This window comes from Pseudomonas sp. GM55, assembly GCF_000282395.1.
Lineage (GTDB): Bacteria > Pseudomonadota > Gammaproteobacteria > Pseudomonadales > Pseudomonadaceae > Aquipseudomonas > Aquipseudomonas fluorescens_CC.
The window spans coordinates 1-56,952 of the sequence record NZ_AKJJ01000051.1 but is presented as its reverse complement, the minus strand read 5'-3'; the positions used below and the strand labels follow the sequence as shown (position 1 = coordinate 56,952).

Below are 56,952 nucleotides of genomic sequence, written 5' to 3'. Positions count from 1 at the left end.
GGCCAGACCTTCGAAGCTCGAAGGCAGGGCACGGTTGCCGATCACGTCGACCATCGGGCTGCTGAAGTTCATGCGGCCGGCGGTCAGGGTGGTGTTGGAGACACGGGCCTTGACGTTGGCCAGGCCCAGTTTGCTCCACTGGCCTTGAGCGTCGCCGCCTTCCTTGGTCAGGGTACGGTTGTTGCCCGCGCCAGGACGAGTGCCCGGTGCGCCACCGTTGTTGGATGCCAGGTCCTTGCGGTCGCGATCCAGGGCGATCGCGTTGTAGGCCGCCACTTCAGTGCTGAAACCGACTGTGCCTTCGGTGAAGCCAGAGTTGTACTTGAGGATGGTGCCCTGGACCCAGTTGATCCGGCGATCGGTCGGGGTCGAAACGCCGTCCTTCTTGTAGGCGAATTTGGCGCCGCGTTGCAGTTGCTCGTTGGCGTACCAGTTACGCGTGGTGCCGGTGATCGACTGGCCTTCGACAAAGCCGGTGGCTTCGCTCTGGGCGCTTTTTTCGTTCACGGTAACCGGGGTGAAAGCCTGGCTTTGGGTTTCTGCGTAAGCCGTAGCGGTTACGCTGCTGATGGCCAAGGCCAATAACGCGGTGCTGCTCAGTTTCATGGGTAAAGCTCCTTACTTTCTTTTTTTATACCGGTCGTTTTTTTTGTGATCCGGCTATTGGTTTAGAACTCATTCAGGGCAACGCAAACGTTTGCTGTCAGCCAAATTGGCGAAAGACGGCAAAGCGTCTGCGTGAGGGCGGAAAATCCGCCCCCTGGCATTTCTGGCTAATCGGTTATTTTTCTATGCTGACACCCGAGAACACATTGCGGCCGAACGGGCTCACCTTGAACCCTTCGATTTTGGCGCTCAGCGGCTGGTTGACCGTTGAGTGGGCGACTGGCGTGATCGGCACTTGCTGTTTGAGCAACTGCTGCGCCTGTTTGTAGAGCTGGGTGCGCTGGTCTCGGTCGGTGACGACCTTGGCCTGCTTGATCAGCTTGTCGTAAGCCGGATCACACCACATCGAGTAGTTGTTGCCGCCAATGGCGTCGCAGCTGTAGAGCGTGCCCAGCCAGTTGTCCGGATCACCATTGTCACCCGTCCAGCCGATCAGGCTGATGTCGTGCTCGCCATTCTTGGTGCGCTTGATGTACTCGCCCCACTCATAGCTGACGATCTTGACCTTGAGGCCGATCTTCGCCCAGTCAGCCTGGAGCATCTCGGCCATCAACTTGGCGTTGGGATTGTACGGACGCTGGACCGGCATGGCCCAGAGGGTGATTTCGGTGCCTTCCTTGACGCCAGCAGCCTTGAGCAATTCCCGGGCTTTTTCCGGGCTGTAGGCGGCGTCCCTGATCGTATCGTCGTAGGACCATTGGGTCGGCGGCATGGCGTTGACCGCCAGTTGCCCCGCGCCCTGGTAAACGGCATTGAGAATGCCTTGCTTGTTCACTGCCATGTCCAGCGCCTGACGCACTTCGAGCTGGTCGAACGGTTTGTGGCGCACGTTGTAGGCAATGTAGCCGAGGTTGAAACCAGGCTTCTCGATCAGTTGCAGGGCAGGGTCGTTCTTCAGGGCGGTCACATCGGCAGGGCGCGGGTGCAGGGTGATCTGGCACTCGTTGGCCTTGAGTTTCTGCACGCGCACCGAGGCGTCGGTGTTGATGGCGAAAATCAGGTTGTCGAGCTTGACCCGGCTCGGGTCCCAGTAATGCTGGTTGCCGGTGTAACGGATGTTCGAGTCTTTCTGGTAGCTCTTGAACACGAACGGCCCGGTGCCGATCGGCTTCTGGTTGATGTCGCTTGGCTTGCCCTGCGCCAGCAGCTTGTCGGCGTATTCGGCCGAAAGAATGGCGGCGAAGCTCATGGCGATGTTCTGGATGAACGCGGCGTCCACGCTGTTGAGCGTAAAGACTACGGTCAGCGGCCCGGTCTTTTCGACCTTGGCGATGTTCTTGTTCAGGCTCATGCCGTTGAAGTACGGAAACTCTGTCGGGTAAGCCTTACGGAAAGGTTGTTGCGGGTCGAGCATGCGATTGAACGTGAACAGCACGTCATCGGCGTTGAAATCACGGGTCGGCGTGAAATATTTGGTGGTATGAAACTTCACCCCTTCGCGCAGGTGAAAGGTGTACTTTAGGCCGTCCTCGGAAATATCCCAGCTCGTGGCAAGGCCCGGTACGACGTTGGTCGCGCCTTTCTCAAACTCTGCCAATCGGTTGTACAGCGGCTCGGCGGCATCGTTGTCGGTCGCAGTGGTGTACTGCGCCGTATCAAAACCGGCGGGGCTGCCTTCGGAGCAGAACACCAGGCTGTTGTTGGCGGCCTGGCTGATGGAAGTGGCGGCCAACAGGCCGGTGCCCAGCAATGCGGATAAAACCAAGGTATGGCGCATAACGCTCCCTTTTCTCTCAAAGTGTTGTCAATGAGCCGCCGTCCCGTCCGCAGACGTAGAGGCATCACTGATTTCAAGCCATGCACGCGGCAGTAACCGATGACCCACGCATGCACTGGTCGGATCCCGACGGTATGAACCATGGGTCCGGCAGTAAATGCGTAAAGTCCTAAAGACTCGTAGGAAATGGCAACGCGTCCCCACCCGATGCTGTAGTCAGCTGCGGATCTGGATGTAGGCGAATTCCTGCTTTCTCGGTAGATAAAGCAGCGGCGACGTCAGAAACGTCGCCGCTGCAAAACCTTATTTGCTGACGCTGACGCCGTAGAAGGAGTTCAAGCCAAATGGGCTGATCTTGAAGTCCTGCACTTCGGCACGCATGGGTTGGAACACCGTCGAGTGAGCGATAGGTGTCATTGGAACAGCATCTTTGAGGACGTGTTGCGCCTGCTTGTACAGTTCGGTGCGCTTGGCCTGATCGGTCGTGCGCTTGGCTTCTTTCACGATGCCGTCGAACTTCTTGTCGCACCACTTGGAGAAGTTGTTGCCTTGCAGGGAGTCGCAGCCGAACAGCACGTTCAGCCAGTTGTCCGGGTCACCGTTGTCGCCGCTCCAGCCAATCAGCATCGCGCCGTTCTCGCCGCCTTTGGAGCGCTTGATGTACTCGCCCCATTCGTAGCTCTGGATTTTGGCCTTGATACCGATCTTCGCCCAGTCGGACTGCAGCATTTCTGCCATCAGCTTGGCGTTCGGGTTGTACGGACGCTGTACCGGCATCGCCCACAGAACGATTTCGGTGCCTTCCTTCACACCGGCTTCCTTGAGCAGCTCTTTGGCTTTCTCAGGGTTGTACGGTGCATCCTTGATAGTGGTGTCGTAGGACCACTGGGTCGGTGGCATGGCGTTGACCGCCAGTTGGCCGGCGCCCTGGTAAACCGAGTCGATGATCTGCTGCTTGTTGACGGCCATGTCCAGTGCCTGACGCACTTTCAGTTGGGCCATCGGGTTCGGCTTGTCGTCACCCTTGATCTTGTCCATCACGTTGTAGGCGATGTAACCCAGGTTGAAACCAGCCTGGTCAGGCACTTTCAGGGTTTTGTCTTCCTTGAGCGCCTTCAGGTCGGCCGGACGCGGGAACAGAGTGATCTGGCACTCGTTCTTCTTCAGCTTCTGGATACGTACCGACGGGTCGGTGGTGATGGCGAAGATCAGGTTGTCGATCTTCACGTCGTCAGGCTTCCAGTAGTCCTTGTTCCCGGTGTAGCGGATGTTGGAGTCTTTCTGGTAGCTCTTGAACACGAACGGACCAGTGCCAACCGGCTTCTGGTTGATGTCGGCGGCCTTGCCTTCCTTGAGCAGCTGGGCAGCGTACTCGGCGGACTGGATCGAGGCGAAACTCATGGCCATGTTCTGGATGAACGCGGCGTCAACTTCCTTGAGGGTGAACTTGACGGTGTGGTCGTCGACTTTATCGATCTTGGTGATGTTGGTGTCCATCCCCATGTCGGTGAAGTACGGGAATTCGGTCGGGTACGCCTTACGGAACGGGTCATCCTTGTTAATCATGCGATTGAAGGTGAACAGCACGTCGTCGGCGTTGAACTCACGAGTCGGCTTGAAGTACGGAGTAGTGTGGAACTTCACGCCTTCACGCAGGTGGAAGGTGTAAGTCAGGCCGTCATCGGAGATGTCCCACTTGGTCGCCAGACCAGGAGTAACGGCGGTGCCGCCGCGCTCGAACTGGGTGAGGCGGTTGAACATGGTTTCTGCAGAGGCGTCGAAGTCGGTTCCGGTGGTGTATTGACCTGGATCGAAACCGGCCGGGCTCCCTTCGGAGCAGAACACCAGGTTAGTCGCTGCTTGGGCGAACGGTGCGCTGGCTAACAAGCTTGCGCCAACTAAAAACGGAATGACCGCGTGTTTAAGCATGGTGGCCTCATGATTTGTTGTCATTTTTGGAATTAGAGGACGACCTCGTGAGTCGTGCCTGCGGATACTTATGCAGGGGCCATACCCAATGCAAGATCCAGAGTGACTACAAGCCTTAAACGGTGGCACGAACGTACCTTAATGTCGCATTTGTATAACTCCTGACGCATTTGACCGTTTGCGCAGCTTTTTTACGGTGCAAACGACGCACTTTCAGGGTGCGTCATGAACGCCGGGTGCTCCCGATCAGGGCGGGGTGTTACTTATTTATACCCCGTTTTGTGCGGTGGGTATGGCGTGAATAAGAGTGGTTATTGTTGCACCGATAGTGGCCAATCAATCTCAGTTGCACCCGGTGCAACTGCCGGCTTTTCTCAGTGGACTATCCAGTTATAGCTCATGCCTGAAAACTGCCCAAAAAAAACGGCGATCATGTGAGCGATCGCCGTTTTATGTTTACGGGCTATCGATTCAAGGCATCAGCACTTCAATCGAACCATCGGCGGTCATGCTGACCTGGCTGGTGCCGGCTTCGACATCCGGCGTCACCGGTGCGGCGTCCATGGCGGCGGCTTTCATCATCATCGGCGCGCGCAGGTAAGGCTGTGGATAACCGTTGCTGTTGAGGTTCAGGTTGACGATCTTGTAGCTCTTGCCGCCGAGGGCATCGGTGGCCAGTTGAGCGCGGGCCTTGAAGGCGGTCACGGCGTCCTTGAGCAGGGCGTCTTCGCTGGCCTTGCGGGTCGGGGTGGCGATGGCGAAGTCCATGCCGCCCATTTTCAGGTCGGTGAGCAGTTCGCCGGTCAGCTTCGACAGCGCGGCGAAGTCCGAGCTTTCCAGGCGCAGTTCGGCGCGCTCGCGCCAGCCGGTGATTTTCTGGCCCTTGGTGTCGTAGATCGGGTAGCTGTTGCGACTGCCCTGGCGCAGGGTGATGTCCTTGACTTGCTTGGACTTGGCCAGCGCCTTGTTCATGGTGGTGCTGACGTCGGCGGCGAGTTTGGCCGGGTCGCTGTTCTGTTCTTCGGTGTAGAGGGTCACGATCATCAGGTCGCGGGCCACTTCCTGACTGACTTCGGCGCGCAGGGAAATCTGGTTGTAATGAAGCTCGTCGGCCGCCAGGGCCGGGAGGCTGGCGACGGTGCCAGCGCTCAGGGCGAGGAGGGCAGCGCTGCGGCGGAATGTGTGCATGAAGGCTCCTTGAAAGGTGCGCAGGGGTTCGGTCCGGGCCTGCGTGAAACCATCAGACTCTAGCTTTTATGCTCTGGTTCGCACAGTTACAACTTCTATACAGATGCGCATGCCCTTTGTAGGAGCGAGCTTGCTCGCGAAAAATCCGAAAGCGCCACGGAGAGTCAGAATTCCCGCGTAATCGTTGGCGACCATCGCGAGCATGCTCGCTCCTACATGTGGCCGTTTGCCGCAGTTTTGCCTGTCGGCCCCCGCGCTTGGTTATACTCCCAGCGATCCGCCTGGAGCGCTCATCAGGAGAGCTCATGCTCGCCCCCGTTCAAATCACTTCCGCCACTCGCCAGAACCTCTGGCGGCTGACGTTCATCCGCACGTTGGTGCTGGCCGCCCAAGCCGGTTCCGTGGGCTTGGCCTACTGGCTCGAATTGCTGCCGCTGCCCTGGTTTCAACTGGCCGCAACCCTCGGCTGTTCGATGCTGTTGTGTGTGTTCACGGCGATTCGCCTGCGCACCTCGTGGCCAGTGACCGAGCTCGAATATGCCGTGCAACTGGCCTGCGACCTGTTTATCCACAGTGCATTGCTGTATTTCTCCGGTGGCTCGACCAACCCCTTTGTCTCCTACTATCTGGTGCCGCTGACCATTGCCGCGGTGACGTTGCCATGGCGTTATTCGGTGATCCTGTCGGGTATCGCGCTGACGATGTACACGCTGTTGCTGGCACAGTTCTACCCGCTGCAAACCTTCCCGATCGCTCGGGAAAACCTGCAGGTATACGGGATGTGGTTGAGCTTCGCCCTCGCCGCCGCCGTGATCACGTTCTTCGCCGCGCGCATGGCCGAAGAGTTGCGCCGTCAGGAAGAGCTGCGCGCCATTCGTCGCGAAGAAGGCCTGCGCGATCAGCAGCTGCTGGCCGTCGCCACCCAGGCCGCCGGTGCGGCCCATGAACTGGGCACGCCGCTGGCGACCATGAGTGTGCTGCTCAAGGAAATGCGTCAGGACCACCATGACCCGATGTTGCAGGACGACCTGAGCGTTTTGCAGGATCAGGTCAAACTGTGCAAGGAAACCTTGCAGCACCTGGTGCGCGCCGCGGAGGCCAATCGCCGTTTGGCGGTGGAGATGCAGGACGTCACCGATTGGCTGGATGAAGCCCTCAATCGCTGGCACCTGATGCGCCCGGAAGCCAGTTATCGCTTCCAGCGCCTCGGCCAGGGCGCAGTGCCGCGCATGGCGCCGCCGCCGGACCTGACCCAGGCTTTGCTGAATCTGTTGAACAACGCCGCCGATGCCTGCCCCGAAGGGCTGCAAGTGACGCTGGACTGGGATTCGGAAAACCTCACCATCAGCATTCGTGACCATGGTGCCGGTGTGCCGCTGGCCATTGCCGAGCAAATCGGCAAACCGTTTTTTACCACCAAGGGCAAAGGCTTCGGCCTGGGCCTGTTTTTGAGCAAGGCCAGCGTGACACGCGCCGGCGGCTCAGTGAAACTCTACAGTCATGAGGAAGGCGGCACGCTCACCGAGCTGCGCCTGCCCCGTGTCGCCCGAGGAGACGAACATGAGTGACGAGATCCAAGTCGAAGGCGAAGAACTGCCGCATTTGTTGCTGGTCGATGACGACGCCACATTCACCCGCGTCATGGCCCGCGCCATGGCCCGCCGCGGTTTTCGCGTCAGCACTGCCAGTTCCGCCGAAGAGGGCCTGGAACTGGCCAAGGCCGATCTGCCGGATTACGCCGCCCTGGACCTGAAGATGGACGGCGATTCGGGCCTGGTGCTGCTGCCCAAGTTGCTGGAAATGGACCCGGAAATGCGCGTGGTGATCCTCACCGGCTATTCGAGCATTGCCACTGCCGTCGAGGCGATCAAGCGCGGTGCCTGCAACTACCTGTGCAAACCGGCGGACGCCGACGATGTGCTGGCGGCCCTGCTGTCCGAACACGCCGACCTCGACAGCCTGGTACCGGAAAACCCGATGTCCGTGGACCGCCTGCAGTGGGAACACATCCAGCGCGTGCTGACCGAACACGAAGGCAACATCTCCGCCACGGCCCGCGCCCTGGGCATGCACCGCCGCACCCTGCAGCGCAAACTGCAGAAGCGCCCCGTTCGCCGCTGAACCGGTGCTGAACGAATGCGGGCCGTATCTCGCAACGAACCGAACCGATCCTCTATGATCGGTTCGTGCGTGTTCTTTTCTCTATCGAGCCTTTTCCATGAATCAGAACGCTGAGTATTCCGCGGTCAACGATGCCGTGCGCGGGCGGTTTTTTCGCAAAGTGTGGGCGATGATCACGCCTTACTGGCGCAGTGAAGAGAAGATCAAGGCCTGGACACTGCTGATCGCGGTGATTGCGCTGTCGCTGATCAGCGTGGGCATCTCGGTGTGGTTCAACACCTGGTACAAGGACTTCTACAACGCCCTGCAAAAGAAGGACGAGGCAGCGTTCTGGCAACTGATCCTGTATTTCTGCGCGATTGCGGCGGTGGCGATCGTCGGCGCGGTGTATCGGCTCTACCTGACGCAGATGCTGACGATCCGCTGGCGGGCATGGCTCACCGAAAAGCATTTCACCCGCTGGCTGGGTGACAAGAACTACTACCAGCTGGAGCAGGGCGGTTACACCGATAACCCGGACCAGCGGATTTCCGAAGACCTCAACAACTTCACCTCGAACACCCTTGAGCTGGGTATCGGGTTGCTGCGCAATATCGTCAGCCTGGTGTCGTTCTCGATCATTCTGTGGGGTGTGTCGGGCAGTATCGAAGTGTTCGGCATCACCATTCCTGGCTACATGTTCTGGTGCGTACTGGTTTACGCGGTGGTCGGCAGTTGGCTGACACATTTGATCGGTCGTCGCCTGATCGGCCTGAACAACCAACAACAACGTTTCGAAGCCGACCTGCGTTTTTCCATGGTGCGGATTCGCGAGAATGCCGAAAGCATTGCGTTGTACAACGGCGAGCCGAACGAAAATCGTCGGTTGAGCGGCCGCTTCGGGATGGTCTGGCATAACTTCTGGGACATCATGAAAGTGTCCAAGCGCCTGACTTTCTTCACCGCTGGTTACAGTCAGGCCGCGATCATCTTCCCCTTCATGGTGGCGGCGCCGCGTTATCTCTCCGGCAAGATCGAACTCGGCGAACTGATGCAGATCAGCTCGGCATTCGGTAACGTGCAGGAAAGCTTCAGCTGGTTTATCAGTGCGTACCAGAGCCTCGCTTCCTGGCGCGCTACCTGCGATCGTCTGTTGAGCTTCCACCAGGCCATGAGTGACAACGAAGGGCGTGCACCGGCGATCGACGTACAGAATTCGGGCTCCGTTCTGAAGGTGCACAACCTCGGCCTCGACCTGGCCGAAGGTCGTCACCTGCTGACCAACGCCGACATGACCGTGGAGGAGGGCGACCGCGTGATGCTCAGCGGTCGTTCCGGCAGCGGCAAGTCGACCCTGCTGCGGGCGATGGGGCATCTGTGGCCGACCGGCCACGGCAGTATTCGCCTGCCATCGGCGCGCTACCTGTTCCTGCCGCAAAAACCGTATTTGCCGATTGGCGCCCTGCGTGATGTCCTCAGTTATCCACAGCCCGGCGATACCTATCCGAATGAGCGCTACGTGCAGGTGCTGGAAACCTGTCGCCTGCCGCACCTGATTGCCCGTCTCGACGAAGCCAACCACTGGCAGCGCATGTTGTCGCCGGGTGAGCAGCAGCGCCTGGCCTTTGCCCGTGCGCTGCTTTATGCACCGCAATGGCTGTATATGGACGAAGCGACCTCGGCGATGGACGAAGAAGACGAGGCCACGCTGTATCAGGCGCTGATCGATGAGTTGCCGGGGTTGAGCATTGTCAGCGTCGGTCATCGCAGCAGTCTGAAGCGCTTCCATCCGCGCCACATCCGTATCGAGAATGGCCATCTGGTGGATCAGACCGTGACCGCATAAGCGTCATGCCCCCCCGTAGGAGCTGGCTTGCCAGCGAAGAACGATAACGCAGTTCCACAGACAAACCGCGTTACGGCTATCGCTGGCAAGCCAGCTCCTACAGGGGTGAGGTGATCGTACAACCGCGTTGCGCTATGATGCGCGTTACAGCAGCCGAACTTTTCGAGACAGATGTTCACCATGGAAAACCCGAACGACGCACCACGCCTCCCACGCAAGCGCCGCAGCCTCGCTCAGGAACTGGTGACGGTGCTGTCCGAGCAGATCCGCGATGGTCATCTCAAGCGTGGCGACAAGCTGCCTACCGAGTCGGCCATCATGGATGCCCATGGTGTCAGCCGCACCGTGGTGCGCGAAGCGATATCCCGTTTGCAGGCGGCCGGCCAGGTGGAAACCCGCCACGGTATCGGCACTTTCGTGCTCGACACGCCGAGCCCGAGCGGCTTTCGTATCGACCCGGCTACGGTGGTGACCTTGCGCGATGTGCTGGCGATCCTGGAGCTGCGCATCAGTCTTGAGGTGGAGTCTGCCGGGCTGGCGGCGCAACGTCGCAGTCCGGAACAACTGGCCAACATGCGCGCTGCCCTCGATGCCTTGAATGAAAGCGCCGCCCATGCCAGTGATGCCGTGGCGTCGGATTTCGCCTTCCACCTCGAAATTGCGCTGTCCACCGGCAACCGCTACTTCACCGACATCATGACCCACCTGGGCACCAGCATCATTCCGCGCACACGGCTCAATTCCGCGCGACTGGCCCATGACGACCAGCAGCACTACATGAGTCGCCTGAGCCGTGAGCACGAGGAAATCTACGACGCCATTGCCCGTCAGGATTCCGATGCGGCCCGTGCGGCGATGCGCCTGCACCTGACCAATAGCCGCGAGCGGTTGCGTCATGCCCATGAAGAGGCTGAGGCGCAGCGGGGGTAAGCAATTTGCCCCCAGGTATTGCTTGCCTGATCTACCGCCATCGTCGGAACGCCGCCCGGAGCAAGTCGCTCCCACAGTGTCTTGTGTCGATCACAAAATTGAGATCATGCACCCGATCCCTGTGGGAGCGAGCTTGCTCGCGATAGGGCCGTAAGCCATAAAACAAAACCCGTAGATTTCGTGAATCTTCCGACAACGTATCTCTGAAGCACTGGTTTATCCAGACGCTTCCATCCTGCATGCCTGCGCTGAAAGCCGCTTAAACTCTACTTCCCAACCTTTCTTGTCGAACAATTTTTCCCCGCAGCGATGAAATGCAGTTGACGGTTGTATTTTAAGTTGTACGATGACCTACAACTTCAGCGCGGGCTGAACGGTTTTTTCACACAACGTCGCTATCCAGGGTGTTCGAATAATGAATCCACAAGAACTGAAGTCCATCCTCTCTGCCGGTCTGCTGTCTTTCCCGGTCACCGATTTCAATGCTCAGGGCGACTTCAATCGCGCGGGTTACATCAAGCGTCTCGAATGGCTGGCCCCATACGGCGCCTCGGCGCTGTTCGCCGCGGGCGGCACCGGTGAGTTCTTCTCCCTGGCCGCCAGCGAATACTCGGAAATCATCAAGACCGCCGTCGACACCTGCGCCAGCAGCGTGCCAATCCTCGCCGGTGTCGGTGGTTCGACCCGCCAGGCTATCGAATACGCTCAGGAAGCCGAGCGTCTGGGCGCCAAAGGCCTGTTGCTGCTGCCGCACTACCTGACCGAAGCCAGCCAGGACGGCGTTGCCGCTCACGTTGAAGCCGTGTGCAAATCGGTGAACATCGGTGTGGTGGTCTACAACCGTAACGTCTGCCGCCTGAACGCGCCGCTGCTGGAACGTCTGGCCGAGCGCTGCCCGAACCTGATCGGTTACAAGGATGGCCTGGGTGATATCGAGTTGATGGTGTCGATCCGTCGCCGCCTCGGTGATCGCTTCAGCTACCTGGGTGGCTTGCCGACCGCTGAAGTCTACGCCGCGGCCTACAAGGCCCTGGGCGTACCGGTCTACTCCTCGGCGGTGTTCAACTTCATCCCGAAAACCGCGATGGACTTCTACCACGCCATCGCTCGCGAAGATCACGCCACCGTTGGCAAGATCATCGATGACTTCTTCCTGCCGTACCTGGACATCCGTAACCGCAAGGCCGGTTATGCGGTGAGCATCGTCAAGGCCGGGGCAAAAATTGCCGGCTACGACGCAGGTCCCGTGCGTGCACCGCTGACAGATCTGACCGGCGAAGAGTACGAAATGCTCGCCGCGCTGATCGACAAGCAGGGTGCGCAATAACAACGATCAAACCGGAGCCGCTGAGCGATCAGCGGCTTTTTGCGTGAGGAGAACGACTCGTGACAAAGCGCTACGACAACTACATCAACGGTGAATGGGTCGCCGGTGCCGATTACTCGGTCAACATCAACCCGTCCGAACTGAGCGACGCCATCGGCGACTACGCCAAGGCTGACCTGGCGCAGGTCCACGCCGCCATCGACGCCGCCCGTGCCGCATTCCCGGCGTGGTCGGTTTCGGGCATTCAGGCCCGTCACGATTCCCTGGATAAAGTCGGTACCGAGATCCTCGCCCGTCGCGAAGAGCTCGGCACCCTGCTGGCCAGGGAAGAGGGCAAGACCCTGCCTGAAGCCATCGGCGAAGTGACCCGCGCCGGCAACATCTTCAAATTCTTCGCCGGCGAGTGCCTGCGTCTGTCCGGCGACTTTCTGCCGTCGGTGCGTCCAGGCGTCAACGTTGAAGTCACTCGCGAAGCCTTGGGCGTGGTCGGTCTGATCACCCCGTGGAACTTCCCGATTGCCATCCCGGCATGGAAAATCGCTCCAGCCCTGGCCTACGGTAACTGCGTCGTGCTCAAACCTGCCGACCTGGTACCGGGTTGCGCCTGGGCCCTGGCCGAAATCATCTCACGCGCCGGCTTCCCGGCCGGTGTGTTCAACCTGGTGATGGGCAGCGGTCGCGTGGTAGGCGATGCACTGGTCAACAGCCCGAAAGTCGATGGCATCAGCTTCACCGGTTCCGTGGGCGTGGGTCGTCAGATCGCGGTCAACTGCGTATCGCGTCAGGCCAAGGTCCAGCTGGAAATGGGCGGCAAGAACCCGCAGATCATTCTCGACGACGCCGACCTCAAGCAAGCGGTCGAGTTGTCGGTGCAGAGCGCGTTCTATTCCACTGGCCAGCGTTGCACCGCATCGAGCCGCTTCATCGTCACCGCCGGCATCCACGACAAATTCGTCGAAGCCATGGCCGAGCGCATGAAGTCGATCAAGGTCGGTCACGCCTTGAAGGCTGGCACCGACATCGGTCCGGTGGCCTCCCAAGCTCAACTTGAACAGGACATGAAGTACATCGACATCGGCCAGTCCGAAGGTGCACGCCTGGTCAGCGGCGGTGGTCTGGTGACCTGCGATACTGAAGGCTTCTTCCTCGCGCCAACCCTGTTTGCCGACAGTGAAGCCGCGATGCGCATCAGCCGTGAAGAGATCTTCGGCCCGGTAGCCAACGTGGTGCGCGTGGCCGACTACGACGCCGCGCTGGCCATGGCCAACGACACCGAGTTCGGCCTGTCGGCGGGCATCGCCACCACCTCGTTGAAATACGCCAACCACTTCAAGCGCCACTCCCAGGCCGGGATGGTGATGGTCAACCTGCCGACCGCCGGTGTGGATTACCACGTTCCGTTCGGTGGGCGTAAAGGTTCATCCTATGGATCACGTGAGCAAGGTCGCTATGCGCAAGAGTTCTACACGGTCGTGAAGACCAGCTACATCGGCTCGTAACAAGAAACACCGCGGTATTGGCAACGATACCGCGCCCCCTGTAGGAGCGAGCTCGGCTCGCGATGGTCTCGAGGTCGCGAAGTTCAGCCTGATGCCCCGCGTCATCGTTGACCACCATCGCGAGCAAGCTCGCTCCTACAGAACACCGTTATTACCCGCATAAAAATAATCAGTGGGAGTACATCTACATGCAATCGACCAAGCCGACTCACGTCCGCTATCTGATCCTGCTCATGCTGTTTCTGGTGACCACGATCAACTACGCCGACCGCGCTACCATCGCCATCGCCGGCTCCAGCCTGCAGAAAGACCTGGGCATTGATGCCGTTACCCTCGGCTACATCTTCTCCGCATTCGGTTGGGCCTACGTGGCCGGGCAAATTCCCGGTGGCTGGCTGCTGGACCGTTTCGGTTCGAAAAAAATCTATGCGTTGAGCATCTTCACCTGGTCGCTGTTCACGGTCCTGCAGGGGTATGTCGGCGAGTTCGGCATGTCCACGGCGGTGGTTGCGCTGTTCATGCTGCGTTTCCTGGTGGGCCTGGCCGAAGCGCCGTCCTTCCCCGGTAACGCGCGCATCGTGGCGGCCTGGTTCCCGACCGCTGAACGCGGCACCGCCTCGGCGATCTTCAACTCGGCGCAATACTTCGCCACCGTGCTGTTCGCACCGCTGATGGGCTGGATCGTCTACAGCTTCGGCTGGCAACACGTGTTCATCGTCATGGGCGTGATTGGCATCATCTTCTCAGGGATCTGGCTCAAGGTTATCCACAGCCCGCGCCAGCATCCGATGATCAATGACGCCGAGTTCAAACACATCGCCGACAACGGCGGCATGGTCGACATGGACCAGGACAAGGGCAAAGGCAAGAAAGTCGACGGCCCGAAGTGGGACTACATCCGCCAACTGCTGACCAACCGCATGATGCTCGGCGTGTACCTGGGCCAGTACTGCATCAACGGCATCACTTACTTCTTCCTGACCTGGTTCCCGGTGTACCTGGTACAAGAGCGCGGCATGACCATTCTCAAGGCCGGTTTCATTGCGTCCTTGCCAGCGATCTGCGGCTTCATCGGTGGTGTGCTCGGCGGGGTGATTTCCGATTACCTGCTGCGCAAGGGCCATTCGCTGACCTTCGCCCGCAAGGCGCCGATCATCGCCGGCCTGCTGGTTTCCAGCAGCATCGTGGCGTGCAACTACGTCGATGTTGAATGGATGGTCGTCGGCTTCATGGCCCTGGCATTCTTCGGCAAAGGCGTTGGTGCATTGGGCTGGGCGGTGGTGTCCGACACCTCGCCGAAGCAGATCGCAGGCCTGAGCGGTGGCCTGTTCAATACCTTCGGCAACCTGGCTTCCATCACCACGCCGATCGTCATCGGCTACATCATCAGCTCTACCGGTTCGTTCAAGTGGGCGCTGGTGTTTGTCGGTTGCAACGCGTTGGTCGCGGTGTTCAGCTATCTGGTCATCGTGGGCCCGATCAAGCGTGTGGTGCTCAAAGAGCCACCAGCGAACGGTTCTGAAGCCCCTGGCAAAATGTCTCAAGCGCATTCCTGAGGAGCGGCGTCATGCAGTTGATTGAACATTCCGACTCGCCGCGCTACATCCGCCTGCACGAGCGGGACAACGTAGTGATCGTGGTCAACGATCAGGGGGTTCCGGCCGGTACCGAGTTTGCGGACGGCCTGGTCACCGTGGACTTCGTGCCACAGAGCCACAAGGTCACCCTGGAAGACATTCCCGAAGGTGGTCAGGTGATTCGTTACGGCCAGACCATCGGCTACGCCTTGCAGCCGATCCCCCGCGGCAGTTGGGTCAAGGAAGATCAACTGCGCATGCCCACTGCGCCGCCGCTGGACAGCCTGCCGCTGTCCACCGACGTGCCGGCCGCGCAGGCACCGCTGGAAGGCTACACCTTCGAGGGTTATCGCAACGCCGATGGCACCGTCGGCACGCGCAACATTCTCGGTATCACCACCACCGTGCAATGCGTGACCGGCGTGCTCGATCATGCGGTCAAGCGTATCAAGGCCGAGTTGCTGCCCAAGTACCCGCACGTCGATGATGTGGTGGCGCTGACCCACAGCTACGGCTGCGGCGTGGCGATCACCGCCACCGATGCCTACATCCCGATCCGCACCGTGCGCAACCTGGCGCGCAACCCGAACCTGGGCGGCGAAGCCCTGGTGATCAGCCTGGGCTGCGAGAAATTGCAGGCCGGACAGGTGATGCACGACAACGACAGCTCGGTGGATCTCAGCGAGCCGTGGTTGTACCGCTTGCAGGATTCCAGTCACGGCTTCACCGAGATGATCGAGCAGATCATGACGCTGGCCGAAGTCCGTCTGAAGAAACTTGATCAACGCCGCCGGGAAACCGTGCCGGCGTCCGAGCTGATCCTCGGCATGCAGTGCGGCGGTAGTGATGCGTTCTCCGGCATCACCGCCAACCCGGCACTCGGCTATGCCTCGGACCTGCTGCTGCGGGCTGGTGCGACGGTGATGTTTTCCGAAGTCACCGAAGTGCGCGATGCCATTTATCTGCTGACCTCCCGCGCGGAAAACCAGGACGTCGCCCAGGAACTGGTGCGGGAAATGGACTGGTACGACCGTTACCTGGCCAAGGGCGAAGCGGATCGCAGTGCCAACACCACGCCGGGCAACAAGAAGGGCGGGCTGTCGAACATTGTCGAGAAATCATTGGGCTCGATCGTCAAGTCCGGCAGCAGCGCGATCAATGGTGTGCTTGGCCCTGGCGAGCGTTTCAAGCGCAAAGGCCTGATCTTCTGTGCGACCCCGGCCAGCGACTTTGTCTGCGGGACGTTGCAGTTGGCGGCGGGGATGAACCTGCATGTATTCACTACCGGTCGCGGCACGCCTTACGGTTTGGCCATGGCGCCGGTGGTGAAGGTCTCGACCCGGACCGAACTGGCGCAACGCTGGCCGGACCTGATCGACATCGACGCCGGGCGCATTGCCACCGGGCGCGCATCTATCGAGGAGCTCGGTTGGGAGCTGTTCCACTATTACCTGGATGTTGCCAGTGGGAAGAAACTGACGTGGGCGGAGCAGCATAAGCTGCATAACGACATTACCCTGTTCAACCCGGCGCCTATTACCTGAGACCGCGTTATCGTTCTTCGCTGGCAAGCCAGCTCCTACAGGGATTGCGCTGAACCTGTAGGAGCTGGCTTGCCAGCGAAGGCGATCTACCAGACGCCAACGTCCCCAGTGGCTTATCATTAGCCCCCTAACGACGCACACCCCAAGGTCCTCCCGGCATGCTGGCAATTTTCCTCGAAACCCTGAACATCACCGCGCCGGTGTTTGCCATGCTGTTTCTGGGGGGGCTGCTCAAACGCATCGACTGGATCAATGACAATTTCATCCACACGGCGTCGGCATTGGTGTTCAACGTCACCATGCCGGCGCTGCTGTTTCTGGGCATCCTGCATGCCGATCTGCACGCGGCGTTGCAACCGGCATTGCTGATCTACTTTTCCGTGGCGACTCTGGTGTGCTTCGCGATTGCCTGGGGCTGGGCGATCCTCAAGTGCCCAAGAGAGGATCGCGGGATCTACACCCAGGGCGCCTTTCGCGGTAACAATGGGGTCATCGGCCTGGCACTGGCGGCGAGCATGTACGGCAGCTACGGGATTTCCCTCGGGGCAATTCTCGCTGCGTTGGTGATCCTGTTTTACAACACCCTGTCGACCATCGTGCTGGCGGTGTACAGCCCGGTGATCAAGTCCGATCCCTGGAGTATCTGCAAAAGCGTGTTCAGCAACCCGCTGATCATCAGCGTGATTGCGGCTGCACCGTTCGCCTTTTTCAAGATCGGCTTGCCGGGATGGCTCGAGACCTCCGGCCAGTATCTGGCGCAAACCACGTTGCCACTGGCGTTGATCTGCATCGGCGGTACGCTGTCGCTGGCGGCGCTGCGCAAAAGCGGCAACATGGCGCTGAGTTCAAGCCTGGTGAAGATGATCGGCCTGCCGGTGCTGGCGACGCTGGGTGCATGGCTGTGGGGTTTTCGTGGTGCGGAGCTGGGGATTCTGTTTCTGTACTTCGGCAGCCCGACCGCCGCTGCCAGTTTCGTCATGGCCCGGGCGGCGGATGGTAACCATGAACTGGCGGCGGCGATCATCGTGATCACCACGCTGATGGCGGCGGTCACCACCAACATCGGGATCTTCTTTTTGCAGTGGGGTGGGTGGATCTGACTGGCAGTTTTGCTGTGTACTTTCAGACCTCTTCGACTTGCCCGCGATGGCGCCAGATCAGGCAACCTGAATTTCAAAGACTCACTCTGGCTTCTGGTAGCTGTCGATCACTTCCTGCGCCGCGCGAAACGCATCGATCGCCGCCGGCACGCCGGCATACACCGCGCAATGCAGCAGCGCTTCGCGAATCTCTTCCACGGTGCAGCCGTTGTTCAGTGCACCGCGTACGTGACCTTTCAACTCCTGCGGGCACTTGAGTGCGGTCAACGCGGCGAGGGTGATCAGGCTGCGGGTCTTCAGCGGCAGGCCGTCGCGATTCCATACACCGCCCCAGGCGTGTTCATTGACGAAATCCTGCAGCGGCTGGGTGAACTCGGTGGCGTTGCCCAGTGCGCGGTCGACGAAGGCGTCGCCCATCACTTGGCGGCGGACTTCAACGCCGGGTTTTTTATTCTCGGTCATGGGATTTCCCTCTTATGGTGTTGGCGACGCCAGGCGCGCAGCGACGTGAACAGCAAAAACGCCACCAGCGCCGGCAGGACGAAAAACAGCATCAAGTGTTCCAGCTTGCCGGCCAGTGGCATGCCCGTGGTGAACGACACCACGTGCAGCCCATACGCCAGGTACAAACCCAGAAACAGCAGGCCTTCGGCGCGGGTCACCCGGTAGCCGGAGTAGAACACTGGCAGGCACAGCGCCGCGACGCCGAGCATCACCGGCAGGTCGAAATCCAGGGCGTTGGGCGACACCGATAGCGGCGACGGCGCCACCAGCGCGGTAAAGCCGAGCACGCCCAACAGGTTGAACAGGTTGCTGCCAATCACGTTGCCCACGGCAATATCACGCTCGCCGCGCATTGCGGCGATCAACGAAGTGGCGAGCTCAGGCAGTGATGTGCTGACGGCGACGATGGTCAGGCCGATGATCCGCTCAGACAACCCAAGGTCGGTGGCGACCGCAACGGCAGCCCCCAACAGCAAGTGCCCGGCGTACACCAGCATCGCCAACCCGGTGACGATCATCAGCAGGCTGCTCAGCCATGGCGCTTGCGCATGGTGGTCATGGCTCGATACTGGCCGCGCCGAATGCCGTGACTGGCGCAGCAACAAGCCCAGGTAAATCGCCAGTGCTGTCAGCAACATCACGCCGTCGGCACGGGTCAGTTCTTCATTCCAGGCGAGTACGAACACCAGCAGGCTGGCGCCGATCATCAGCGGAATATCCAGGCGTACCAGTTGCCGGGAAACCCGCAACGGGATGATCAGTGCGGACAACCCGAGGGTGACGAGGATGTTGAAAATACCGCTGCCGATCACACTGCCGACGGCAATATCGGCGTTATGCGCCAGGGTCGCTTGCAGGCTGACCGCCATTTGCGGCGCGCTGCTGCCGAGGGCGACGATGGTCAGGCCGATGATCAGCGGACGTATGTGCAACCGCGCGGCAATGCGTACGGCGGCGCGTACCATCAATTCGGCGCCAACGATCAGCAGGAGCAATCCGCTGAGCAATTCGATCACGCTGATCAGGGGTAAATCGGCTAATCCGAAAATGGTCGGGGCTCCATCGGTCAGTCGTCGAGGGCCTGGACCCGCACCCGAGCTGTGCCGCTTTTGATCATGCCCAGGCGTGCGGCGGCTTCGTGGGACAGGTCGATCAGGCGGCCACGGGTGTGCGGCCCGCGATCATTGATACGCACCACGCAGGATTTGTCGTTATTCAGATTAGTCACCTTCACCCGCGTACCGAAGGGTAGCTGGCGATGGGCGGCGGTCATGGAATTCTTGTCGAAACGCTCGCCATTGGCGGTGCGTTTGCCTTGGTGTTTGGCACCGTAGTACGAAGCCACACCGGTTTTGTCGTAGCCATGCGGGTCGACGGTGTCAGTGCTGGCGCAACCGGCCAGGAGCGAGAGGAGGGCGCAGGCGCCAAGCAGACGTTTCATTCGAAGGTTTCCCGAAATAACTGTAGGAGCCAGCTTGCTCGCGATGGTGTGTCAGTCACTTTGATGCCAACTGACATTCCATCGCGAGCAAGCTCGCTCCTACAAGGTTTTGAGCCAGGACTGAAATCTGGCTCCATTTCTATCAGCCTTCGAGTTTGCTTTTGAGCAATTCGTTCACTTGTTGCGGGTTGGCCTTGCCTTTGGAGGCTTTCATGGCCTGGCCGACGAAGAAGCCGAACATCTTGCCGCGCTTGGCTTCATCTGCCGCGCGGTATTGTTCGACCTGCTCGGCGTTGGCCGCGAGCATTTCGTCCAGCACCGCCGAGATGGCGCCGCTGTCGGTCACTTGCTTGAGGCCGCGCTTGTCGATGATCTCGTCCGCGCTGCCTTCGCCGTTGGCCATCGCTTCGAACACCACCTTGGCGATTTTGCCGGAGATGGTGTTGTCCTTGATGCGCAGCAGCATGCCGCCCAGAAGCTCTGCGGAAACCGGCGACTGTTCGATGTCCAGGCCTTGCTTGTTGAGCAGGCTGCCCAACTCGACCATCACCCAGTTCGCCGCCAGTTTGGCGTCGCCGCTGATGCTCGCGACTTGCTCGAAGTAGTCGGCTTGCTCACGGCTGGTGGCCAGCACGTTGGCGTCGTATGCCGACAGACCGAACTGCGCCTGGAAGCGCTCGCGCTTCTGCGGTGGCAGTTCCGGCAGGGTGGCGCGCACGTCGCTGAGGAACGAGTCCTCGATGACCACCGGCAGCAGGTCTGGATCAGGGAAGTAACGGTAGTCGTTGGCTTCCTCTTTGCTGCGCATCGGACGGGTCTCGTCCTTGTTCGGATCGTACAGACGGGTCTGCTGGATCACTTTGCCGCCGTCTTCGATCAGTTCGATCTGACGCTGGATTTCGCTGTTGATCGCCTTCTCGATGAAACGGAACGAGTTGACGTTCTTGATCTCGCAGCGCGTGCCGAACTCGGCCTGGCCTTTCGGGCGGATCGACACGTTGCAGTCGCAACGCAGCGAGCCTTCGGCCATGTTGCCGTCACAGATGCCCAGGTAACGCACCAGCGCGTGGATCGCCTTGACGTAAGCCACGGCTTCCTTGGCGCTGCGCATGTCCGGCTCGGAAACGATCTCCAGCAACGGCGTGCCGGCACGGTTCAGGTCGATGCCGCTGGCGCCGCTGAATTCTTCGTGCAGGCTCTTGCCGGCGTCTTCTTCCAGGTGCGCGCGGGTGATGCCGACACGTTTGACCGTGCCGTCTTCCAGGGCGATGTCCAGGTGGCCCTTGCCGACGATCGGCAATTCCATCTGGCTGATCTGGTAGCCCTTGGGCAGGTCCGGGTAGAAGTAGTTTTTACGGGCGAACACGTTGTGCTGGCCGATCTCGGCGTCAATCGCCAGACCGAACATCACCGCCATGCGCACCGCTTCCTGGTTCAGCACCGGCAGCACGCCGGGCATGCCCAGGTCTACGAGGCTGGCCTGGGTGTTCGGCTCGGAACCGAAGGTGGTGGAACTACCGGAAAAGATTTTCGACCGGGTGGTGAGCTGGGTGTGAATCTCCAGCCCGATCACGACTTCCCATTGCATGTGTGTCTCCTCAGAAGCCGGTTGGGGTGCGGGTGTGCCAGTCAGTATTCAACTGGTACTGGTGCGCAACATTAAGCAAGCGGCCTTCCTGGAAATACGGAGCGAGCAGTTGCACGCCGACCGGCAGACCATCGACGAAACCGGCCGGCATCGACAGGCCTGGCAGGCCCGCGAGGTTGGCGGTGATGGTGTAGACGTCTTCCAGGTACGCAGCGACCGGGTCGCTGTTCTTGGCGCCGAGCTTCCAGGCCGGGTTTGGCGTGGTTGGGCCGAGGATGATGTCGACCTCATTGAAGGCGGCCATGAAGTCGTTCTTGATCAAGCGACGAATCTTCTGCGCCTTCAGATAGTAGGCATCGTAGTAACCGGCGGACAGGGCGTAGGCACCGACCATGATGCGGCGCTGCACTTCTGTCCCGAAACCTTCGCCACGGGAGCGCTTGTACAGGTCTTCGAGGTTTTTCGGGTCTGCGCAGCGATAGCCGAAACGCACGCCATCGAAACGCGACAGGTTGGAAGAGGCTTCGGCCGGAGCGATCACGTAGTACGCAGGAATCGCGTGCTGCATGTTCGGCAGGCTGATTTCCTTGACCACGGCGCCGAGCTTTTTCAGCTCTTCGACGCTGGCCATGACCAGATCGGCAATGCGCGGGTCGAGACCGGCGCTGAAGTACTCTTTCGGCACACCGATACGCAGGCCTTGCAGCGAGCCGTTGAGGCTGGCGCTGTAGTCCGGCACAGGCTCGTCGATGCTGGTGGAGTCGTTCGGATCGAAGCCGGCCATACCTTGCAACAAAATTGCGCAGTCTTCGGCAGTGCGAGCCAAAGGGCCGCCCTGATCGAGGCTGGAGGCGTAAGCGATCATGCCCCAGCGCGACACACGACCGTACGTCGGTTTCAGGCCGGTGAGGTTAGTCAGGGCCGCAGGCTGACGAATCGAACCACCGGTGTCGGTGCCGGTGGCCGCAGGCAGCAGACGAGCGGCAACTGCCGCCGCCGAGCCACCGGACGAACCGCCTGGCACGTGTTCCAGGTTCCACGGGTTTTTCACTGCGCCGTAGTAGCTCGACTCGTTGGCCGAACCCATGGCGAACTCGTCCATGTTGGTCTTGCCCAGGGTCACGGCGCCGGCAGCGGCCAGCTTGGCGACGACGGTGGCGTCGTACGGGGCCTTGAAGTTGTCGAGCATCTTCGAGCCGCAGCTGGTGCGAATGCCCTGGGTGCAGAACAGGTCCTTGTGGGCGATCGGCGCGCCGAGCAGGGCGCCGCTCTCACCATTGGCGCGGCGTGCATCAGCGGCTTTCGCCTGCGTGAGCGCCAGGTCCTCGGTGAGGCTGATGAAACTGTTGAGCTGTGGATCGAGCAGGGCGATGCGCGCCAGCAGGACTTTGGTCAGCTCTTCGGAGGAAAACTTTTTATCGGCGAGTCCGCGGGCGATCTCGGCCAGAGTCAATTGATGCATTGCAGGCTCTTTCCCTTTAGTCGATGACTTTCGGAACCAGGTACAGGCCGTTTTCGACCGCTGGTGCGATGGACTGGTAGGCCTCGCGGTTATTGGTCTCGGTCACGACGTCTGCGCGCAGGCGCTGGCTGGCTTCCAGCGGGTGGGCCAGCGGTTCGATACCGTCGGTATTGACCGCCTGCATTTCGTCGACCAGCCCGAGAATGCTGTTGAGGGCCGAAGTGATGTGTGGAAGATCGGCATCATTGAGGCCAAGGCAGGCCAGATGAGCGATTTTTTCCACGTCGGAGCGTTCTAGCGCCATTGGGATTCTCCAGTGGAAAACAAAACGGACGGCGTCCGTGTGTTAGATTGTCGGAACACTACCGCACTTCTACGGTCATAAGGCCGCGATTGTGGGGCTTGGTGCACAGAAAAGCGGCCAATTTAACATATTGGCGCCTTGCCCAAAATCCCTGTCGTTGTTAGAGTTTGCCGCACTTTTTTACCCACGCGTTGCCTAGGGTCCCTTTCCCATGTTCAAGAAACTGCGTGGCATGTTTTCCAGCGATCTTTCCATTGACCTGGGCACTGCCAACACCCTTATTTACGTGCGCGAGCGCGGTATCGTCCTGAATGAGCCCTCCGTTGTGGCCATTCGGACACACGGTAACCAGAAAAGTGTCGTTGCTGTCGGCACCGAAGCCAAGCGCATGCTCGGCCGTACTCCGGGCAACATTGCTGCCATTCGTCCGATGAAGGACGGCGTTATCGCCGACTTCAGCGTGTGCGAAAAAATGCTGCAGTACTTTATCAACAAGGTTCACGAAAACAGCTTCCTGCAGCCTAGCCCTCGCGTGTTGATCTGCGTTCCATGCAAATCCACCCAGGTTGAGCGTCGTGCCATCCGCGAATCGGCCCTCGGTGCCGGTGCCCGCGAAGTATTCCTGATCGAAGAGCCAATGGCCGCTGCCATCGGTGCCGGCCTGCCGGTTGAAGAAGCCCGCGGTTCGATGGTCGTGGATATCGGTGGCGGTACCACCGAAATCGCGCTGATCTCCCTGAACGGTGTGGTGTACGCCGAATCCGTCCGCGTTGGCGGCGACCGCTTCGACGAAGCGATCATCACCTACGTGCGTCGCAACTACGGCAGCCTGATCGGTGAATCCACCGCCGAGCGCATCAAACAGGAAATCGGTACGGCCTACCCGGGCGGCGAAGTTCGCGAAGTCGACGTACGTGGCCGTAACCTGGCCGAAGGCGTTCCACGCGCATTTACCCTGAACTCCAACGAAGTGCTGGAAGCTCTGCAAGAGTCCCTGGCAACCATCGTTCAGGCCGTGAAAAGCGCCCTGGAGCAATCGCCTCCGGAATTGGCTTCCGACATCGCCGAGCGCGGCCTGGTACTGACCGGTGGTGGCGCCTTGCTGCGTGACCTGGACAAGCTGCTGGCCCAGGAAACCGGTCTGCCGGTGATCGTTGCCGAAGACCCGCTGACCTGCGTTGCTCGCGGTGGTGGCCGTGCATTGGAAATGATGGATAAACACACCATGGACCTGCTTTCCAGCGAATAAGTCGCCGGATCGCCTCTATGCTGTTGAGCGCGCAGGCGGCACTTTGCAGTGCTGCCTGTTCGCGTTTATCTTCTGTCAGTCTGCATCCAGGCCGGATTGCCGCCGTATGAATAAACAGAACATTTGCCTGGGAGGAGCGGCTTATTAAACCGCTTTTCACCAAGGGCCCTTCACTGGGCGTGCGCCTGTTGGTGCTGGTCGTGCTATCGGTCGCGCTGATGGTGGTCGATGCCCGTTTCAGTCTGCTCAAGCCTGCACGCAGCCAGATGTCGCTGGTGCTGATGGACGCCTACTGGATCACCGACCTGCCCGGACGACTGTGGGAAGGCGTTGCCAGTCAGTTTGGCAGCCGGACCGAACTCGTCGCCGAAAACGAAAAACTCAAGACTGAAAACCTGCTGTTGCAGGGGCGCATGCAGAAGCTTGCCGCCCTGACCGAGCAGAACGTTCGGCTGCGCGAGTTGCTCAACTCTTCGGCGCTGGTCAACGAGAAAGTCGAAGTGGCCGAGTTGATCGGCATGGACCCCAACCCCTTTACCCATCGCATCATCATCAATAAAGGTGAGCGCGACGGCGTGGTCCTCGGTCAGCCGGTGCTCGATGCCCGTGGCCTGATGGGCCAGGTGGTGGAGTTGATGCCCTATACCTCTCGCGTCCTGCTGTTGACCGATACCACCCACAGCATTCCGGTGCAGGTGAACCGTAACGGTTTGCGGGCGATTGCCAGCGGCACCGGCAATCCGGAGCGTCTCGAGTTGCGTCATGTGGCCGATACTGCCGACATCAAGGAAGGCGATTTGCTGGTCAGCTCCGGCCTCGGGCAACGTTTCCCGGCCGGTTATCCGGTGGCGACGGTCAAGGAAGTGATTCACGATTCCGGCCAGCCGTTTGCCATTGTCCGCGCCATCCCGACCGCCGCCTTGAACCGCAGCCGTTACCTGCTGCTGGTGTTCAGCGACAACCGTACGGCCGAAGAGCGCGCCAACGACGCCGCCCAGGCCCAGGAAAACCTGGACGCACAGGGTGGTGGCCCGATCATTCCGGCGACAGTTCCGAAGCTGGTCAACCCCGCAGCACCCGCAGCACCGGCTGCCGCTCCGGTGGCTCCTGCCACGGCGGCGCCTGCGGCCACTGCGCCAGCCAAGCCAACCACCAAGCCAGCCAAGCCTGCGGCCACGCATCCTGCGGCGGCTAAACCGCCGGCGGCGCAACCCGCTGCCGCGAAGCCTGCCGCCAAACCGCCAGTCGCCGCGCCGGCCACTCCAGTGGGGAGAGAATAATGGGCGGTGTAAAAGCATCCCGAAACGGCTGGATAGTCTGGCTGACGTTCGCCGTCGGTCTGCTGCTGAGCGTTTCACCCCTGCCGCAATTCATGGAAATCCTGCGCCCGCTGTGGCTGGCCTTGTTGCTGGCATTCTGGGCGTTGAACCTGCCGCAGACAGTCGGGATGGTGACGGCGTTTTGCCTGGGCCTGGCCGAGGACGTGCTGTACGGCACGCTCCTGGGGCAGAACGCCTTGATCCTGACCCTCATCACCTATTTGGTACTGGCGCTGCAGCAACGTCTGCGCATGTTCCCGATGTGGCAGCAGAGCCTGGTGATCCTGGTGATCTTCGGCCTGGCCCAGCTTGTACAACTATGGCTCAGTGCCTTGACCGGCAATCGTCAGCCGACGCTGGCGCTGGTGCTGCCGGCACTGGTCAGTGCATTGCTCTGGCCCTGGATCAGTTTCGGTTTGCGCGGATTGCGTCGACGTTACAAAATCAATTGATTCGGTCAGGCATTAGACAGGGAGAGGTCTTGATGAAACGGTTGTACCTCGCCTCTGGCTCGCCGCGTCGACGTGAACTGCTTACGCAGATCGGCGTTCCATTCTCCGCCGTCAGTGCGGACATCGATGAAGCCCCTTTACCTCAAGAATCCCCTTCGGCCTACGTCGAGCGCCTGGCGCGCGGCAAAGCCGAAGCGGGGCGCAGCGCTGTCGTGTCCGATGGCCCGTTCTGTGTGCTCGGCGCCGATACCGCGGTGGTACTCGACGGAAAAATTCTCGGCAAACCGGTTGATCAAGCGGATGCGTGTTCCATGCTGATGATGTTGTCAGGGTGTGAGCATGAGGTCCTGACCGCGATTGCCGTGCTCGATGGCGAACGTTGCGAGTCCCGGGTTGTCACCAGTCGGGTGCGTTTTCGTGATATCAGTCGAGAAGAAGCCGCCGCCTATTGGGCTAGCAGCGAACCAAGGGACAAGGCGGGCGGTTATGGCATTCAAGGACTGGGTGCGGTGTTTGTCGCCGGGCTCAATGGAAGTTATTCAGCGGTGGTCGGACTACCGCTTTGCGAAACCGCGGAACTGCTCGGCCATTTCGGCATACCCTGTTGGCAAACCCGGAACGCACACCAAGCAACGTTCTGAACAGATGCGGCCATTATCGTGAACATGCCTGAACGAGACCCTGCCATGAGTGAAGAGATCCTGATCAACATCACGCCGATGGAGTCGCGCGTGGCGGTGGTCGAAAACGGTGTCCTGCAAGAGGTCCACGTCGAGCGTACGCAAAAGCGCGGGATCGTCGGCAACATCTATAAAGGCAAAGTCGTGCGGGTATTGCCGGGGATGCAGGCGGCATTCGTCGATATCGGCCTGGATCGTGCCGCGTTCATTCATGCATCGGAAATATCCCTGCGCGAAGGCCCGGCGGTCGAGAGCATCAGTGCCCTGGTGCACGAAGGCCAGAGCCTGGTGGTGCAAGTGACCAAGGACCCGATCGGTTCCAAAGGCGCACGCCTGACCACCCAGTTGTCGATCCCTTCGCGTTACCTGGTGTACATGCCACGCACGGCCCATGTCGGCATTTCCCTGAAGATCGAAGACGAAGCCGAGCGCGAACGTCTCAAGCAAGTGGTCACTGATTGCGTGGCCAAGGAAGGGATCAAGGAAGCTGGTGGTTTCATCCTGCGCACGGCAGCCGAAGGTGCCGGCGCCGATGAAATCCTCATGGACATCCGTTACCTGCGCCGTCTCTGGGATCAGATTAACGCCCAGATCAAAACCATCAGCGCGCCCAGCGTGATATACGAAGACCTCGGTTTGGCGCTACGCACCCTGCGTGACCTGGTGAGCCCGAAAATCGAGAAGATCCGCATCGACTCCCGGGAAACCTTCCAGAAAACCACACAATTCGTCGCCGAATTGATGCCCGAGATCGCCGACCGTCTGGAGCATTACCCGGGCGAGCGGCCGATTTTCGACCTGTATGGCGTCGAAGACGAAATCCAGAAGGCCCTCGAGCGCAAGGTCCCGCTCAAGTCTGGCGGTTATCTGGTGGTCGACCCGGCGGAAGCCATGAGCACCATCGACGTCAACACCGGGGCGTTCGTCGGCCATCGCAACCTCGAAGAAACCATCTTCAAGACCAACCTCGAAGCCGCGACGGCCATCGCCCGTCAATTGCGCCTGCGTAACCTCGGCGGAATCATCATCATCGACTTCATCGACATGGAAGATGAAGAACACCAGCGCCAGGTATTGCGCACGCTCGAAAAGCAACTGGAGCGCGATCACGCCAAGACCAACATCATCGGTATCACCGAACTGGGCCTGGTGCAGATGACCCGCAAGCGTACCCGCGAAAGCCTTGAGCAAGTGTTGTGCGAGCCATGCAACGCCTGTCAGGGGCGCGGCAAGCTCAAGACACCGGAAACCGTTTGCTACGAAATCTTCCGTGAAATCCTGCGTGAGGCTCGCGCCTATCAGGCGGAAGGCTATCGTGTATTGGCGAACCAGAAAGTGGTGGACCGCCTGCTCGACGAAGAGTCGGGCAACGTCGCCGAGCTGGAAGGGTTTATCGGGCGCACCATCCGCTTCCAGGTCGAAACCATGTATTCCCAGGAACAATACGACGTGGTGCTGCTCTGAAGCGTATCGTTTTGATTGTTCAAGAATGGCTGGCCTCAGCTTTTTGCAAATTTTTTGCCATAGGGGCCATCTGACATGGACCGTCTGACACGCATTTTGGCCGCACTGACCCGCTGGGGTCTGGGCCTGTGCGCGTTGGTTTTGGTGTTGATGGCGCTCTACGTCAGCCTCGGCCGGGAGCTGACGCCGTTAGTCGCCGAGTACCGTGCCGACATCGAAACCAAAGCCAGCGATGCCTTGGGCATGCCATTGCAGATCGGTGAACTCGAAGGCAGCTGGAGTGGATTTGCCCCCATATTGATGGCCCGCGACGTGACGGTTGGCGAGGGTGCCAATGCCTTGCACCTGGATCAGGTGCGCGCGGTGCCGGACCTTTGGGGCAGCCTGCTGGCACGCCAGGTACGCATCGCTCATCTGGAGCTCAGCGGCCTGAAGATCAGCGTCAAGGAGGGCGACGACGGTCAATGGGCTCTGGAAGGTTTGCCGGTGCAACAGGATCAACCCACCGATCCGGAACAATTGCTCAATCGTATGCAGATGATTCAGCAACTGTCGGTGCTTGACAGCCAGGTGACCTTGCAGCCGTTTGCACATTCGCCACTGAACCTGACTTATGTCGGCCTTAATCTGAAAACCGGGGCATCGCGCCAGCGGCTCGACGCCAGACTGACTCTGCCTGACGGGCAACCGGTGGCCATGAGCCTGCGTACCCGCATTAGTGCCAGCCAATGGAAGGACGGTGAAGCCGAGGTCTACCTGAGCCTGCCGCAAAGCGACTGGTCGAAGTGGTTGCCCGAGCGAGTGACCCAAGAGTGGAGTTTTCCCGAGATCAAGGCCGGTGGCGAACTGTGGGCGACCTGGGGCAAAGGCGCCCTGCAAAGCGCCGCAGTGCGCTTGAACGCGCCACAAATCAAGGGCGCCTACGCCGACCGCAAGCCGATCCAGATCAATAACCTGGCGCTCAATGGTTACTTCCAGCGCAGCGCCGAAAGCGTGTCAGTGACTCTGGATTCCCTGGCGATGAACCTCGGCGAGACCCGCTGGGAAACGCACTTGCAGCTCAAGCAAAGCGCAGCCACCGATAAAACCGAAGAGCTCTGGCACCTGCAAGCCGACCGGGTTGATCTCACTCCGCTTACCCCGTTGCTCAACGCCATGGCACCGTTGCCGGAAGGTTTTGCCAAGGTCGTCGAGCGGCTGAAAGTCACGGGTGGATTACGTAACGTGCTGGTCGACTTGCGCCCGAATGCCACCGATGACAGCAAGTTCGGGTTTGCCGCCAACCTCGACCAGGTGGGCTTCGATGCCTATCACGGTGCGCCGGCGGCCCGAAATGTCAGCGGCAGCATCAGCGGTGACCTGGGACACGGCGAACTGCGCATGGACAGCAAGGATTTCATGCTGCACCTGGACCCGATTTTCGCCAAGCCATGGCAGTACATTCAGGCCAATGCGCGGCTGACCTGGAAGCTCGATAAAGAAGGTTTCACCCTGATTGCGCCGTATCTGAAAGTGCTGGGCGAGGAAGGCAAGATCGCCGGCGACTTCTTGATTCGCCTGCATTTCGATCACACCCAGGAAGACTACATGGACCTGCGGGTCGGCCTGGTGGACGGTGACGGTCGCTACACCGCCAAGTACTTGCCGGCGGTTCTCAGCCCGGCGCTGGATGAATGGCTGCGCACCGCGATTCTCAAGGGCGCGGTGGATCAAGGCTTCTTCCAGTATCAAGGTTCGCTCAGCCACGGTGCCGCAGACGTGGATCGCAGCATCAGCCTGTACTTCAAGGTTCACGATGCCGAACTGGCCTTCCAGCCGGGCTGGCCCCATGTCAGCAAGGTCAGCGGCGATGTGTTCGTCGAAGACAGCGGCGTGCGGATTCTGGCCAGCAAGGGCCAATTGCTCGACACCCAGGTCAACGATGTTTACGTCAACATTCCCCATGTACCTGCCGGGCAGAACGTTCATTTGTTCCTCGAAGGCGGATTTGCCGGCGGTTTGGGTGATGGCCTGAAAATCCTCCAGGAAGCGCCGATCGGCACCGGGGCAACCTTTGCCGGCTGGGAAGGCGAGGGCGACCTGCAAGGCAAGTTGAACCTGGACATTCCACTGACAAAAGGCGAGGAGCCGAAGATCCTCGTCGATTTCAAGACCGCCAAGGCACGTTTGAAACTGGCCGAGCCTGTATTGGAACTCACCCAGCTCAAAGGTGACTTCCGTTTCGACAGTGCCAAAGGCCTGAGCGGGCAGAACATCAGCGCAAGGGCATTCGAAAGGCCGGTTACCGCACAGATTTTTGCTGATGGCAGTCCGGGTAAACTCAATACCCGGGTGACCGCGTCGGGCCAGGTCGAGGTCAAGAAACTGACCGATTGGCTGAAGGTGACCCAGCCTCTGCCGACGAGTGGCGTGATTCCTTATCAACTGCAACTGACCCTCAACGGCGCCGACAGCCAATTGCTGGTCAATTCCAGCCTCAAGGGCGTGGCCGTCGATTTGCCTGCTCCGTTCGGCATGACCGCCGATACCGGGCGCGACACGAAGTTCCGTATGACCTTGCAGGGCGACGAACGGCGCTATTGGGTCAACTACGGGGATCTGGCGAGCTTCACGTTCGCGGCCCCGGCCAGCAATTTCGCCGACGGTCGCGGGGAATTGTCCCTCGGTGTCGGCGAGGCGGTATTGCCTGACACCAAAGGCCTGCGGGTACGGGGCGTACTGTCGGAGCTGGACGTTGGCCCGTGGAAGGATCTGGTGGATAAATACGCCGGACAGGACCCCGGCGGCAGCGCCAGGCAATTGCTCAGCGGCGCGGATTTCAAGGTGGGCAAGCTCAGCGGTATCGGCACCACACTCGATCAGGCCTCGATCCAGCTGACGCGCAAGGCTTCCGCCTGGGCGCTGCAACTCGACAGCCAGCAGATCAAGGGTAACGCCAGCCTGCCCGATACGAACGCGGTGCCGATCACGATCAATCTGCAAACCGTGCGCCTGCCCGCACCGGACCCGGCCGTGCTGGCTGATGAAAACTCACCGGATCCGCTGGCGTCGGTAGACCCGACGAAAATCCCGGCGATGGACATCACCATCAATCAGTTGTTCCAGGGCAAGGATCTGGTGGGCGGCTGGTCACTGAAAATTCGTCCGACGGACAAGGGCATCGTGTTCAATTCGCTGGACCTGGGGCTCAAGGGCATTTTGCTGGTGGGCAGCGGTGGTTGGGAAGGCGTGCCTGGCGCCAGCTCAAGCTGGTACAAGGGACGCATCAGCGGCAAGAACCTCGCCGATGTGCTCAAGAACTGGGGGTATGCACCTAGCGTCACCAGCCAGGACTTTTATATGGATGTCGATGGCCGCTGGCCCGGATCGCCGGCCTGGGTGGCGACCAAGCGTTTCTCCGGCTCGCTCGATGCGACGCTCAATCAGGGCCAGTTCGTCGAGGTCGAAGGCAGTGCCCAGGCGCTACGGGTATTTGGTTTACTCAACTTCAACTCCATCGGCCGTCGCTTGCGCCTGGACTTCTCCGACCTGTTCGGCAAAGGCCTGAGTTATGACCGGGTCAAGGGACTGCTGGTTGGGACGAACGGAGTGTATGTCACCCGCGAGCCGATCCGGCTGACGGGGCCGTCGAGCACCATCGAACTCGACGGCACCCTGAACATGGTGGCCGATCAGATCGATGCGAAACTGTTGGTGACCTTGCCGGTGACCAATAACCTGCCGATCGCTGCACTGATCGTCGGTGCACCTGCGGTCGGTGGGGCACTGTTCCTGATCGACAAGCTGATCGGTGACCGGGTCGCCCGTTTCGCCAGTGTGAAATACACCGTCAACGGGCCGTGGAAAGAACCGAAAATCACCTTCGACAAGCCTTTTTGAAAAGCCATCCTTCGGGCCTATGGAGTAGCATGATCATTGCGGCTCGCCCCTTGTAGGAGCGAGCTCGCTCGCGATGAGTTTGGACGCGACGCGTTTTTTCAGACAGCCTGCGTCATCGTTCACGTCCATCGTCGGAGCGCCGCCCGGAGCAAGCTCGCTCCTACAAGGTCTGTGTTGATTTCAATAAGGAAAAGGTCATGTCTGTCGCGGTGATTCAAATGGTCAGCCAGAGCGATGTGCTGGCCAATCTGGCCCAGGCCCGTCGGCTGCTTGAACAAGCGGCTGCTGGCGGTGCGAAACTGGCGGTATTGCCGGAAAACTTCGCCGCCATGGGCCGTCGCGACATTGCCGACATCGGGCGCGCCGAAGCACTGGGCGAAGGCCCGATTCTGCCCTGGTTGAAACAGACCGCACGCGACCTCAAGTTATGGATAGTGGCCGGCACATTGCCGTTGCCGCCGGTGGATCAACCGACGGCCAAAGTGCATGCCTGTTCGTTGCTGGTCGACGACCAGGGCGAAACGGTGGCGCGCTACGACAAGCTGCACCTGTTCGACGTCGACGTGGCGGACAATCGTGGCCGTTATCGTGAATCCGATGACTATGCTTATGGCAACGGGGTGGTCGTGGCGGACACACCGGTCGGCCGGGTCGGCCTGACGGTCTGCTATGACCTGCGCTTTCCAGAGCTCTACAGCGAATTGCGTGCTGCCGGAGCGGAACTGATTACCGCGCCGTCGGCCTTTACCGCCGTGACCGGCGCTGCGCACTGGGACGTGCTGATTCGCGCGCGAGCCATCGAAACCCAGTGTTATGTGCTCGCGGCTGCCCAAGGTGGGACGCATCCGGGGCAGCGGGAAACCTGGGGGCATGCGGCAATAGTCGACCCATGGGGGCGTGTGCTGGCACAACAGGATCAAGGCGAGGCCGTGCTGCTGGCCGAACGCGACAGCAACGAACAGGCGTCCATCCGGGCGCGGATGCCGGTGTCCAGTCACCGGCGCTTTTTCTCGCAGGGCGCCCAGCGACCTGCATCAGAACGACGAATTTAAGGCGTAAAGCATATGAGCGAGTTGTTGTCCTCAGTCAGTGAACACCTGTTGGCGCCCGGTGGCGTCACGATCGAGAGCCTGCAAGGCGTACTCGGCGATCTGGCCGGGCCGGGCATCGATGCGGCCGACCTGTATTTCCAGGGGCAAATCTCCGAGTCCTGGGCGCTGGAAGACGGCATCGTCAAAGAAGGCAGCTTCAATCTTGACCAGGGTGTGGGCGTGCGCGCGCAATCGGGTGAAAAAACCGGTTTTGCCTACAGCAATGCCATCACCCTGGAAGCCCTTGGCGCGGCGGCGCGGGCCGCCCGTTCGATTTCCCGGGCCGGACAGCACGGCACCGTACAGGCGTTCACCAGCCAGGATGTCGCGCAGTTGTATGCGCCGGACAATCCCCTGGAAGTACTGACCCGTGCCGAGAAAGTCGATTTGCTCAAGCGAATCGACGCCGCGACCCGCGCCCTCGACCCTCGCATCCAGCAAGTCACCGTGAGCATGGCCGGTGTCTGGGAGCGGATTCTGGTGGCTTCCACCGACGGCGGTCTGGCGGCGGATGTGCGCCCGCTGGTGCGTTTCAACGTCAGCGTGATCGTCGAGCAGAATGGCCGTCGCGAACGCGGCGGTCATGGCGGTGGCGGTCGGACCGATTACCGTTATTTCCTCGGCGAAGACCGCGCCATGGGCTATGCCCGTGAAGCGTTGCGCCAGGCGCTGGTCAACCTTGAAGCCATTCCGGCACCGGCCGGTACCTTGCCGGTGGTGCTCGGTTCCGGCTGGTCGGGCGTGCTGCTGCATGAAGCCGTCGGGCATGGCCTGGAGGGCGATTTCAACCGCAAGGGCAGCTCGGCTTATAGCGGGCGCATGGGCGAGATGGTTGCGTCGAAGCTTTGCACCATTGTCGATGACGGCACCCTGGCCGGTCGTCGCGGCTCCTTGAGCGTCGATGACGAAGGCACGCCGACCGAGTGCACCACGCTGATCGAAAACGGCGTACTCAAGGGCTACATGCAGGACAAGCTCAATGCCCGTCTGATGGGTGTGGCACGCACCGGTAACGGCCGTCGCGAGTCTTACGCGCACCTGCCGATGCCGCGCATGACCAATACTTACATGCTCGCCGGCGAAAGCGACCCGGCGGAAATCATCGCCTCGGTGAAACGCGGCATCTACTGCGCCAACCTGGGTGGCGGTCAGGTGGACATCACCAGCGGCAAGTTCGTGTTTTCCACCAGCGAGGCGTACCTGATCGAGGACGGCAAGATCACTGCACCGGTCAAAGGTGCGACGTTGATCGGCAACGGGCCGGAAGCCATGAGCAAGGTGTCGATGGTCGGTAATGATCTGGCGCTGGACAGCGGCGTGGGCACGTGTGGCAAGGATGGGCAGTCGGTGCCGGTGGGTGTCGGCCAGCCAACGCTGAAGATTGATGCGATCACCGTGGGTGGCACGGGCGCGTAAGCGGTTTTTGAAACAGTGAAGCTTCGGGTGAGTTGCAGGGCAACTCACCCGATCAGGGATTCAACGCAGACCGCGTTGAGTCTCGTCCAGCTCACGGATGTACTTGAAGATTTTACGGCTGGAAGCAGGAGGCTTGTTTTGCGCAACCTCATGCTGAGCCTGACGGATCATGGAACGCAGTTGCTGGCGATCGGCGTCAGGGTAGTCGACGACGAATTTTTCCAGAACGGCATCGTCACCGGCAATCAGGCGATCTCGCCAGCGCTCCAGGTTATGGAAACGCTCGTTGTATTGGCGAGTGGAGGCATCGAGTTGATCGAGTAAGACCAGAATGGCGTCAGTGTCCTGATCGCGCATCAGCTTGCCGATGAACTGAAGGTGCCGTTTACGCGCGATGTTCGCGGTGTGCTTGGGCGCATCGGCCAGGGCCCGGCGCAAGGCGTCGGTCAAGGGCAGCTTTGCAACCAAGTCAGGCTTGAGTGTTGTAAGGCGCTCGCCAAGGTCAACCAGAGCATGCAGCTCGCGTTTGACCTGGGATTTGCTTTTTTCTCCCGTATCGAGGGAGTCGTCGTAAGAATCAACCATGGTGGCAGTCCGCTAAGAAACGCCGCCATGATAACCAGTCGGGGGCCGCTTGTCCGGCCCGGTCGCTCGATGACCGTTACCGAAAGCAGAATTTGAGTGGAGAACAGCATGAGTGCAGTTGAAAGCGTCGGCCCACAAGCGTTGCCGGCACTGCAGGAACAAGTCGAGCAGATCATCGCTGAAGCCAGGCGCCAGGGGGCCAGTGCCTGTGAAGTGGCGGTGTCGCTTGAGCAGGGTTTGTCGACTACGGTGCGCCAGCGTGAAGTCGAAACGGTCGAATTCAACCGCGATCAGGGATTTGGCATCACCTTGTATGTCGGCCAGCGCAAAGGCTCGGCCAGCACTTCGGCCAGCGGTCCGGAAGCGATTCGCGAAACGGTCGCCGCTGCACTGGCCATCGCCAAACACACTTCGGAAGACGAGGCCTCGGGCCTTGCGGATGCCGCGCTGATGGCGCGGGATATTCAGGACTTCGACCTCTTCCACCAATGGGACATTACTCCGGAACAAGCCATCGAGCAGGCCCTGGCCTGCGAAGCTGCGGCGTTTGCCGCCGACAGCCGGATCAAGAACGCCGACGGCACCACCCTCAGTACCCATCAGGGTTGCCGCGTCTACGGCAACAGCCACGGATTTATCGGCGGATACGCATCGACTCGTCACAGCTTGAGTTGCGTGATGATCGCCGAAGCGGACGGCCAGATGCAGCGTGATTACTGGTACGACGTGAACCGGCAGGGCAATCTGCTCGCCGACCCGGTCAGCATCGGCCAGCGCGCTGCGCAACGGGCGGCGAGCCGTCTGGGCGCGCGTCCGGTGCCGACTTGCGAGGTGCCGGTGCTGTTTTCCGCAGAGTTGGCCGGGGGCCTGTTCGGCAGTTTCCTGTCGGCGATTTCCGGTGGCAGTCTGTATCGCAAGTCTTCGTTCCTCGAGGGCACTCTCGGTCAGAAGCTGTTTCCGGAGTGGCTGACCATCGACGAGCGTCCGCACCTGATGCGGGCATTGGGTAGTGCTGCGTTCGATGGCGATGGCCTGGCAACCTACGCCAAGCCGTTCGTCGAAAAAGGCGAGCTGGTGTCCTACATCCTCGGCACCTACTCCGGTCGCAAGCTCGGCATGCCGAGCACAGCCAACGCGGGCGGCGTACACAACCTGTTCGTCACCCATGGCGATGAAGACCAGGCGGCCTTGCTGCGGCGCATGGGGCGCGGGCTGTTGGTCACCGAGTTGATGGGCCAGGGGCTGAACATGGTCACCGGTGATTATTCCCGGGGCGCGGCGGGTTACTGGGTCGAGAACGGCGAAATCCAGTTCGCGGTCCAGGAAGTGACCATCGCCGGCAACATGCGCGACATGTTCAAACAGATCGTCGCGGTCGGTAATGATCTCGAACTTCGCAGCAACATCCGCACCGGTTCGGTGTTGATCGAGCGGATGACCGTAGCGGGCAGCTAGCCCTTCCCATGACACAAAAAGGCGCGCCACCCAATGGGTGGTGCGCCTTTTTTATGGTTCTTCACGGAATCCCGGGAAACACAGAAACAAGAATGCCGTTTTGCTTGATGATGGTGATGGATACGGCGCTCGCCACAAAGCCGCGGCGTTTACTCGCCTTCGTCGAAGTAATTGTTGATCAGGGCCACCAGCGCATCCATCGCTTCCTGTTCCTGCTCGCCTTCCGTGCTCAGATGGATTTTGGTGCCCTTGCCGGCGGCGAGCATCATCATGGCCATGATGCTTTTACCATCGACAGTGGATTCTGGGGTGCGTCCCACGCGGATCGTGCAATCCTTGAATTGGCCGGCAACACCAACGAATTTTGCAGACGCCCGGGCATGCAAACCCAGTTTATTGATGATTTCGATTTCCAGAGCAGGCATCGCGATGTGAATCCTTTAGCTGAGGTCGCGGTGGCGAACCTGGACGTTCTTCAGGGATTTTTGCAGTGCCTGCCCCAGGCGCTCGGTCAGGTAGACGGAACGGTGATGTCCGCCAGTGCAGCCAATGGCAATGGTGACGTAGGCGCGGTTGCTGGCGGCAAAACGAGGCAGCCACTTTAGCAGGTATGTGGAAATGTCCTGGAACATCTCCTCGACATCCGGCTGTGCCGCCAGATATTCGGCAACCGGTTGATCGAGCCCGGACTGCTCGCGCAATTCCGGTTTCCAGTAAGGGTTTGGCAGGCAACGCACATCGAACACCAGGTCGGCGTCCACGGGCATGCCGCGTTTGAACCCGAAGGATTCCACCAGGAACGCAGTGCCGGGTTCCGGTTGATTCAACAGGCGCAGTTTGATGGCATCGCGCAGTTGATACAGGTTCAGGCTGGTAGTGTTGATCTTGAGATCGGCGAGGTCGGCAATCGGACCGAGCAGAACGCTCTCGACGCTGATGGCTTCGGCCAGCGAGCGGTTGGCGTTGGTCAGGGGGTGACGCCGACGGGTTTCCGAGAAGCGCTTGAGCAGTGTTTCTTCGTCGGCGTCCAGGTACAGGACATCGCACTGGATGTGGCGGCTGCGGACTTCTTCGAGCAGGTCGGGGAAGCGTGACAGGTGGCTGGGCAGGTTGCGGGCGTCAATGGAAACGGCGACCAGTGGCTGCACCAGCTCGGTATGAATCAGCGCTCGTTCGGCCAGTTCCGGCAGCAGGCCGGCCGGCAAATTGTCGATGCAGTAGTACCCGTTGTCCTCAAGGACGTCGAGGGCGGTGCTTTTACCTGAGCCGGAGCGGCCACTGACGATGATCAAGCGCATGATTACTGACCGTTTTGCTCGTCCAGGACAACCTGATACAGGGCTTCATTGCTCGGAGCGCTGCGCAGTTTGTCGCGCACGTCCTTGCGATCGAGCATGCTGGCGATCTGCCGCAGCAGTTCAAGGTGCGCATCGGTGGCGGCTTCCGGGACCAGCAATACGAACAGCAGGTCAACCGGTGCGCCGTCGATGGCGTCGAAATCGATAGGGGCGTCCAGGTGCATCAATGCACTGATGGGCGAAACACAGCCCTTGAGACGGCAATGTGGAATGGCGATGCCGTTGCCAAAACCGGTGGAGCCGAGTTTTTCACGGGCAATCAGCGCCTCGAAGACATCTTGCATCTCCAGACCCGGCACTTCGCGGGCGATCAGATTGGCAATTTGTTCAAGGGCTTTCTTTTTACTGCCACCCGGCACGTTCACCAGGGAACGGCCGGGGGTCAGGATACTTTCAAGTCGGATCATGGGTTGGGAGTGTTAACGACCCGTTGCGCCCTGAAGGAGGCTCTGGGTCTTTTCCTTATGCTTTTTGAGTTGTTTATCCAGCTTGTCGGTGAGTGCATCGATCGCGGCGTACATATCGGTATGTTCCGCGTTTGCGACCACTTCATTCCCGGGAATATGCAGCGTGGCTTCGATTTTCTGCTTCAACTTTTCGACGGTCATCGTGACCTGCACGTTAGTGATCTTGTCGAAGTGTCGCTCCAGTCGTTCGAGTTTTTCGCCGATGTAGGAGCGGAGAGGTTCGGTCACTTCCAGTTGGTGTCCACTGATGTTGACTTGCATACAGCTTCTCCTTCGTTGCCAGTGCATAAAGCGGTAGATCAAATGATCTACCACTGGAACGCTGTGGCGTGGCCCTACATCAACCGCTTGCGTTCGCTCGAAGGCGCGATCCCGAGGGATTCGCGATACTTGGCGACGGTGCGGCGGGCCACCTGAATGCCTTGTGCCTCCAGTAAACCAGCGATCTTGCTGTCACTCAACGGCTTTTTCTGATTTTCCGCAGCAACCAGTTTTTTGATGATCGCCCGGATCGCCGTGGACGAGCATTCGCCGCCTTCGGAGGTGCTTACGTGACTTGAGAAAAAGTATTTCAGTTCATAAATTCCCCGGGGGGTATGCATGAACTTCTGGGTGGTCACCCGTGAAATCGTCGACTCATGCATGCCGACCGCTTCCGCGATGTCGTGCAGGACCAGCGGCTTCATGGCTTCGTCGCCATATTCGAGGAACCCGCGCTGATGCTCGACGATCTGGGTGGCTACTTTCATCAGGGTTTCGTTGCGGCTTTGCAGGCTCTTGATGAACCAGCGGGCCTCCTGCAACTGATTGCGCATGAAGGTGTTGTCGGCGCTGGTATCGGCGCGGCGCACGAAACCGGCGTACTGGGCGTTGACCCGCAGCCGTGGCACCGACTCCTGATTGAGCTCCACCAGCCAGCGCTCGTTGTCCTTGCGCACGATCACGTCGGGAACGACGTACTCGGCTTCGGTGGACTCGATCTGCGAGCCTGGGCGCGGGTTGAGGCTCTGGACCAGTTCGATGACCTGGCGCAGCTCGTCTTCCTTGAGCTTCATACGGCGCATCAACTGGCTATAGTCGCGGCTGCCAAGCAGGTCGATGTAATCGGTGACCAGGCGCTTGGCCTCGGCCAGCCAAGGGGGCTTGGCTGGCAACTGGCGCAATTGCAGCAGCAGGCATTCGCCCAGGTTGCGGGCGCCGATGCCGGCGGGCTCGAATTGCTGGATGCGGTGCAGGACGGCTTCGATTTCGTCCAGTTCGATGTCCAGTTCCGGATCGAAGGCTTCGAGGATCTCCTCAAGGGTTTCGTCCAGGTAGCCCTGATTGTTGATGCAGTCGATCAGGGTCACGGCGATCAGGCGATCGGTATCGGACATCGGAGCCAGGTTCAGTTGCCACAGCAAATGGCTTTGCAGGCTTTCGCCGGCCGAGGTGCGGGTGGTGAAGTCCCACTCGTCGTCATCATTGCTGGGCAGGCTGCTGGCGCTGGTCTGGTAAACGTCTTCCCACGCGGTGTCGACGGGGAGTTCGTTGGGGATGCGCTCGTTCCAGTCGCCCTCATCGAGGTTGTCAACCGTCGGGGCGCTTTCCTGGTAGGAGGGTTCCTGGATGTCAGTGTTGGGCTTTTGTTCGGCGTTGTCGGCCAAGGGGTCGGAATTGTCGAAGTCGTCGCCTTCTTCCTGGCGTTCGAGCATCGGATTGGACTCCAGGGCCTCCTGGATTTCCTGTTGCAGGTCCAGGGTCGACAATTGGAGCAGGCGGATGGCCTGTTGCAGCTGCGGTGTCATCGTCAGCTGCTGGCCCATTCTCAAGACTAGCGATGGTTTCATGGCAGGGGCTTAACACCTTATTCGCCGGCGCACATGCGCCATCCACTACAGGGCGCCGGAGCGCCAAACATAAGCAAATTATATGCCCGAAACCGTAGCGTTTGCCTAGAGCGCTGTAACAATAAAAAAGTGTTGATTTTTTATCGGGACAAGCGCTCGGACGAACTGCCAGATACCTCTGCCTTTACAGGCGGAACTCATGCCCCAGATACACTTCCTTGACCAGGTTGTTGGCCAGGATGGTCTCTGCGTCACCTTCGGCGATCAGCTGGCCGTCATTGACGATATAGGCGGTTTCACAGATATCCAGGGTTTCACGAACGTTGTGGTCCGTGATCAGCACGCCAATGCCCTTGGCCTTGAGGTGGTAGATGATCTGCTTGATGTCCCCGACCGAAATCGGGTCCACGCCGGCGAAAGGTTCGTCGAGGAGGATGAATTTCGGGTTGGTGGCCAGGGCGCGAGCGATTTCCACGCGACGGCGCTCACCACCGGACAGGCTCATGCCGAGGTTGTCGCGGATGTGGCTGATGTGGAATTCCTGCAGCAGGCTTTCCAGCTCCTTGCGACGGCCGGCCTTGTCGAGTTCCTTGCGGGTCTCGAGGATGGCCATGATGTTGTCGGCCACCGACAGTTTGCGGAAGATCGACGCTTCTTGCGGCAGATAGCCGATACCGGCTTTGGCGCGACCGTGCATGGGCTGGTGGCTGACGTCCAGGTCGTCGATCAGGACGCGACCCTGATCGGCCTGGACCAGGCCGACAATCATGTAGAAGCACGTCGTCTTGCCGGCGCCATTGGGGCCGAGCAGGCCGACGATCTGTCCGCTGTCGATCGACAGGCTGACGTCACGCACGACCTGGCGGCTTTTATAGGCCTTGGCCAGATGCTGAGCTTTCAGAGTTGCCATTACTGGGTTTTCTCTTCGGTTTTCTTCTTCGGCTGGATCACCATATCGATACGCGGACGTGCCTCGGTGACCTTGCTGCCCGTGGCGCGACCGGCGCTGGCGAGCTTCTTGACTGTGTCGTAGACGATTTTTTCGCCTTGGGTGACGTTGTTGTCCTTGTCGACAACTTTGGCCTTGTCGATCAGTACGACGCGGTTTTGCGTGGCGTGATACTGGATCGTCACGCCCCAGCCCTGAACGGGCTTGGTATCGCCAGCCGTTTGCAATTGCTCGAAGTACGCCAGGTTGCCCACCGAGGTCACTACGTCGATGTCGCCAGTCGGGGTGCGGGTGATGGTCACGGTGTTGCCTGTCACCTTCATCGAGCCTTGGGTGATGATCACGTCACCCTTGTAGGTAGCAATACCTTGCTTGTCGTCCAGTTGGGCATCGTCGGCCTGAATGCGGATAGGCTGCTGTTGATCTTCCGGCAGAGCCCAGGCGCTCACGCTTCCCAGTGCTGCGCCCAGACTGAGCAAAATCGGGAGGGTTTTAACGAGCCTCATACTGTCCTCTTACGTTCGATAGCAGGTGTATCCTGCTTTCTTTCAAATACGCTTTCATTCCCTTGCCAGTCGATACACCGCCAGCGCCGTCGATTCTAACGTCTTGCTCGGTCTGCGCATATTGCTGCTGCGGGAACACGGTCATGCGGGTGCTGGTGATCAGGGTTTTACGGTTTTTCTCATTGAAGCGCGTGATGCGCACGTCATCGATCAGTTCGACCTGTGTGCCGTCAGGGTTGACTTCTCCCTTCAGGCTCTGGACATGCCACGGGAACTCGGTGCCACGGAACACATTCAGGTCGGGGTTGGTCAGCAATGTCACCTCGGTCGCTTTCAGGTGCTCGACCTTGTCGGACACCAGGTCATATTGCAGCTTGCCGTCGGGCAGGTACTGCACGCTGTGGGCGTTGATGGCGTAATAGTCAATCGCGCTTTCATCGACTGGCGTTACCGGCTTGTCGAGGAAGCGTTCCGGGCTGATGTTCCAGTAGCCAACCGCGGCGAATATCGCCGCGATGCAACTGAACAGTAGGGTGTTGCGAAACTTTTTGCTCAGCATAGTGGGCTCACAGGTACGCCGCATTGGCCGCATCGAGGCGGTCCTGGGCGCGCAGGATCAATTCGCAGAATTCGCGAGCGGCACCTTCGCCGCCACGGGCGAGGGTGATGCCGTGAGCGTGTTCACGCACGAAACTGGCGGCATTGGCCACCGCCATACCCAGGCCAACGCGGCGAATCACCGGCAGGTCCGGCAGGTCGTCGCCGAGGTAGGCCACCTGTTCATAGCTGAGGTTCAGTTGGGCCAGTAGCTCGTCGAGTACCACCAGTTTGTCTTCGCGCCCCTGATAGAGATGCGGGATGCCGAGGTTCTTCGCTCGTCGCTCGACCACCGGGGTCTTGCGACCACTGATGATGGCGGTTTGCACGCCGGCGGCCATCAACATCTTGATACCCTGGCCATCGAGTGTGTTGAACGTCTTGAATTCGCTGCCGTCTTCAAGGAAGTACAGGCGTCCATCGGTCAGCACGCCATCGACATCGAACACTGCCAGTTTGATCTGTTTGCCACGTTGCAACAGGTCTGCACTCATTACATTACTCCTGCACGCAACAAGTCGTGCATGTTCAAGGCGCCGACCGGGCGGTCTTCGCGGTCGACCACGACCAATGCGTTGATTTTATGGTCTTCCATGATTTTCAGTGCTTCGGCGGCGAGCATCTCGGCGCGGGCGGTCTTGCCATGGGCGGTCATGACCTGGTCGATGGTAGCGCTGTGGATATCGATGCTGCGGTCCAGTGTGCGGCGCAAGTCACCGTCGGTGAAGATCCCCGCCAGTTTGCCGTCGGACTCCAGAATGACGGTCATGCCCAGGCCCTTGCGGGTCATTTCCATCAGGGCATCCTTGAGCAGGGTGCCGCGCTGGACCTGCGGCAGGTCCTGGCCTGCGTGCATGACATTTTCCACTTTCAGCAACAGGCGTCGGCCCAGGGCGCCGCCGGGATGGGAAAAGGCGAAGTCTTCGGCGGTAAATCCGCGGGCTTCCAGCAGCGCGACTGCCAGGGCGTCGCCCATGACCAGGGCGGCGGTGGTCGACGAAGTGGGGGCCAGGTTCAACGGGCAGGCTTCGTGTTCGACGTGAACATTCAGGTTGACCTCGGCGGCCTTGGCCAGCGGCGAGTCAGGGTTGCCTGTCATGCTGATCAACTGAATGCCCAGGCGCTTGATCAGTGGCAGCAGGGTAACGATTTCATTGGTGGAACCGGAATTCGAGAGCGCCAGAATGATGTCGTCGCGGGTAATCATGCCCATGTCACCATGGCTGGCTTCAGCCGGGTGCACAAAAAATGCCGTGGTGCCGGTGCTGGCCAGGGTCGCGGCGATCTTGTTGCCGATGTGCCCCGACTTGCCCATGCCGACCACGACCACGCGGCCTTTGCTGGCCAGAATCATCTCACAAGCGCGTACGAAATCTGCGTCGATATGGGGTAGCAGGCCTTGCACGGCTTCTACCTCGAGGCGGATGGTGCGTTGTGCTGATTGAATCAGGTCGCTGGATTGGCTCATGTCAGAAATCGTATAGCCTGATGAAAAGGCGGCGATTATAGCGGTTATGATCGAATCCCTCACGCTAGTTCGTCGCGCATTGTCATTCCCGGTTACCGGAAACCTTCTAAACGGGGCTTTCAAGCGGTCATGCGGTCGAACATGGCGCGGCTTTGGCCTTGGGCGCGTACCCATTGCAATGATATAGTTCGCCGCCAGTTCGGCCTGCCCGGGAGGTATGTGCTTTCGTCAGAAAGCCAGGCGTCCGAGTGAGAGGCTGCATCGCAAGGAGTTTAGATGAGTGCCGATAACGCTTACGCGGTCGAGCTGAAGGGGCTGTCCTTCAAGCGCGGAGCGCGCAGCATTTTCAATAATGTCGATATCCGTATCCCGCGCGGGAAGGTCACCGGCATCATGGGGCCTTCCGGGTGTGGCAAGACCACGCTTTTGCGCCTGATGGGCGCCCAGCTGCGGCCCACCAAGGGCGAAGTCTGGGTCAATGGTCAGAATCTGCCCAAACTGTCGCGCAGCGACCTGTTCGATGCGCGCAAGCATATGGGCGTGCTTTTTCAGAGCGGCGCACTGTTTACCGACCTCGATGTGTTCGAGAACGTCGCTTTTCCGTTGCGGGTTCATACGCAACTGCCGGATGAAATGATCCGCGACATCGTCCTGCTCAAACTGCAGGCCGTGGGCTTGCGCGGTGCCATCGATCTGATGCCCGACGAGCTTTCCGGCGGCATGAAGCGCCGTGTCGCGCTGGCCCGGGCGATTGCGCTCGACCCGCAGATCCTCATGTACGACGAACCCTTTGTCGGCCAGGACCCCATCGCAATGGGCGTTCTGGTGCGCCTCATTCGTCTGCTCAACGATGCGCTGGGCATCACCAGCATCGTGGTATCCCACGACCTGGCCGAGACCGCGAGCATTGCCGATTACATTTATGTGGTGGGCGATGGTCAGGTGTTGGGGCAGGGGACGCCGGACGAATTGATGAACTCGGATGAACCGCGCATTCGTCAGTTCATGACCGGCGAACCCGACGGCCCGGTTCCGTACCACTTTCCAGCGACGGATTACCGCGCAGATCTTCTGGGGAAGCGCTGATGCGCAGAATTTCATTGATAGAACGCGTTCGCCGCTTCGGCCAGGCCGGCATCGATGCGCTGGCGGTGTTCGGGCGTTCGAGCCTGTTCCTGTTCCATGCCTTGCTGGGCCGGGGCGGTATCGGCGGCGGCTTCGGGCTGTTGGTCAAGCAACTGCATTCGGTGGGCGTGATGTCCCTGGTGATCATCGTGGTCTCCGGGGTGTTCATCGGCATGGTGCTGGCGCTGCAGGGCTTCAACATTCTTTCCAGCTATGGTTCAGAGCAGGCTGTCGGGCAGATGGTTGCCCTGACGCTGCTGCGAGAGCTGGGGCCGGTGGTGACTGCCTTGCTGTTCGCCGGGCGTGCCGGTTCGGCGTTGACCGCCGAAATCGGCAACATGAAGTCCACCGAGCAGCTGTCCAGCCTGGAAATGATCGGGGTTGACCCGCTCAAGTACATCATCGCGCCACGCTTGTGGGCCGGTTTCATTTCCCTGCCGGTGCTGGCGATGATTTTCAGCGTGGTGGGTATCTGGGGCGGCTCGTGGGTGGCTGTCGACTGGCTGGGGGTCTATGAAGGTTCCTACTGGTCGAACATGCAGAACAGCGTGACGTTCACCGACGATGTGCTCAACGGGATCATCAAAAGTATCGTCTTTGCCTTTGTCGTGACCTGGATCGCCGTATTCCAAGGCTATGACTGCGAACCCACTTCCGAGGGGATCAGTCGTGCCACTACCAAGACCGTTGTATATGCCTCGTTGGCAGTACTCGGCCTGGACTTTATTCTGACCGCCTTGATGTTTGGAGATTTCTGATGCAAAACCGCACCCTGGAAATCGGTGTCGGCCTTTTCTTGCTGGCTGGCATCCTGGCTTTGCTCTTGTTGGCGTTGCGGGTCAGCGGCCTGTCCCCGACTCCGAGCACCGATACATATAAACTTTACGCCTACTTCGACAATATCGCCGGTTTGACTGTCAGAGCAAAGGTGACCATGGCCGGCGTGACCATCGGCAAGGTCACGGCCATCGATCTGGATCGCGACAGTTTCACCGGTCGGGTGACCATGCAGCTGGAAAAACGCATCGATAACCTGCCGGCGGACTCTACTGCATCTATCCTGACTGCTGGCCTGTTGGGCGAGAAGTACATCGGTATCAGCGTGGGCGGGGAAGACACCCTGCTCAAGGATGGTGGAACCATCCATGACACTCAGTCGTCGCTGGTGCTCGAAGACCTGATCGGTAAATTCCTGCTCAATACCGTTAGCAAAGAAGCTAAATGAGGAACTGTTAAATGATCTCTATCTTGCGACGTGGCCTGCTGGTAATGCTCGCGGTGTTTCCGTTGGTGTCCCATGCCGTAGCGGCGCCTTCGGCGCACGAACTGGTGCAGGACACAACCAACCGTATGCTCGCGGATCTGGCGGCAAACAAAGAGAAGTACAAGAAGGACCCGCAGGACTTCTATACGGCGCTGGACAACATCGTCGGGCCGGTTGTGGATGCCGAGGGTATTTCCAAGAGCATCATGACGGTCAAATACTCGAAGAAAGCTACGCCTGCGCAGATGAAGACCTTCGAAGAAAACTTCAAGAAAGGTCTGTTCCAGTTCTACGGCAACGCCTTGCTGGAGTACAACAACCAGGGGATCACCGTTGAACCGGCCAAAGACGAGTCGGGCGACCGTACCAGCGTCGGCATGACCGTCAAGGGCAGCAGCGGCGCGATCTATCCAGTGTCCTACACGCTGGAAAAGATCAACGGCGAGTGGAAGCTGCGTAACGTTATCATCAACGGCATCAACATCGGCAAGCTGTTCCGCGATCAGTTCGCCGATGCGATGCAGCGTAATGGCAACGACCTGGACAAGACCATCAATGGTTGGGCCGGGGAAGTCGCGAAGGCCAAGGAAGCCACCGACAAGAAACCGGAGCCGTCAGCCCAATGAGTGAGTCGGCAGTCCTGATGGACGAAGCGGGCGCGTTGCGACTCAGCGGCGTGCTGGATTACCGCACCGGCCCTGGCCTGCGCGAGCAGGGTAAAGCGCTGATCAAGGCCAGCAAGGCCGCGGCGCTGGTGGTCGATTGCTCGGCGGTGACCAAGTCCAGCAGTGTCGGTTTGTCGTTGCTGCTGTGCTTCATCCGCGATGCGCAGGCGGCCGGCAAGGCCCTGAGCATTCGTGGGATGCCGGAAGACATGCGTGAAATCGCTCAGGTCAGTGAGCTGACCGAGCTGTTGGCGCACCCCTAACTCGCATCTATAAAGAAGCCCCCCGTCCGAGTCCTGCTTGGCGGGGTTCGCAGGCGCGGGGCTTTTTTGTATGATGTCCGACCCGCGCGCACAGGGCGCCGATTGAGGTTGAGCATGCAGGCCGTAGAAGTTAAGAGCTTCCTTGAAGGAAAGCTGCCCGGAACGAAAGTAGAAGTCGAGGGCGAAGGCTGCAATTTCCAGCTGAACGTGATTAGCGATGAACTGGCGGCATTGAGCCCGGTCAAGCGTCAGCAGCAGATCTATGCCCATTTGAACCCGTGGATCGTCGATGGCAGCATCCATGCGGTCACTATGAAATTTTTCAGCAGCGCGGCCTGGGCCGAGCGCACCTGAGCCCAAGGGCGTCGAGATTCTTATGGATAAATTGATTATTACCGGTGGCGCTCGTCTTGATGGCGAGATCCGCATTTCCGGGGCAAAGAACTCTGCCCTGCCGATCCTGGCCGCCACTTTGCTGTGCGATGGCCCGGTGACCGTGGCCAACCTGCCGCACCTGCACGACATCACCACCATGATCGAGCTGTTCGGTCGCATGGGCATCGAGCCGGTGATCGACGAGAAACTCAGTGTCGAGATCGACCCGCGCACCATCAAGACCCTGGTCGCACCGTACGAACTGGTCAAGACCATGCGTGCGTCGATCCTGGTGCTGGGCCCGATGGTTGCCCGTTTCGGTGAAGCCGAAGTCGCCTTGCCTGGCGGTTGCGCCATCGGTTCGCGTCCGGTTGACCTGCACATCCGTGGCCTGGAAGCCATGGGCGCAGTCATTGACGTCGAAGGCGGCTACATCAAGGCCAAGGCGCCTGAAGGCGGCCTGCGCGGTGCGCACTTCTTCTTCGATACCGTCAGTGTGACCGGTACCGAAAACATCATGATGGCCGCTGCCCTGGCCAAAGGCCGTAGCGTCCTGCAAAACGCCGCTCGCGAGCCTGAAGTGGTCGACCTGGCGAACTTCCTGAACGCCATGGGTGCCAAGGTTTCCGGCGCCGGTACCGATACGATCACCATCGAAGGCGTCGAGCGTCTGCACACCACCACTTATAAAGTGATGCCCGACCGTATCGAAACCGGTACCTATCTGGTGGCGGCAGCGGTGACCGGTGGCCGCGTGAAGGTCAAGGATACCGATCCGACTATCCTCGAAGCCGTTCTGGAAAAACTCCGGGAGTCCGGTGCTGAAATCAACACCGGCGAAGACTGGATCGAGCTGAACATGCATGGCAAGCGGCCTAAGGCCGTCAACGTGCGGACCGCTCCGTACCCGGCGTTCCCGACCGACATGCAGGCGCAGTTCATCTCCCTCAACGCCATTGCCGAAGGCACTGGCGCCGTGATCGAGACGATCTTCGAAAACCGTTTCATGCACGTTTACGAACTGCACCGCATGGGCGCCAAGATCCAGGTCGAGGGCAACACGGCAATCGTTACCGGTACCGAAAAGCTCAAGGGCGCGCCAGTCATGGCGACCGACCTGCGTGCCTCGGCCAGCCTGGTGATCTCGGCCCTGGTCGCCGAAGGCGACACGCTGATCGATCGCATCTACCACATAGACCGTGGTTACGAGTGCATCGAGGAAAAACTGCAGATGCTGGGCGCCAAGATCCGTCGCGTTCCGGGCTAGTTTCTGCTGCATGGGCACAGGGAGGTGCCCGTTGAATTGTTGTAGAGGTCGAGCCGGTTTCCGGCTCGACGCGTGTCCGGCGCCGATTGCGACCGGGCATAAGATTCCTGATTAAGGGCTGACGTTTCCCATGCTGACTATCGCACTGTCCAAGGGCCGCATCCTTGACGACACCCTGCCGCTTCTGGCTGAAGCGGGCATCGTGCCGACCGAGAATCCGGACAAGAGCCGCAAGCTGATCATTCCCACGACCCAGGAAGATGTACGCCTGTTGATCGTGCGTGCCACCGATGTGCCGACTTATGTCGAGCATGGTGCCGCCGACCTCGGTGTCGCCGGTAAAGATGTGCTGATGGAATACGGCGGCCAGGGCCTGTACGAGCCGCTGGACCTGCAGATTGCCCAGTGCAAGCTGATGACCGCCGGCAAAGTCGGCGCGGTCGAGCCCAAGGGCCGTCTGCGTATCGCCACCAAGTTCGTCAACGTTGCCAAGCGCTACTATGCCGAACAGGGCCGTCAGGTCGACATCATCAAGCTCTACGGTTCGATGGAACTGGCGCCGCTGATCGGTCTGGCGGACAAGATCATCGACGTGGTCGACACCGGTAACACGCTGCGGGCCAACGGCCTGGAGCCACAGGATTTCATCGCGGCCATCAGCTCCCGCCTGATCGTCAACAAGGCATCGATGAAGATGCAGCACGCCCGTATCCAGGCGTTGATCGACACCCTGCGCAAGGCAGTGGAGTCTCGACACCGCGGCTGATTCACCTGCGCGACCGCAAGGCGCGCCCGTCTATCCGCCTCATAGCCAGAATTCTCAGGTGCCCAAGCGGATCGATGTTAGCTTCGGGGCGCCTGAGTTTTTGCCATTCCTATGAGGCTCTCGCTATGACCGCACTGACTGCAATTCGCCGACTCAACGCTGCTGACCCGGATTTCGCACATCATCTGGATCATCTGCTGAGCTGGGAAAGTGTGTCTGACGACTCGGTCAATCAGCGGGTGCTGGACATCATCAAGTCCGTGCGTGAGCGTGGCGACGCGGCTCTGGTGGACTACACCCGCCAGTTCGACGGCCTGGACGTGAAGTCCATGGCCGACCTGATCCTGCCGCGTGAGCGTCTGGAGCTGGCGCTCACCCGCATCTCCGTGGCCCAGCGTGAAGCCCTGGAAGTCGCCGCGGCTCGTGTGCGCAGCTACCACGAAAAACAGAAGCAGGACTCCTGGAGCTACACCGAGGCCGACGGCACCGTGCTGGGTCAGAAGGTCACGCCGCTGGACCGCGCCGGTCTGTACGTACCGGGTGGCAAGGCGTCGTACCCGTCTTCGGTGCTGATGAACGCGATTCCGGCCAAGGTTGCCGGTGTCACTGAAGTGGTCATGGTCGTACCGACCCCGCGCGGTGAAATCAATGAGCTTGTGCTGGCTGCGGCCTGCATTGCCGGTGTCGACCGCGTGTTCACCATCGGCGGCGCCCAGGCCGTCGCGGCCCTGGCTTACGGCACCGAAAGCGTGCCGCAAGTCGACAAGGTCGTTGGCCCGGGCAACATCTACGTGGCTACCGCCAAGCGTCACGTGTTTGGCCAGGTCGGGATCGACATGATCGCCGGTCCTTCGGAAATCCTCGTGGTGTGCGACGGCCAGACCGATCCGGACTGGATCGCCATGGATCTTTTCTCCCAGGCCGAGCACGACGAAGACGCCCAGGCCATTCTGGTCAGCCCCGACGCCGAGTTCCTCGACAAGGTCGCCGCCAGCATCGCCAGGTTGATGCCGACCATGGAGCGTGCCGCGATCATCGAAACCTCGATCAATGGCCGTGGTGCGCTGATCAAGGTTCGCGACATGGAACAGGCCATCGAAGTCGCCAACCGCATCGCGCCGGAGCACCTCGAGTTGTCCGTTGCCGATCCACAAGCCTGGCTGCCGAAAATCCGCCATGCCGGCGCAATCTTCATGGGCCGTCACACCTCCGAAGCCCTGGGCGACTACTGCGCCGGCCCGAACCACGTGTTGCCGACTTCCGGCACCGCGCGGTTCTCCTCGCCGCTGGGTGTGTATGACTTCCAGAAACGCTCGTCGATCATCTTCTGTTCCGAGCAGGGCGCATCCGAGTTGGGCAAAACCGCTTCCGTACTGGCCCGTGGTGAGTCGCTGACCGCCCACGCCCGCAGCGCCGAATACCGCATCGTTGACGACAAGCAGGGGAACTGAGCATGAGTAAATTCTGGAGCCCGTTCGTCAAGAATCTGGTGCCTTACGTACCGGGCGAACAGCCTAAGCTGACCAAACTGGTCAAGCTCAACACCAACGAAAACCCGTACGGCCCATCGCCGAAAGCCTTGGCCGCGATGCAAACCGAACTGAATGACAACCTGCGTCTGTACCCGGACCCGAACAGCGATCTGCTCAAGCAAGCCGTCGCCAGGTACTACGGCGTGCAAGGCAATCAGGTGTTCCTCGGCAATGGTTCCGATGAAGTGCTGGCGCACATCTTCCACGGTTTGCTGCAGCACGATCAGCCGCTGCTGTTCCCGGACATCAGCTACAGCTTCTACCCGGTCTACTGCGGGTTGTACGGCATCCAGTTCGACGCGGTGCCGCTGGATGAGCAATTCCAGATCAACCCGGCGGATTACGCCAAGCCGAACGGCGGGATTATTTTCCCCAACCCGAATGCGCCGACCGGCTGCCTGTTGGCGCTGGAGGCGGTGGAGCAGATTCTCAAGGCCAGCCCGGATTCGGTGGTCGTGGTGGATGAGGCTTACATCGATTTCGGCGGCGAGACGGCAATCACGCTGGTCGATCGTTATCCGAACCTGCTAGTCACCCAGACCCTGTCCAAGTCCCGTTCCCTGGCCGGTCTGCGGGTTGGTCTGGCGGTGGGGCATCCGGACCTGATCGAGGCGCTGGAGCGGATCAAGAACAGTTTCAACTCCTATCCGATCGATCGCATGGCGAATGTCGGTGCGGCGGCGGCGTTCGAGGATCGCGAGTATTTCGACAAGACCTGTAGCCTGGTGATCGAACACCGTGAATGGGTGATCGGGCAGTTGCAGGCCAAGGGCTTCGAGGTGCTGCCGTCGGCGGCGAACTTCATCTTTGCCCGGCACCCCAAACACGATGCGGCTGGGCTGGCGGCGAAGTTGCGTGAGCAGGGCGTGATTGTCCGGCACTTCAAGCAGGAGCGGATTGCCCAGTTCCTGCGGATCTCCATCGGCACGCCAGAGCAGAATCAGGCGCTGATCGACGGTCTCGGCGACCTCTAAACCATCTTTGCCCCCTTGTAGGAGCGAGCTTGCTCGCTCCTACAGAGGGATTGTACTAGCCGCTTACTCTGCTTCTTCCTGGTCTTTGACCGGCGCCGGTGGCGGACGCAAACCGATTTCCGCGGTCAGCTTGAGTTCCTTGCCGTTGCGCATGACCTCGATCGTAACCTTGTCAGTCGGCTTGATCCGCGCTACCTGATTCATCGAGCGACGGCCATCACCGGCCGGTTCGCCATCGATGGAAAGAATCACATCACCCAGTTGCAGGCCGGCCTTCTGTGCCGGGCCGTCACGGAAAATCCCCGCCACGACAATGCCCGGGCGCCCGGACAAGCCGAACGATTCGGCCAGTTCCTGGGTCAGCGGCTGCACTTCGATACCCAGCCAGCCACGAATCACCTGGCCGTGCTCGATGATCGACTTCATCACTTCCATCGCCAGTTTCACCGGAATCGCGAAACCGATGCCCTGGGAGCCCCCGGACTTGGAGAAGATCGCCGTGTTGATGCCGGTCAGGTTGCCGACGGCATCCACCAGCGCGCCGCCGGAGTTGCCGGGGTTGATGGCGGCGTCGGTCTGGATGAAGTCTTCGTAGTTGTTCAGGCCCAGCTGGTTGCGTCCGGTGGCGCTGATGATGCCCATGGTCACGGTCTGGCCGACGCCGAACGGGTTGCCGATGGCCAACGCGACGTCACCGATGCGGATGTTGTCGGAACGCCCCACCGTGATCGACGGCAGGTTTTTCAGGTCGATTTTCAGAACCGCGAGGTCAGTCTCCGGGTCGCTGCCGATCACCCGCGCCAGGGTTTCCCGGCCGTCCTTGAGCGCCACCACGATCTGGTCAGCGCCGCTGGTCACGTGGTTGTTGGTCAGGATGTAGCCTTCCGGGCTCATGATCACGCCGGAGCCGAGGCTCGACTCCATGCGTTTCTGCTTGGGCGAGTTGTCGCCGAAGAAGCGCCGGAACTGCGGGTCTTCGAACAACGGATGGTTGGGTTTGTTGATGACTTTGGTGGTGTACAGGTTCACCACCGACGGCGCCGCAGTGGTTACTGCCTCGGCATAGGACACCGGGCCCTGCTGCATGCTGGTGGTTTGCGGCGCCTGTTGCAGATTGACGTCGAGGCTCGGGAGCCCGACCCACTGCGGGTAACGCTGGATTATCAAAAGAGCGACAAGCACGCCGGCCAACAGCGGCCAGCCGGAAAAACGCAGCGCCTTGAGCATTAAGCACTTCCTGAGAGAGTTGCAGGCGGTATGAGACCGCTCATAATGACGCGCATTATACGAGGCCGCACGCGCCTCTGAACGGGATATTTAGGAGTCTTTCATGGCCGTCGCCCTGAGCACCCTGGTCGAAGAAGCCGACCGCTACCTTAACAGTGCCAAGATTACCGATTATTGCCCCAACGGCCTGCAGGTCGAGGGGCGGCCGCAAGTGATGCGCATTGTCAGCGGCGTCACCGCGAGCCAGGCTTTGCTCGACGCCGCTGTGGAGGCCAATGCCGACCTGGTGCTGGTGCATCACGGCTACTTCTGGAAAGGCGAGAATCCGTGCATCACCGGCATGAAGCAGCGCCGCTTGAAGACCCTGCTCAAGCACGATATCAGCCTGTTGTCCTATCACCTGCCGCTGGATCTGCACCCGGACGTCGGCAATAACGTGCAGCTCGCGCGCCAGCTCGACATCACTGTCGAAGGTCCGCTGGACCCGGACAACCTGAAGATTGTCGGCCTGGTCGGCTCGCTGAATGAGCCGATGACGCCCCGGGATTTTGCCCGCCGCGTACAGGAAGTCATGGGCCGCGAGCCGCTGTTGATCGAAGGCAGCGCCATGATCCGCCGCGTCGGCTGGTGCACCGGCGGCGGCCAGGGTTACATCGACCAGGCCATTCTGGCCGGAGTCGATCTGTACCTCAGCGGCGAAGCTTCCGAGCAAACCTTCCACAGTGCCCGGGAAAACGACATCAGCTTCATCGCCGCCGGTCACCATGCGACCGAACGCTACGGCGTCCAGGCGCTGGGGGATTACCTGGCGCGGCGCTTTGCCCTGGAGCACATCTTCATCGATTGCCCGAATCCGATCTGACTCGCGACGGTCCCTGTAGGAGCCGGCTTGCCGGCGAATGCGGTCTTGAATCTTGCGGTGTCAATCAGGTCGCCTTCGCTGGCAAGCCAGCTCCTGCCAGTCATGTGAGGCCCAAACAGGCAGGCATATTCATATGCTCTTTCGATCTAGTTGGCGTCCTGATTAGAAGAGGTCGCTGTGCTAGGATCCCCGCTCGAACACGGCCCGCTGGCCGTTCATAAGAAAGCTTTCGTGAGTAGCCATGGTCGACAAACTGACGCATCTGAAACAGCTGGAGGCGGAAAGCATCCACATCATCCGCGAGGTGGCCGCCGAGTTCGACAACCCGGTGATGCTGTACTCCATCGGTAAAGACTCCGCCGTGATGCTGCATCTGGCACGCAAGGCGTTCTTCCCGGGCAAGCTGCCGTTTCCGGTGATGCACGTCGACACTCGCTGGAAATTCCAGGAGATGTACGCCTTCCGCGACAAGATGGTTGCCGAGCTGGGCCTGGACCTGATCACCCACGTCAACCCGGATGGCGTGGCGCAGAACATCAACCCGTTCACTCACGGCAGCGCCAAGCACACCGACATCATGAAGACCGAGGGCCTGAAGCAGGCACTCGACAAGCATGGTTTCGACGCAGCTTTTGGCGGCGCCCGTCGCGATGAAGAGAAATCCCGCGCCAAGGAGCGCGTGTACTCGTTCCGCGACAGCAAGCACCGCTGGGATCCGAAAAACCAGCGTCCCGAGCTGTGGAACGTCTACAACGGCAAGGTCAACAAGGGCGAGTCGATCCGCGTCTTCCCGTTGTCGAACTGGACCGAGCTGGACATCTGGCAGTACATCTACCTTGAAGGCATCCCGATCGTTCCGCTGTACTTCGCCGCCGAGCGTGAAGTCATCGAGAAGGACGGCACGCTGATCATGATCGACGACGAGCGCATCCTCGAATACCTGAGCGATGAAGACAAAGCGCGCATCGTCAAAAAGAAAGTGCGTTTCCGTACCCTTGGTTGCTACCCGTTGACGGGCGCGGTGGAGTCCGAGGCCGAAAGCCTCACGGACATCATTCAGGAAATGCTCCTGACGCGAACTTCCGAGCGCCAGGGCCGTGTCATCGACCACGATGGCGCAGGCTCGATGGAAGACAAAAAACGTCAAGGTTATTTCTAAGGGGCTGTCATGTCGCATCAATCTGATTTGATCAGCGAGGACATCCTCGCCTACCTGGGCCAGCACGAACGTAAAGAGCTGCTGCGCTTTCTGACCTGCGGTAACGTCGACGACGGCAAGAGCACCCTGATCGGGCGCCTGCTGCACGACTCCAAGATGATCTACGAAGATCACCTGGAAGCCATTACCCGCGACTCGAAAAAAGTCGGCACCACCGGTGAAGACATCGACCTGGCGTTGCTGGTCGACGGTCTGCAGGCCGAGCGTGAACAGGGCATCACCATCGATGTCGCGTACCGCTACTTCTCCACCGCCAAGCGCAAATTCATCATCGCCGACACCCCCGGCCATGAGCAGTACACCCGCAACATGGCCACCGGTGCTTCCACCTGTGACCTGGCGATCATCCTGGTCGACGCCCGTTACGGCGTGCAGACCCAGACCCGTCGCCACAGCTTCATCGCCTCGTTGCTGGGCATCAAGCACATCGTCGTCGCCATCAACAAGATGGACCTCAAGGACTTCGATCAGGGCGTGTTCGAGTCGATCAAGGCCGACTACCTGAAGTTCGCCGAAGGTTTGCAGATGAAGCCCACCACCATGCATTTCGTGCCGATGTCGGCGCTGAAGGGCGACAACGTGGTGAACAAGTCCGAGCGTTCGCCGTGGTACACCGGCCAGTCGCTGATGGAAATTCTCGAGACCGTGGAAGTGGCGGGCGACCGCAACTTCACCGACCTGCGTTTCCCGGTGCAGTACGTCAACCGTCCGAACCTGAACTTCCGTGGTTTCGCCGGCACCCTGGCCAGCGGCATCGTCAAGAAGGGCGACGAAGTCGTGGTGCTGCCGTCGGGCAAGAGCAGCCGCGTGAAATCCATCGTCACCTTCGAAGGTGAACTGGAACACGCAGGTCCAGGTCAGGCAGTAACCCTGACTATGGAAGACGAGATCGATATCTCCCGTGGGGACCTGTTGGTTCATGCCGACAACGTGCCGCCAGTCACCGACAGTTTCGAAGCGATGCTGGTGTGGATGGCTGAGGAGCCGATGCTGCCAGGCAAGAAATACGACATCAAACGCGCCACCAGTTACGTGCCGGGCTCCATTGCCAGCATCGTCAACAAGGTCGACGTGAACACCCTGGAAGAAGGCCCGGCCAGCGCGTTGCAGCTGAACGAAATCGGCAAGGTCAAGATCGCGCTCGATGCGCCGATTGCCCTCGACGGTTACGACAGCAACCGCACCACCGGCGCCTTCATCATCATCGACCGCTTGACCAATGGCACCGTGGGTGCGGGCATGATCGTCGCCCAGCCTCTGGCCCATGGCAGCACCACGCACCACGGTAAACTGGCCCACGTCGCCACCGAAGAGCGCGCACAGCGCTTCGGCCAGCAACCGGCCACTGTGTTGTTCAGCGGCTTGTCGGGCGCAGGCAAAAGCACCCTGGCCTATGCCGTCGAGCGCAAGCTGTTCGACCTGGGCCGTGCGGTGTTCGTGCTCGATGGCCAGAACCTGCGTCACGACCTGAACAAAGGTCTGCCACAGGATCGCGCCGGGCGTACCGAGAACTGGCGTCGTGCCGCGCATGTTGCACGTCAGTTCAACGAAGCCGGTCTGCTGACTCTGGCGGCGTTCGTTGCACCGAGTGCCGAAGGTCGTGAACAGGCACGGGAACTGATCGGCAAGGAACGTCTGCTGACGGTCTACGTCCAGGCTTCGCCAACGGTCTGCGCCGAGCGTGATCCGCAAGGCCTGTACGCAGCGGCCGGGGATAACATCCCGGGCGAGTCCTTCCCGTACGACGTACCGCTGGATGCCGATCTGGTCATCGACACTCAGTCCGTGTCGCTGGAAGAAGGCGTCAAGCAAGTACTGGGTCTGCTGCGTGAGCGTGGCGCGATCTAAGCGTTAGCCGGTAAAAAGAAACCCGTCGATGAGTGATCATCGGCGGGTTTTTTTGTGTTCTTGAAAACGCCTTCGCTGG

At 60.1% G+C, this 56,952-nt stretch carries 53 protein-coding genes (1 of these 53 only partly in view); 31 read left to right on the top strand and 22 right to left on the bottom strand.

Annotated elements, in window-relative coordinates; translation table 11 throughout:
- The 4 genes from PMI31_RS14160 to PMI31_RS14145 form a co-directional block, all read right to left on the bottom strand.
- Positions 1–606: the start of an OprD family porin gene (locus PMI31_RS14160; protein ID WP_008018746.1), read on the bottom strand. The gene continues 828 nt to the left of window position 1, outside the view; only the first 606 of its 1,434 coding nucleotides appear in the window; its start codon is at positions 604–606; its stop codon lies beyond the left edge, outside the window.
- A 175-nt stretch (positions 607–781) separates the two neighbouring features.
- Entirely contained in the window at positions 782–2,383 is a 1,602-nt protein-coding gene (locus PMI31_RS14155) for an ABC transporter substrate-binding protein (RefSeq protein ID WP_008018745.1), read from the bottom strand.
- Between the two features lie 303 nt (positions 2,384–2,686).
- Positions 2,687–4,312, bottom strand: coding sequence for an ABC transporter substrate-binding protein (locus tag PMI31_RS14150; protein WP_008018744.1), 1,626 nt, complete (start codon positions 4,310–4,312; stop codon positions 2,687–2,689).
- A gap of 471 nt (positions 4,313–4,783) precedes the next feature.
- On the bottom strand, positions 4,784–5,500 hold the full coding sequence (locus PMI31_RS14145; RefSeq protein ID WP_008018743.1) for an SIMPL domain-containing protein: 717 nt from the start codon (positions 5,498–5,500) through the stop codon (positions 4,784–4,786).
- A gap of 305 nt (positions 5,501–5,805) precedes the next feature.
- On the opposite strand from PMI31_RS14145, the gene PMI31_RS14140 reads away from it, so the two are divergent.
- From PMI31_RS14140 to PMI31_RS14100, 9 genes are all read left to right on the top strand, one after another.
- Complete coding sequence (locus tag PMI31_RS14140; RefSeq protein WP_008018741.1) at positions 5,806–7,068, top strand: ATP-binding protein; 1,263 nt, start codon at positions 5,806–5,808, stop codon at positions 7,066–7,068.
- Positions 7,061–7,621, top strand: coding sequence for a response regulator transcription factor (locus PMI31_RS14135; protein ID WP_008000948.1), 561 nt, complete (start codon positions 7,061–7,063; stop codon positions 7,619–7,621). Before PMI31_RS14140 ends, PMI31_RS14135 begins: the two co-directional genes overlap by 8 nt.
- Positions 7,622–7,718: 97 nt before the next feature.
- Positions 7,719–9,446 (top strand): ABC transporter ATP-binding protein/permease, encoded by a 1,728-nt coding sequence (locus tag PMI31_RS14130; protein WP_008018740.1) that lies wholly within the window; start codon positions 7,719–7,721, stop codon positions 9,444–9,446.
- A 180-nt stretch (positions 9,447–9,626) separates the two neighbouring features.
- The gene (locus tag PMI31_RS14125; protein ID WP_008018739.1) at positions 9,627–10,376 is read left to right on the top strand and encodes a FadR/GntR family transcriptional regulator; all 750 of its coding nucleotides are present in this window, start codon (positions 9,627–9,629) and stop codon (positions 10,374–10,376) included.
- A gap of 415 nt (positions 10,377–10,791) precedes the next feature.
- Positions 10,792–11,703 (top strand): 5-dehydro-4-deoxyglucarate dehydratase, encoded by a 912-nt coding sequence (gene kdgD, locus PMI31_RS14120; protein ID WP_008018738.1) that lies wholly within the window; start codon positions 10,792–10,794, stop codon positions 11,701–11,703.
- Positions 11,704–11,762: 59 nt separating this feature from the next.
- On the top strand, positions 11,763–13,202 hold the full coding sequence (locus PMI31_RS14115; RefSeq protein ID WP_008018737.1) for an aldehyde dehydrogenase family protein: 1,440 nt from the start codon (positions 11,763–11,765) through the stop codon (positions 13,200–13,202).
- Between the two features lie 188 nt (positions 13,203–13,390).
- Positions 13,391–14,758: an MFS transporter gene (locus PMI31_RS14110; RefSeq protein ID WP_008018736.1), complete on the top strand. Its 1,368-nt coding sequence runs from the start codon at positions 13,391–13,393 to the stop codon at positions 14,756–14,758.
- Between the two features lie 11 nt (positions 14,759–14,769).
- Positions 14,770–16,323: a galactarate dehydratase gene (garD, locus tag PMI31_RS14105; protein ID WP_008018735.1), complete on the top strand. Its 1,554-nt coding sequence runs from the start codon at positions 14,770–14,772 to the stop codon at positions 16,321–16,323.
- A 158-nt stretch (positions 16,324–16,481) separates the two neighbouring features.
- Positions 16,482–17,423, top strand: coding sequence for an AEC family transporter (locus PMI31_RS14100; protein WP_008018734.1), 942 nt, complete (start codon positions 16,482–16,484; stop codon positions 17,421–17,423).
- Positions 17,424–17,504: 81 nt separating this feature from the next.
- Here PMI31_RS14100 and PMI31_RS14095 read toward each other — a convergent pair whose 3' ends face one another.
- The 6 genes from PMI31_RS14095 to gatC all read right to left on the bottom strand — a co-directional run bounded on the left by PMI31_RS14095 (position 17,505) and on the right by gatC (position 22,722).
- Positions 17,505–17,885, bottom strand: coding sequence for a carboxymuconolactone decarboxylase family protein (locus PMI31_RS14095; protein ID WP_008018733.1), 381 nt, complete (start codon positions 17,883–17,885; stop codon positions 17,505–17,507).
- Positions 17,882–18,943, bottom strand: coding sequence for a calcium/sodium antiporter (locus PMI31_RS14090; protein ID WP_008018732.1), 1,062 nt, complete (start codon positions 18,941–18,943; stop codon positions 17,882–17,884). Before PMI31_RS14090 ends, PMI31_RS14095 begins: the two co-directional genes overlap by 4 nt.
- 50 nt (positions 18,944–18,993) lie before the next feature.
- Positions 18,994–19,368, bottom strand: a complete 375-nt coding sequence (locus PMI31_RS14085) for a septal ring lytic transglycosylase RlpA family protein (protein ID WP_008018731.1) — start codon at positions 19,366–19,368, stop codon at positions 18,994–18,996.
- Positions 19,369–19,510: 142 nt separating this feature from the next.
- Positions 19,511–20,956: an Asp-tRNA(Asn)/Glu-tRNA(Gln) amidotransferase subunit GatB gene (gene gatB / locus PMI31_RS14080; protein ID WP_008018730.1), complete on the bottom strand. Its 1,446-nt coding sequence runs from the start codon at positions 20,954–20,956 to the stop codon at positions 19,511–19,513.
- 10 nt (positions 20,957–20,966) lie between these two features.
- Entirely contained in the window at positions 20,967–22,418 is a 1,452-nt protein-coding gene (gene gatA, locus PMI31_RS14075; RefSeq protein WP_008018729.1) for an Asp-tRNA(Asn)/Glu-tRNA(Gln) amidotransferase subunit GatA, read from the bottom strand.
- Between the two features lie 16 nt (positions 22,419–22,434).
- Complete coding sequence (gene gatC, locus PMI31_RS14070; protein WP_007976465.1) at positions 22,435–22,722, bottom strand: Asp-tRNA(Asn)/Glu-tRNA(Gln) amidotransferase subunit GatC; 288 nt, start codon at positions 22,720–22,722, stop codon at positions 22,435–22,437.
- Positions 22,723–22,933: 211 nt separating this feature from the next.
- Between gatC and mreB the strand changes: the two genes are divergently transcribed.
- From mreB to tldD, 8 genes are all read left to right on the top strand, one after another.
- Positions 22,934–23,971, top strand: a complete 1,038-nt coding sequence (gene mreB / locus PMI31_RS14065; RefSeq protein ID WP_002555108.1) for a rod shape-determining protein MreB — start codon at positions 22,934–22,936, stop codon at positions 23,969–23,971.
- A 143-nt stretch (positions 23,972–24,114) separates the two neighbouring features.
- Positions 24,115–25,251, top strand: a complete 1,137-nt coding sequence (gene mreC / locus PMI31_RS14060) for a rod shape-determining protein MreC (protein WP_081500309.1) — start codon at positions 24,115–24,117, stop codon at positions 25,249–25,251.
- Positions 25,251–25,742, top strand: a complete 492-nt coding sequence (gene mreD, locus PMI31_RS14055) for a rod shape-determining protein MreD (RefSeq protein ID WP_007970244.1) — start codon at positions 25,251–25,253, stop codon at positions 25,740–25,742. The genes mreC and mreD overlap by 1 nt, the downstream gene beginning before the upstream one ends.
- Positions 25,743–25,774: 32 nt before the next feature.
- The gene (locus PMI31_RS14050) at positions 25,775–26,383 is read left to right on the top strand and encodes a Maf family protein (protein WP_008018727.1); all 609 of its coding nucleotides are present in this window, start codon (positions 25,775–25,777) and stop codon (positions 26,381–26,383) included.
- 45 nt (positions 26,384–26,428) lie between these two features.
- Positions 26,429–27,886 (top strand): ribonuclease G, encoded by a 1,458-nt coding sequence (gene rng, locus PMI31_RS14045; protein ID WP_008018726.1) that lies wholly within the window; start codon positions 26,429–26,431, stop codon positions 27,884–27,886.
- Positions 27,887–27,961: 75 nt separating this feature from the next.
- Positions 27,962–31,765 carry a YhdP family protein gene (locus tag PMI31_RS14040; protein WP_008018725.1) on the top strand — a complete coding sequence of 1,268 codons (3,804 nt, stop codon included), beginning with the start codon at positions 27,962–27,964 and terminating at the stop codon, positions 31,763–31,765.
- A 197-nt stretch (positions 31,766–31,962) separates the two neighbouring features.
- Positions 31,963–32,817: a carbon-nitrogen hydrolase family protein gene (locus PMI31_RS14035; protein ID WP_008018724.1), complete on the top strand. Its 855-nt coding sequence runs from the start codon at positions 31,963–31,965 to the stop codon at positions 32,815–32,817.
- Positions 32,818–32,829: 12 nt separating this feature from the next.
- Positions 32,830–34,272 carry a metalloprotease TldD gene (gene tldD / locus PMI31_RS14030; RefSeq protein WP_008018723.1) on the top strand — a complete coding sequence of 481 codons (1,443 nt, stop codon included), beginning with the start codon at positions 32,830–32,832 and terminating at the stop codon, positions 34,270–34,272.
- Positions 34,273–34,332: 60 nt separating this feature from the next.
- On the opposite strand, the gene yjgA is transcribed toward tldD, so the two are convergent.
- Positions 34,333–34,857, bottom strand: a complete 525-nt coding sequence (yjgA, locus tag PMI31_RS14025) for a ribosome biogenesis factor YjgA (RefSeq protein ID WP_008018722.1) — start codon at positions 34,855–34,857, stop codon at positions 34,333–34,335.
- Positions 34,858–34,965: 108 nt separating this feature from the next.
- Between yjgA and pmbA the strand changes: the two genes are divergently transcribed.
- On the top strand, positions 34,966–36,312 hold the full coding sequence (gene pmbA, locus PMI31_RS14020; protein WP_008018721.1) for a metalloprotease PmbA: 1,347 nt from the start codon (positions 34,966–34,968) through the stop codon (positions 36,310–36,312).
- 149 nt (positions 36,313–36,461) lie between these two features.
- On the opposite strand, the gene PMI31_RS14015 is transcribed toward pmbA, so the two are convergent.
- The 10 genes from PMI31_RS14015 to PMI31_RS13970 form a co-directional block, all read right to left on the bottom strand.
- Positions 36,462–36,737: an HPr family phosphocarrier protein gene (locus tag PMI31_RS14015; protein ID WP_008018720.1), complete on the bottom strand. Its 276-nt coding sequence runs from the start codon at positions 36,735–36,737 to the stop codon at positions 36,462–36,464.
- A 15-nt stretch (positions 36,738–36,752) separates the two neighbouring features.
- Positions 36,753–37,610, bottom strand: coding sequence for an RNase adapter RapZ (gene rapZ, locus PMI31_RS14010; protein WP_008018719.1), 858 nt, complete (start codon positions 37,608–37,610; stop codon positions 36,753–36,755).
- 2 nt (positions 37,611–37,612) lie between these two features.
- A complete protein-coding gene (gene ptsN / locus PMI31_RS14005; RefSeq protein ID WP_008018718.1) occupies positions 37,613–38,077 on the bottom strand; it encodes a PTS IIA-like nitrogen regulatory protein PtsN in 465 nt (154 codons plus the stop codon).
- Positions 38,078–38,089: 12 nt separating this feature from the next.
- Positions 38,090–38,398: a ribosome hibernation-promoting factor, HPF/YfiA family gene (hpf, locus tag PMI31_RS14000; protein WP_008018717.1), complete on the bottom strand. Its 309-nt coding sequence runs from the start codon at positions 38,396–38,398 to the stop codon at positions 38,090–38,092.
- 74 nt (positions 38,399–38,472) lie between these two features.
- Positions 38,473–39,966, bottom strand: coding sequence for an RNA polymerase factor sigma-54 (locus tag PMI31_RS13995; RefSeq protein WP_043302378.1), 1,494 nt, complete (start codon positions 39,964–39,966; stop codon positions 38,473–38,475).
- Between the two features lie 184 nt (positions 39,967–40,150).
- Positions 40,151–40,876 carry an LPS export ABC transporter ATP-binding protein gene (gene lptB, locus PMI31_RS13990; RefSeq protein WP_008018715.1) on the bottom strand — a complete coding sequence of 242 codons (726 nt, stop codon included), beginning with the start codon at positions 40,874–40,876 and terminating at the stop codon, positions 40,151–40,153.
- Positions 40,876–41,421: a lipopolysaccharide transport periplasmic protein LptA gene (lptA, locus tag PMI31_RS13985; RefSeq protein ID WP_008018714.1), complete on the bottom strand. Its 546-nt coding sequence runs from the start codon at positions 41,419–41,421 to the stop codon at positions 40,876–40,878. Before lptA ends, lptB begins: the two co-directional genes overlap by 1 nt.
- A complete protein-coding gene (gene lptC / locus PMI31_RS13980) occupies positions 41,408–41,980 on the bottom strand; it encodes an LPS export ABC transporter periplasmic protein LptC (protein ID WP_043302377.1) in 573 nt (190 codons plus the stop codon). The genes lptA and lptC overlap by 14 nt, the downstream gene beginning before the upstream one ends.
- Positions 41,981–41,987: 7 nt before the next feature.
- Entirely contained in the window at positions 41,988–42,512 is a 525-nt protein-coding gene (locus PMI31_RS13975; RefSeq protein WP_008018712.1) for a KdsC family phosphatase, read from the bottom strand.
- Positions 42,512–43,486, bottom strand: coding sequence for a KpsF/GutQ family sugar-phosphate isomerase (locus tag PMI31_RS13970; protein ID WP_008018711.1), 975 nt, complete (start codon positions 43,484–43,486; stop codon positions 42,512–42,514). Before PMI31_RS13970 ends, PMI31_RS13975 begins: the two co-directional genes overlap by 1 nt.
- Positions 43,487–43,762: 276 nt before the next feature.
- On the opposite strand from PMI31_RS13970, the gene PMI31_RS13965 reads away from it, so the two are divergent.
- From PMI31_RS13965 to hisC, 10 genes are all read left to right on the top strand, one after another.
- On the top strand, positions 43,763–44,572 hold the full coding sequence (locus PMI31_RS13965; RefSeq protein WP_008018709.1) for an ATP-binding cassette domain-containing protein: 810 nt from the start codon (positions 43,763–43,765) through the stop codon (positions 44,570–44,572).
- A complete protein-coding gene (mlaE, locus tag PMI31_RS13960) occupies positions 44,572–45,369 on the top strand; it encodes a lipid asymmetry maintenance ABC transporter permease subunit MlaE (RefSeq protein ID WP_008018708.1) in 798 nt (265 codons plus the stop codon). The genes PMI31_RS13965 and mlaE overlap by 1 nt, the downstream gene beginning before the upstream one ends.
- On the top strand, positions 45,369–45,836 hold the full coding sequence (gene mlaD, locus PMI31_RS13955; RefSeq protein WP_007970271.1) for an outer membrane lipid asymmetry maintenance protein MlaD: 468 nt from the start codon (positions 45,369–45,371) through the stop codon (positions 45,834–45,836). Before mlaE ends, mlaD begins: the two co-directional genes overlap by 1 nt.
- An 11-nt stretch (positions 45,837–45,847) precedes the next feature.
- Positions 45,848–46,501 (top strand): MlaC/ttg2D family ABC transporter substrate-binding protein, encoded by a 654-nt coding sequence (locus PMI31_RS13950; RefSeq protein ID WP_008018707.1) that lies wholly within the window; start codon positions 45,848–45,850, stop codon positions 46,499–46,501.
- Positions 46,498–46,803: an STAS domain-containing protein gene (locus PMI31_RS13945; protein WP_008018706.1), complete on the top strand. Its 306-nt coding sequence runs from the start codon at positions 46,498–46,500 to the stop codon at positions 46,801–46,803. Before PMI31_RS13950 ends, PMI31_RS13945 begins: the two co-directional genes overlap by 4 nt.
- A 114-nt stretch (positions 46,804–46,917) precedes the next feature.
- Positions 46,918–47,157, top strand: a complete 240-nt coding sequence (locus PMI31_RS13940; RefSeq protein ID WP_008018705.1) for a BolA family protein — start codon at positions 46,918–46,920, stop codon at positions 47,155–47,157.
- A 22-nt stretch (positions 47,158–47,179) separates the two neighbouring features.
- Positions 47,180–48,445, top strand: a complete 1,266-nt coding sequence (gene murA / locus PMI31_RS13935; RefSeq protein WP_008018704.1) for a UDP-N-acetylglucosamine 1-carboxyvinyltransferase — start codon at positions 47,180–47,182, stop codon at positions 48,443–48,445.
- 130 nt (positions 48,446–48,575) lie between these two features.
- Positions 48,576–49,211, top strand: a complete 636-nt coding sequence (hisG, locus tag PMI31_RS13930) for an ATP phosphoribosyltransferase (protein ID WP_008018703.1) — start codon at positions 48,576–48,578, stop codon at positions 49,209–49,211.
- 125 nt (positions 49,212–49,336) lie between these two features.
- Positions 49,337–50,662: a histidinol dehydrogenase gene (gene hisD, locus PMI31_RS13925; RefSeq protein ID WP_008018702.1), complete on the top strand. Its 1,326-nt coding sequence runs from the start codon at positions 49,337–49,339 to the stop codon at positions 50,660–50,662.
- 2 nt (positions 50,663–50,664) lie between these two features.
- The gene (gene hisC, locus PMI31_RS13920) at positions 50,665–51,717 is read left to right on the top strand and encodes a histidinol-phosphate transaminase (RefSeq protein ID WP_008018701.1); all 1,053 of its coding nucleotides are present in this window, start codon (positions 50,665–50,667) and stop codon (positions 51,715–51,717) included.
- Positions 51,718–51,780: 63 nt separating this feature from the next.
- On the opposite strand, the gene algW is transcribed toward hisC, so the two are convergent.
- Positions 51,781–52,944, bottom strand: a complete 1,164-nt coding sequence (gene algW / locus PMI31_RS13915) for a Do family serine endopeptidase AlgW (RefSeq protein WP_008018699.1) — start codon at positions 52,942–52,944, stop codon at positions 51,781–51,783.
- 103 nt (positions 52,945–53,047) lie between these two features.
- On the opposite strand from algW, the gene PMI31_RS13910 reads away from it, so the two are divergent.
- The 3 genes from PMI31_RS13910 (at position 53,048) to cysN (ending at position 56,873) form a co-directional block, all read left to right on the top strand.
- Entirely contained in the window at positions 53,048–53,806 is a 759-nt protein-coding gene (locus tag PMI31_RS13910; protein ID WP_008018698.1) for a Nif3-like dinuclear metal center hexameric protein, read from the top strand.
- A 241-nt stretch (positions 53,807–54,047) separates the two neighbouring features.
- A complete protein-coding gene (gene cysD / locus PMI31_RS13905) occupies positions 54,048–54,965 on the top strand; it encodes a sulfate adenylyltransferase subunit CysD (RefSeq protein WP_008018697.1) in 918 nt (305 codons plus the stop codon).
- A 9-nt stretch (positions 54,966–54,974) separates the two neighbouring features.
- A complete protein-coding gene (gene cysN, locus PMI31_RS13900; RefSeq protein WP_008018696.1) occupies positions 54,975–56,873 on the top strand; it encodes a sulfate adenylyltransferase subunit CysN in 1,899 nt (632 codons plus the stop codon).
- Positions 56,874–56,952: the final 79 nt, after the last annotated feature.

What these genes read in the sequence shown, in the direction of transcription:
- PMI31_RS14155 (WP_008018745.1), bottom strand. Translation starts at nt 2,383, where the DNA reads ATGCGCCATACCTTGGTTTTATCCGCATTGCTGGGCACCGGCCTGTTG.
- PMI31_RS14150 (WP_008018744.1), bottom strand. Translation starts at nt 4,312, where the DNA reads ATGCTTAAACACGCGGTCATTCCGTTTTTAGTTGGCGCAAGCTTGTTA.
- PMI31_RS14145 (WP_008018743.1), bottom strand. Translation starts at nt 5,500, where the DNA reads ATGCACACATTCCGCCGCAGCGCTGCCCTCCTCGCCCTGAGCGCTGGC.
- PMI31_RS14140 (WP_008018741.1), top strand. Translation starts at nt 5,806, where the DNA reads ATGCTCGCCCCCGTTCAAATCACTTCCGCCACTCGCCAGAACCTCTGG.
- PMI31_RS14135 (WP_008000948.1), top strand. Translation starts at nt 7,061, where the DNA reads ATGAGTGACGAGATCCAAGTCGAAGGCGAAGAACTGCCGCATTTGTTG.
- PMI31_RS14130 (WP_008018740.1), top strand. Translation starts at nt 7,719, where the DNA reads ATGAATCAGAACGCTGAGTATTCCGCGGTCAACGATGCCGTGCGCGGG.
- PMI31_RS14125 (WP_008018739.1), top strand. Translation starts at nt 9,627, where the DNA reads ATGGAAAACCCGAACGACGCACCACGCCTCCCACGCAAGCGCCGCAGC.
- kdgD (WP_008018738.1), top strand. Translation starts at nt 10,792, where the DNA reads ATGAATCCACAAGAACTGAAGTCCATCCTCTCTGCCGGTCTGCTGTCT.
- PMI31_RS14110 (WP_008018736.1), top strand. Translation starts at nt 13,391, where the DNA reads ATGCAATCGACCAAGCCGACTCACGTCCGCTATCTGATCCTGCTCATG.
- garD (WP_008018735.1), top strand. Translation starts at nt 14,770, where the DNA reads ATGCAGTTGATTGAACATTCCGACTCGCCGCGCTACATCCGCCTGCAC.
- PMI31_RS14100 (WP_008018734.1), top strand. Translation starts at nt 16,482, where the DNA reads ATGCTGGCAATTTTCCTCGAAACCCTGAACATCACCGCGCCGGTGTTT.
- PMI31_RS14095 (WP_008018733.1), bottom strand. Translation starts at nt 17,885, where the DNA reads ATGACCGAGAATAAAAAACCCGGCGTTGAAGTCCGCCGCCAAGTGATG.
- PMI31_RS14085 (WP_008018731.1), bottom strand. Translation starts at nt 19,368, where the DNA reads ATGAAACGTCTGCTTGGCGCCTGCGCCCTCCTCTCGCTCCTGGCCGGT.
- gatB (WP_008018730.1), bottom strand. Translation starts at nt 20,956, where the DNA reads ATGCAATGGGAAGTCGTGATCGGGCTGGAGATTCACACCCAGCTCACC.
- gatA (WP_008018729.1), bottom strand. Translation starts at nt 22,418, where the DNA reads ATGCATCAATTGACTCTGGCCGAGATCGCCCGCGGACTCGCCGATAAA.
- gatC (WP_007976465.1), bottom strand. Translation starts at nt 22,722, where the DNA reads ATGGCGCTAGAACGCTCCGACGTGGAAAAAATCGCTCATCTGGCCTGC.
- mreB (WP_002555108.1), top strand. Translation starts at nt 22,934, where the DNA reads ATGTTCAAGAAACTGCGTGGCATGTTTTCCAGCGATCTTTCCATTGAC.
- mreD (WP_007970244.1), top strand. Translation starts at nt 25,251, where the DNA reads ATGGGCGGTGTAAAAGCATCCCGAAACGGCTGGATAGTCTGGCTGACG.
- PMI31_RS14050 (WP_008018727.1), top strand. Translation starts at nt 25,775, where the DNA reads ATGAAACGGTTGTACCTCGCCTCTGGCTCGCCGCGTCGACGTGAACTG.
- rng (WP_008018726.1), top strand. Translation starts at nt 26,429, where the DNA reads ATGAGTGAAGAGATCCTGATCAACATCACGCCGATGGAGTCGCGCGTG.
- PMI31_RS14040 (WP_008018725.1), top strand. Translation starts at nt 27,962, where the DNA reads ATGGACCGTCTGACACGCATTTTGGCCGCACTGACCCGCTGGGGTCTG.
- PMI31_RS14035 (WP_008018724.1), top strand. Translation starts at nt 31,963, where the DNA reads ATGTCTGTCGCGGTGATTCAAATGGTCAGCCAGAGCGATGTGCTGGCC.
- tldD (WP_008018723.1), top strand. Translation starts at nt 32,830, where the DNA reads ATGAGCGAGTTGTTGTCCTCAGTCAGTGAACACCTGTTGGCGCCCGGT.
- yjgA (WP_008018722.1), bottom strand. Translation starts at nt 34,857, where the DNA reads ATGGTTGATTCTTACGACGACTCCCTCGATACGGGAGAAAAAAGCAAA.
- pmbA (WP_008018721.1), top strand. Translation starts at nt 34,966, where the DNA reads ATGAGTGCAGTTGAAAGCGTCGGCCCACAAGCGTTGCCGGCACTGCAG.
- PMI31_RS14015 (WP_008018720.1), bottom strand. Translation starts at nt 36,737, where the DNA reads ATGCCTGCTCTGGAAATCGAAATCATCAATAAACTGGGTTTGCATGCC.
- rapZ (WP_008018719.1), bottom strand. Translation starts at nt 37,610, where the DNA reads ATGCGCTTGATCATCGTCAGTGGCCGCTCCGGCTCAGGTAAAAGCACC.
- ptsN (WP_008018718.1), bottom strand. Translation starts at nt 38,077, where the DNA reads ATGATCCGACTTGAAAGTATCCTGACCCCCGGCCGTTCCCTGGTGAAC.
- hpf (WP_008018717.1), bottom strand. Translation starts at nt 38,398, where the DNA reads ATGCAAGTCAACATCAGTGGACACCAACTGGAAGTGACCGAACCTCTC.
- PMI31_RS13995 (WP_043302378.1), bottom strand. Translation starts at nt 39,966, where the DNA reads ATGAAACCATCGCTAGTCTTGAGAATGGGCCAGCAGCTGACGATGACA.
- lptB (WP_008018715.1), bottom strand. Translation starts at nt 40,876, where the DNA reads ATGGCAACTCTGAAAGCTCAGCATCTGGCCAAGGCCTATAAAAGCCGC.
- lptA (WP_008018714.1), bottom strand. Translation starts at nt 41,421, where the DNA reads ATGAGGCTCGTTAAAACCCTCCCGATTTTGCTCAGTCTGGGCGCAGCA.
- lptC (WP_043302377.1), bottom strand. Translation starts at nt 41,980, where the DNA reads ATGCTGAGCAAAAAGTTTCGCAACACCCTACTGTTCAGTTGCATCGCG.
- PMI31_RS13975 (WP_008018712.1), bottom strand. Translation starts at nt 42,512, where the DNA reads ATGAGTGCAGACCTGTTGCAACGTGGCAAACAGATCAAACTGGCAGTG.
- PMI31_RS13970 (WP_008018711.1), bottom strand. Translation starts at nt 43,486, where the DNA reads ATGAGCCAATCCAGCGACCTGATTCAATCAGCACAACGCACCATCCGC.
- PMI31_RS13965 (WP_008018709.1), top strand. Translation starts at nt 43,763, where the DNA reads ATGAGTGCCGATAACGCTTACGCGGTCGAGCTGAAGGGGCTGTCCTTC.
- mlaE (WP_008018708.1), top strand. Translation starts at nt 44,572, where the DNA reads ATGCGCAGAATTTCATTGATAGAACGCGTTCGCCGCTTCGGCCAGGCC.
- mlaD (WP_007970271.1), top strand. Translation starts at nt 45,369, where the DNA reads ATGCAAAACCGCACCCTGGAAATCGGTGTCGGCCTTTTCTTGCTGGCT.
- PMI31_RS13950 (WP_008018707.1), top strand. Translation starts at nt 45,848, where the DNA reads ATGATCTCTATCTTGCGACGTGGCCTGCTGGTAATGCTCGCGGTGTTT.
- PMI31_RS13945 (WP_008018706.1), top strand. Translation starts at nt 46,498, where the DNA reads ATGAGTGAGTCGGCAGTCCTGATGGACGAAGCGGGCGCGTTGCGACTC.
- PMI31_RS13940 (WP_008018705.1), top strand. Translation starts at nt 46,918, where the DNA reads ATGCAGGCCGTAGAAGTTAAGAGCTTCCTTGAAGGAAAGCTGCCCGGA.
- murA (WP_008018704.1), top strand. Translation starts at nt 47,180, where the DNA reads ATGGATAAATTGATTATTACCGGTGGCGCTCGTCTTGATGGCGAGATC.
- hisG (WP_008018703.1), top strand. Translation starts at nt 48,576, where the DNA reads ATGCTGACTATCGCACTGTCCAAGGGCCGCATCCTTGACGACACCCTG.
- hisD (WP_008018702.1), top strand. Translation starts at nt 49,337, where the DNA reads ATGACCGCACTGACTGCAATTCGCCGACTCAACGCTGCTGACCCGGAT.
- hisC (WP_008018701.1), top strand. Translation starts at nt 50,665, where the DNA reads ATGAGTAAATTCTGGAGCCCGTTCGTCAAGAATCTGGTGCCTTACGTA.
- algW (WP_008018699.1), bottom strand. Translation starts at nt 52,944, where the DNA reads ATGCTCAAGGCGCTGCGTTTTTCCGGCTGGCCGCTGTTGGCCGGCGTG.
- PMI31_RS13910 (WP_008018698.1), top strand. Translation starts at nt 53,048, where the DNA reads ATGGCCGTCGCCCTGAGCACCCTGGTCGAAGAAGCCGACCGCTACCTT.
- cysD (WP_008018697.1), top strand. Translation starts at nt 54,048, where the DNA reads ATGGTCGACAAACTGACGCATCTGAAACAGCTGGAGGCGGAAAGCATC.
- cysN (WP_008018696.1), top strand. Translation starts at nt 54,975, where the DNA reads ATGTCGCATCAATCTGATTTGATCAGCGAGGACATCCTCGCCTACCTG.